The organism is Sinomonas sp. RB5 (genome assembly GCF_054063535.1).
This window is the reverse complement of record NZ_JBSSGJ010000024.1, coordinates 1-51,231: the sequence shown is the minus strand read 5'-3', so window position 1 is coordinate 51,231 and position 51,231 is coordinate 1. Positions and strand designations below refer to the sequence as shown.

The window sequence follows — 51,231 nt, the reverse complement described above, 5'->3', positions numbered from 1 at the left end:
GTGCAGGGCTACGGCACGTTCACGGCCTTCGCCCGGATGGTGGTGCCCAAGGGCGCAGGGGAGGGAGTACTCGGAGGCTTCGCCGGCGGCTACCCACCCATCTTCCTCCAGACGTGCATCCCCGGTACGTCGCAAATGCTGCTCATCGCACTCCACTGAGGGCCTGCGCGGGGAATCCTCGGCCGCCGTCCCGTCCGCCAACGCGGCATGCCCCCAATCCACACTCGGCTCCCGCCCCGAACTGGGAGCATGGGCGAGAACATACTCATCGGCTTCCTCGGCGGTCTCATCACGGGCATCTCGCCCTGCATCCTCCCGGTCCTGCCGGTGATCTTCTTCTCCGGCGGGCTGGACAGCGCGAGGCGGGACGCGCCGTCGTCCGTCCCCGCCGCAGCAGGCGCACGGGGTGACCTCGCGGGCCCGCGGGGCGACCTGGCGCATCCAGGGGGTGACGTCGGCGGAGGGGGTGTCCCTATGGTCTTCGTCAAGCCGTTGCGGCGGCGGGGCTGGTAGAGGGTGCCGTCGCGGAGCATGGCGAAGAGGATGCCGCAGCGGCGGTGGGAAAAAAGGAGTCCGCTGAGGACCTCACGGGCCTGCCGGCACTGCGGCCCTCGGCGAACCGACGGCTTCAGTGAAGGCGCCGGACCCGGACGCGCGCGGTCGGGGTGGTGGGTCCGGTCCGAGGTCAGGCTTGCCGTCTTGCTGGAAGCTCGGCGGGCGCCGAGCGCCGCGGCCGGCTGAGTGGCCACAGGGCCGCCATGCTGGGGCGCCTCCTCGGGCCGGGCTGGTCCTTGATGCGCTGAACGCGCTGCCGTCCCGAGCTGCGCGGGTCCTCCACCAGGCAGGCACGAGGGGGATCGCGCGAGGCCCGGCGGGGACGCGGCAGCCGAGGTTGTGAGGTTCGGCTGGGATCGGGGTCGAGGGCCGCGGATACTCATGGCATGGATCCTTGCTGCGGTCCGCGTGACCCGCGCCGGTATGACGCTGTGTTCGATTCCGTGTTCGCCGCAGGGGTCGCGCGGCGTTACGCCCGACGGGGCCTGCGGGCTCCGGAGCGGAGGATCGTCGACTTCCTCCTGCGCGCCGGGATCGCAGGCGCCTCGGTACTGGAGGTCGGCGGCGGGATCGGGGAGATCCAGCTCGAGCTGCTCAAGCGCGGGGTCGCCCGGGCGGTGAACCTCGAGCTGTCCGCAGGGTATGAGGAGGACGCGATGCGGCTCGCCGAGGCAGCCGGGGTCGCCCACCGGCTCGAGCGGCGCGTCGGGGTGGACCTGGCCCAGACGCCTGATGAGGTCGAGGCGGCCGACGTCGTCATCCTCCACCGCGTGGTGTGCTGCTACCCGGACTATGAGGCGCTGCTGGGGGCTGCTGCCGAGCACGCCCTGCGCACGCTCGTGTTCAGCCACCCGCCAGCCAATCCGCTCTCGCGCCTGTTCATCGGGGTGATGAACTCGACGATCCGCGCGTCCGGGCGCTCCTTCCGCGGGTTCATCCACCCGCCCGGGGCAATGGTCGAAGTCCTCCGGAGCAGAGGGCTCGAGCCCGTCTACCGCTGGAGCAGCCCCGTGTGGCGCGTGGTCGGGGCCCGCCGGCGGATCTGACCGGCCGGCCTTCCGCCTACGCCGCCTAGGCGAAGCGGGCCAGTGCCGCACGGCATTGCCCCTTGGCTCTGCCGCGCCGGTCGTCGGCGGCAGGCGGCAGGTCCGACTCCCGGCCCTGCGTCGGCTGCTCTCAGTCGGCAGACCTCGACAGCTCCGGCCCACTGATGAGTGCGAGCTGGCAACCTTGCCCGTGGCTGTCCCATCGGAGGAACCGTTGATGAGATGCGTTCGAAGGCCCGAGGGACCAGCGTGAATTGTCGGACGGGCGTCTGGGCAACCGCTGACCGGGGCGTGCGGGCCCTGCTGACGATCCAGTGGCGGTGGTGCGCAGTGCCGCCGTTTCGGTGTTCGCGGTGGTCAGTGGACTCGCTGGACCTGTCTGAGGGAGCCGGTCGGATGCAAGTGCGCCGACGCTGTGGCGCGGACCGCCGCCGAGTTCGGCGTCAACCGGCCTGGCATCTCTTGAGCGGGGAATCGCCGTACCCGGGCGACGCTGTCGCGGCCGTTCTCGGGTGCGCTGTGTCCCGGGGGAGGTGCTGGCCAGTTCGGGGCGGGGGGCGGAAGCCGCCCGTCTTGGGTGTGCAGCCCTGCATGAAGGCTCTCGAAGTGCTGCGGGCGGCCGCCATGGCCCGGTGAGTGAGGTGGGCATCCTCGTCCCTTGACATCGATGCCGCCCCGGGCGACCGGCGGGGCCGACGCCCTGGCCCGAGTGTTTCGCGGGGGTTCCTGGGGTTCAGCGCTGGTGGTGGCCGATGAGGAGGGCTGCCATCGTCTTGGCCCGTTCGGCGGCCTGCTGCTCGCCTTCGGCGGCGGCGACGATGGCTCCCTTGAGGAGGATGTGGATGCTCCAGGCGAAGCCAGCGGGGTCGCGGAGGCCCGCCACGGCGGCGAGGGCGGCGACCTCCTGGCGGGTTCTCTCCATGTAGGCCATGCTGGCCTGCCCGAGGGGATGGCCGGAGCCCATCTCGAGCATCACGTGTGGGAAGGAGCTGACCTGGGCGGCGCCCTGGCGGAACCAGTCGTCGAAGACGTCGAAGACGGCGAGCACGGCGGCGGGGTCGCCGGGGCCGTGGCATGCCAGAGCAGCCTCGATTGCAGCCCTGCGTTCCGTGTACCACTGTCCCAGGTAGGCCAGGGCCACTTCGTCCTTGGAGCGGAAGTGCCGGTAGAAGGTGGCTTTGGCGACCCCGGAGGCCTCGATGAGTTCGTCCACGCCCACGTCACGGATCCCGCGGCGGGAGAAGAGGCGGTAGGCGGCCTGCAGGATCCTCTCCCGGGCACCCTGTTGGTGCCCGGGCAGAGGTGCGGGGTCCGGTTGCGGGCTCATGTGCGCATGTTACATGCCGGTATCGGGGGAATCCGGGAGGCGGTACTGAGCCCCGGCCAACGGTGCCGCGGCAGGCGCCCCACCCGCGGTGCGTGCCCTCAGTGCAGGATCCAGCGCGGCAGTCGGTCCTGGGAGGGCAGGCGATCACAGGGTTCCCGTGACAGGGGCGGGGCGGCGGTCCGCCGCTCCCCGCTGGGCCCGGACGCGCCTCTGCGGGCTGGACCGCCTCTCCTGGGGAGAGCGAGTGCCGAACCGCTCCTGGGCGTCGGGGCAGTGGCGGGGGTGCGGGCGGTACCTGCCGGGGCCAGGTTCGAGTCCATGCCGGTTCAGCTCCACTGGGAGGATCTGGTGCAGAGCAGGTGCTCGGCGAGGACCCGTTCCGGGTGGTCGCGGTGCTCGTCCAGGCTCCGGCGCAGCCTTTGCTTGGACTCGTCCGGCAGTCCCGGGGCGTCCAGGACCTCCAGGATGATGCCGAGCACCTGCCGGGCCAGGGCTTCCCCGAAGCCCCAGCCCCGTGCCCGACGCCCCTCTCCGGAGACGTCTGCAGCTGTCATCGACCCGGTCGGCGGATCAAGGGGCCCCGCCCCCGTGGTCTCGGCCATGCCCACAACCTAGGGGTAGACAGAGCGTTCTGTCTACCCCGTATCCCCCCTGGATTCCGGGCCGTCGCCAGGCCCTGCGCGGTCTTGCCCGTGGCCCGTGCCGACTGTGAACGGCGTCCCGGCCTCCGGCGCCTGCACTGCAGGGGCCGAGGACGCCGCGCGCGCCGGGGCGCTGGTCCCTCGCCTCGGTGGGGCAGGCCCGGCGGGGCACATGCCCGGTAACGCGGCCCACGGTCGGGCCAAGGCCCCATAGGCGGCTCCGACCCGTCCTTCTGCCTGGGCCGCCGGGCTGGCCGGTGGGCGATCAGGTGGTACCCACGGCCCTGTGCGCCAGAGGCGCCCCGCGGGCGAGTACCGGGCGCGTGGTGCGGGCCGCCCAAGGCCGGGGGATTCGAGTACTGGCTACGCGTGACGTGGCACGGGCTGCGGGGGAGAGTGGGCCCTGAGCGGGCGATGGGTCCGGCGAAGGCTGAGGGGCGGGGGAAGGCATGGGCGAGGAAGCAGCTGTCTCCGGACCGGCTCTGCCGCGGGACGAGGGCGGCCGGACCGGCACCGGTGGCCGCAGCCACGCCATCGCGGCCCTGGCGGCCCGGCAGGAGTGGGCGGCGGGGGAGTATTCCCGGGCTGGAGCCAGCGCGGCCCTGGCTGCTGGCGTCGCCCTGGACGCCGGGGACGCCGGGGTGTGGTGGGAGATGGCCTACCTGCAGGCCCAGTGCCTGATGAAGCAGGGCCGGCTCGCCGAATGCCGGCGCATCGTCGAGGGCCTCCTCGGGCACCCAATCGCCGTCGGAGCGGAGGGTCCCGCGATCCTGGCCCACCAGATGCTCGCTGCGGTGTGCCACGCCCTCGGCCAGCTCGGCCCCGCCCTCTGCCATGCCCGCGAGGCGGTGCGGCTCGGCGCCAGGCTCCCTGCCGGGTCTGCGGTCCGGGTCGCTGCCCTGCGTGCCCTCATCGGCGTCCTCGCCGACAGCGGACTCCTCGAGGAGGCGTGGGGCCAGTGCGGCGTCCTGGGCGCCCTCCTCGGCGAGGAGCCCGCGGGCCGGCTGCGCGGCGAAGGGGAGTGGGTGATCGGCAACCTGGCGTTCATGCGGGCAGACTGCGAAGAGGGCCTCAGCCACCACGGGCGCGCCGCGGAGCTCCTCTCCGCGGTGGGGGAGATCGGGCTGTGGGGCCAGTTCAACAAGGCCTCCGCGGCCGTCCGGCTCGCTAGCGGCATCACCGGGCCGGGGACGCTCGAGGCGATCCAGCGCGCCGAAGCGGCCTTCGCCATCGTCGGAGCCGGCCGCCGCGACCAGCTCGAGCTCGCCTTCGTCCGGGCCCGCTGGCACTACCTCAACGGCCAGGCCCAGGAGGCGGTCGGGCGGCTCGAGGAGATCGGTGCCGGGAAGGACCTCCTCGGCCCCCGCACCGCCGGCGACATCGCGCTCCTGCACGGCCGGGCACTGCGGCGTCTGGGCCGCGACCAGGAGGCCGACGAAGCCTTCGATGAAGCCCGAAGGCTCCTTGAAGGGGCCGGGCTGCCGGAGAGGTCACGCGAGGCAGCGGACGCTTCCTCCACCTCGTTCCGCATGCCGGCGGGACGTCCCCCCGCCTAGCCTGACGGGCCACTCCCGCAGGCAGCACAGGACCCCGGCCCTCATTGCAGCGTCGGTCTATTCTGCGTCAAGCGCGGCTTGCCCAGGCCTGTCCAAGGACCGCCGGCCTCCCGACCGCGGCCGGGAGGCTGGGTTCTGCCGCGCTGATGCTCAGCTCCAGAAGTCGTCTGCCTTGGCCGTGTCCTCGAAGTACTCGCGTCCTTCGCTGACCTTTCCGTCCCGGAGGACGAACACGATTGCCGTGGCCAGATCCATGGTCTTCCCGTTGTTCTCGGCGCGGCTCTGCTGGATTCCTACCGTGTGGCTTTCGCCGCCGACGATGTCCTTGACCGCAGCCTGGAAGGAACCTTGGGAACGCGCGCCCAGCTCGCCGAAGTAGGCCAGGATGGCATCGCGTCCCTGCTTGGTCCCGGACAGTACGCCCCTGCGCCCGGACGGCCCCGGGGGCGCGACGGGGGGAGGCAACAGTGTGGGGACGGGCAGGGGAGGATCGGCCGGGGTGCCTGGCAAGGCATCTCCTCTGGGTCTTCCGGGCATCGCGGTAGCGCCCCCCGCTGTCCAGAACGGCGTCGGGCGGAGCTTCTGACTGGGGCCCGGGACCCGCGCCCACGACGGGGTAGAGGCTCCAGGGCTCCCGCAACCGAGAGCATCGGTTTAGCCTTTCGGCGAGAATGTGTCAAGGTGTGTGACAGGGTTGACGGGGGGGCTCGGGCGGTGGGACTTGCACAGGGCTGGGCGAGGTTCGTGCAGATGGCGGTCCACGGCCTCTCGCGGCGGCAGCAGGTGCTGCTGAGCCAGGTTCCGCTGACGGCTGCGATGGCGCTAGTTGCCGTTGTCGTTGTTGTGTGGCGCCCGGATGTCGCGGCCGAGCCGCTGTTCGTGTGGGGCCTGCTGGGGCAGGCGCTCCTGCTGGCCCTTGCATGGGCCGTACCGTGGAGTTCGCTGCCGCCCGGGGCGGCGCTGGCGGTGCCGCTGCTGGATTTCGTGCCGATCGGGCTGGTTCGCGTGGCCGGTCTGGACACGCAGATGCAGCTGGGTGCCCTGGCCGTGGTCCCGGTGGTGTGGCTGGCGTGGTCGGGCCTGCGGCCGGGGTTCTGCATGGCTGCGGCGTTCCTGGGGCCGCTGCTGATGGTGTGGGTCCCGCTGGCCGTAGTGGGGTCGGCGGATGCGGGGGCGTATGCGCAGGTGCTGGTGCTGCCGGCGATGATGCTCGCGGCGGGGGCGGTAGTGCACCTGCTGGCGGCCGCGACGCGGGACCAGAGGCGTTCCCTCGAGGACGCGCGGGCCCAGCTGCAGGAGGCGCTGGAGGCCAAGGCGCGGGAGAAGAGGCTGCTGGACACCGTGCTGGAGACGATCCCGGTGGGGGTGCAGGCGCTGGACGCTTCGGGGGCGACGGCTGTGGCGAACCGGCAGCAGTACCTGAACAAGGCCCTTGCAGGGAGGGTGCCCGGAGTGGGGCAGGACTGGCCCAGGGTGTTCGACATGTCCGGGGCGCCGCTTCCGTCCGAGCGCCAGCCCGTGGTGCGGGCGGTGCGGGGGGAGGCCTTCTCCGACTTCCTGGTGCGGCTGGGGGAGGGGCCGACACAGCGGGTCTTCTCGACCTCGGCCCGGCCGGTCCAAGGCCCTGACGGGTGCCCGGACGGGGCGGTCCTGGCCTTCAGCGACGTCACGTCCCTGATGGAGGCGCTGGCGGCGAAGGACGCCTTCCTGGCGAACGTCTCGCACGAGCTGCGCAACCCGCTGACGTCGATGACGGGCTACCTCGATCTCCTCGGGGAAATCCCGGGGATGCCCTCGGGGGCAGGGCACGCTCTGGAAGTGGTCCGGCGCAACACGCGCCGGCTCGAGCGGCTGGTCGGCGACCTCCTGGCCGCCGCTTCGGGGGCGGTCGATGTCCGGCCCGAGCCGGCGGATATGGCCGAGCTGGTGCGCCTCGCGGTCGAGGCCGCTGCCCCGGCAGCGCGTTCGGCAGCGGTGGGCCTGAAGGACGGGACCCTGTGCGTGCGGCTGCCAGCAGTGGTGGACCCCGTCCGGATCGCCCAGTTGCTGGACAACCTGATCTCCAACGGCATCAAGTACACGCGCCCGGGAGGGAGCGTGGAGGTGCGGGCCTCCAGGGTCCCGGGCGGGATCGTGTGCGAGGTCTGCGATACGGGCATCGGCATGAGCGCGGAGGAGGCCGCCGCGGTGTTCACCAGGTTCTACCGGGCCCCGGGAGCGAGGGCAGCCCGGGTCCCCGGCCTTGGCCTGGGCCTGCCGATCGCCCGGTCCATCGTCGAAGGCCACAGTGGCCGCATCGAGTGCTCGAGCAGGCCGGGGGCCGGGACGACGTTCACCGTGTTCCTGCCCGGCCAGGCAAGTCTTGCGAGGCCGGACCTGGAGGCGGGCGCGCCGGCGGGGCGGGGGCCGCAGCAGCACCCCGGGGCCCAGCGGCGATGACATCGGCCGCGCACCGGTCGGCGGCGGGGTGCCCGGGCGCTTTCCGGTCCAGCGCCGGACCGTCCCGCCGCTGTGGCCGTATCTTCCCCTCCAGAGCTATGGCGCGGTGTGCGGCGAGTGCGAGGCGGCGGGGGAGTGGCCGTTTCCCTCACGGGTGTGGGGAGGCATCGATGCGCCGTGGAGGTAGTGCCGTCGGATCGAGGCGACGGTGCACTGCCCGCACTGCCGGATCCTGCTGGCCTCGGGGCCGGCTCCTCCTGAGCGCAGGATGATCTCCATGCTGGCTGCTTCGTTGGCGAGGCGGCGGCCGCCGACCATCGCTGCGGAGACCTTCAGGCTCAGCACAGCATCGAGGGCCTCATCCGGGTGCCCGTCCTGGAGGGCCGCGCTGATCCGGGCGTAGCGCTGCTCCCACAGGTCCACGAACGCGGAGGCGAACCGGTGGCCGGCCCCTGGTATCTCTGCCTCCAGTCCTGCCAGCACATCCAGGTCCAGCAGGGGCGACGGCCTGGCGCCCGGGCGCGGGTGCGGGTCAGGCTTGCCTGGACGGGGGTGCATGGGCGGTCCTCGGGGTCTGTGCGGGTAGGCGGGTCCTCCCAGACTTAGGGCGCTGGGGCGATCGCCGGGACGGGGAAGGCCATGGGCTGGGGAAGGGCGCCGAACAGGTGCCCGGATCCGGCCGCGGCGAGGATGCCCGAGTCGGCGCGGTCGGCGTTGCGGATCAGACGCAGGTGCTCGAGGAAGGCCTGTTCGGGACGGTGGCCGTGGACGAGCAGGAGGGCCCGGAGCCTGGTCCTGGCGTGCTGGGGGAGGTCTGGACTCTCGAGGGCCTCGTGCAGGATGCCGCGGACCTGGTCCTGGAGGGTCCGTTCCTCCGGGCGGCGGGGAGCGGCCCCGTCGCCCTCTGCCGTGGTCTGGGCTTGCTGCATGGTCTGGCTGGGCTTCGTCATCGGGCCTGGTCTCCTCATTGCAGGGTCTGGGTTCCTTCGGCGCGTTCGCCCGCGCCGTGTTCGGGCTGGGGCGCTTCTGCGGCGCCGGTGCGGTAGCGGTAGGTGATGTTCTCGTCGTTGACGATGAAGGTCTCCACATTGCTGCGGGTCCAGGTGAGGATCAGCAGCCCGTAGCGTTCGGCGAGCCGGGCGAGGGTGGCGATGTCGGCGACGTCCACGACGGCGCGCCCCGGTGGGGCGGGGACCGGGTGGACGGGCACCAGGAGGGAGCCCAACCGGTGCCGGATCCGGGCTGCCTCGTCCTGGGGGCCGCGGCGGCGGGCTGCCAGGGCGAGGCCGGCCAGGGCCAACGCGGCGGCGCCGAAGGCCCCTGCGGAGAGGGGCCGGGCTGCGCCTGCACCGAGAGACCAGGCCCCGAGGGTGAGGGAGCGTTCCTTGGCCGCGGGAGCGGCGGCCTTCTGCCCGGTGCTGAGCCCGGCGGTGTCGGCGAGGCTGAGCTGGAGGGGGGCGAGGGTGAGCCTGAGCGCGGGGCTGTAGTCGGCGCCGCCGGCGCGGACGGTGGGGACGACGGCGACCGTCAGGGGCGTCGCAGGGGTGCCGGTGGCCTGGGCGGCGGCCTGAGCCCGGCCCTCGAGGGCGGCCAGGTCGAGGGCGGCCTTGCCGGTCGCGCCGTCGCTGATGGGCTGGGCGCCGGTGAGCGGGACGGTGGCGTGCCAGCCGCCGGGGGCGGAGAGTTCGGCGGCGACGCTGACGGTGCCGGCGGGGCCGTGGTACGTGTAGCCGACGGTGACGTCGCCGGCGAGGACCTTGCGGAAGACCGGATCGGGCGAGGAGACCGTGGTCCCGTCGTAGGCCGCGCTCGGTCTGACGGGGGCGGAGTAGGAGAAGTCCATGCTCCTGCCCGGGGCGGCCCCGCCGGTGGAGGTGCCGGTCTCGGTGGGACCAGACCAGGCCCACGCGCCCAGAGACCCTGAGAGCGCCAGCGCGGCGGCGGCCGTGGCGGTCCATGGGCGCAGGGGGCGCTGGAGGAGCTGGCCGAGCACCTTGTGGCGGGAGGGGGTGCCGGTCTCGAGGTGGCGGGACATGCTGGTTCTCCTTCGGGTCCGGCGGCGTCGGCGACGGGTGAGGGCGGTGGCGCCGCCGCCGAGGAGGGCGAAGGCGGCCAGGGCGAGCACCGGGGGGCTGGTGAGGGCCTTCAGGACGGTGCCGGCCTGGGGCAGGTGCACCACGGCGCGGCCGATGATCTGCTCAGCGGTGGGGTGGTCGATGTCCGTGGACTGGTTGTTGTCGCCCTTGATGGTGAACCCCGCCGCGTCCCCGCCGATGATCCGGTGGAGGGCGATCTCGGGCCCGCCGTGGACGTGGTAGGCAACGATGTCGCCCACCTGGTAGGCGTCGGCGCGGGTGAGTGCGATGAGGTCGCCCTGGTAGTAGACGGGGTTCATGCTCACCCCGTGGGTGACCACGACGGCTGCCTGGCCGCTTACCAGCAGGACCCCCAGGAGGGCCCCGGAAACGGCCGCTGCGGTGGCCGCGACGGCCAGGAGCCGGCGGAGCAGGTTCCTCACGATGGTCCTCCCGGGTAGCGGCGGCAGAAGGGATGCGGCCCGGTGCGGCCCGCCCGCGGCGGGCCGCACCAGGGGCCAGTGCTAGCTGACGGTGACGGCCAGGTTGGTCAGGCCGGTCTGGTAGGTGCCTGCGGTGGCGGGCGTGCAGGTGGCCTTGAACGTGGTTCCGTCGATCGCGGTGCACGTGAAGGCGGTGCCGGATCCGCTGTTCAGGGACACGGTGGGGACCTTCCCCCCGGTGGCGTCGGCGAAGGTGAGGGTGATGGAGTTGACCTCGGTGTTGGAGGGGGCATCGGCGAACGCGTAGTCGACTCCGGACAGGGTCGCGCCCGTCACGCTCTGGGAGACGGTACCGCCGAGGAACTGGGTCGACGGGGCCGTGGTGGCCAGGCCAGTGCCGGTGAAGGCGGTCCCGCCGGCGAGGGCGGCGGCGCTGAGGCCGAGGGCGAGGGCGATCTTCTGGGACTTGCGCATTGTTTCTCTTTCGGTCGTGCAGGCACAGACGGCGCCCGCGACGGCTGCCAGAACGGGTCTGGCTCTCACAAGGGATGTCGGGGCAACAGGGCCCCAGCGGCCTGACCGAGAAGAAGAGAGGTCCCCCCCGAACCTGGGCCGCGGGCCGCACCCGCCCATCTGCTGGAGCGGAAGCTGGATGAGAACTGCCCGACACCTACACGCTATGGGCCGGAAGATCCTCGGATGGCCGGTCTTGGGTGAATCTGCGGGAAGCCTTGGACTCCCCCAGCGGTGGCGCCCTTTCCTGAGCATGGACTTGCACCTGTCGGCTCCAGGGACAGAGCGGCGCGATGGTCTGGGCGGTATTACCGCGGCGAAAACAGGTTTGCACCACGGCTCCTTGGCCCGGGCGACAGGGCCGGGCAACGCTGCCGCCGGCCCAGCTGAGCGCCGAAGTCCGCTGCCTTCAGAGGGCGGAGGCGACTGGGGTGCGGTCAACACTGTCGAGGCGGTGCCGGTCGAGGACCGCGACGTGTGGGCCGAGCCCACATGGATCAGCGGTGCCTCCGGTGGACTCCGCTCCACCGGCATGCCCGCGTGCTCGAACATCTCACGCGGGGCTTCCGGGGCGGCGTGCAGCCACTGAGCGGGAAGACTGTGATCCGCTCCCTCAGTGCGGCGGTTGTTCGCCGCTGCCGCTGCTGCAGGGTCTGCTGCCGGCCCGGGCCGGTCGGGGTCCGTCCAGTCTGTTCAGGCCTGCAGCTGGATGCCGGCCAGGGCGAGCTGGTGCGCGGCTGCATCGAGGACACGGCGGGCCTGGTCCTGCTGCCCTGCAGCCGCGAGGGCCCGACCCAGGAGAAGGGAGGCGTGGGCGGCGTAGTGGTGGGCGAGGAGGTGCCTCTCGGCGTGCACGCTGCGCAGGAGCGTCAGGGCCTGCGCGGGGCTGCCGGTGGCGTAGAGCCAGCGGGCGCGCAGGAGGGACAGTTCGATCTGGTCCTCCCGGGTGCCGCCGATGACGGAGTGGGCCAGTTCTGCCCGCTTGAGGGCGTTCGCGGTCTCCGGTCCGAGGTCCCCCGCGGTGATCCGTGCTGCGGCGGCCGCCTTGGTGAACTCAGCCCAGAGGACGATGTCGTTCGCGGGGGAGAGGGCGCTGCGGGCGCGGGCGTGGCGGCTCGTGCCCTCGGGGTGGTCGCCGCGCAGGAAGGCGACGTTGCCGATGGCGGCGTGGGCTGTGCCCTGCAGCGGTCCGTCGGGTTCGTCCTCTGCCAGGTCTGCGAGGATGCGGCAGTAGTTTCAGGCTTCCTCGAGGTTCCCGGCATCGGCGAGGGAGTCGACGAGGGTCCGGAGGGACTCCAGCAGCACTGGGGTCCGGGGCAGGGCCGTCGCGGCTGCCCGCACGGCCTCGCGTGCGTGCTCGACGGCGTGGCCGATCCGTCCCTGTCCGCGTTCTGAGCGGGCGAGCAGGTCGCGGGCGCGCGCGGCGAGGGGTCCGGATCCGCCGAGGGGGTGCTCCAGGAGGGTGCTGGCCAGGGCTGCGGCCTCGGCGGACTGCCGGAGCTTCATCAGGCTTTCGGCGTGGAGGCAGGTCATGTCCCACCAGGCGCCCTTCTGGCCGGCCTCCTGTGCGGCGTGGGCTGCCTGGGCGGCATGGGCTGCGGCGCTGTCGTATTCGCGGAGGTCGTGGGACTGCTGGGCGGCCATCGAGTGCAGCAGGTATGCAGCCTCGGCGGGGGACGGTGTCTGGTCCCGGGCGTTCAGCTGGGCGGGGGTGAGCTGGAGGCGGCGGGCGAGCTCGCGGATGGCCTCGGGGGTGGGCTCGCACCGGCCTTCCTCGATGAGGGCGATGTAGTCCGGTGGGCATGCGGCCGTGGCGATGTCGGCCCGTGTCAGGCCCCGCGCGGTGCGCTGCGCGCGCAGCTGTCCGCCGAACTCGGTCCCCACGTTGCTGCCCCCCTGCTCTGTCGCGTGTTCGCGGATCGGGCCCTCAGTAGATGAAGTCCTCGTCTCCGCGGCGTACCGTGATTTCGCCCGCGGCCTCGAGGACGCGGATCTGGTAGACGACCTGGGCCCTGGCCTCCTGGACCTCGGAGGCTCGGATCGGGCCGAGGGCCTTGCTCTCGGCCTCGACGAGGTCCCGGTTGCGGTCGGAGATGTTCTCGTGGATCGCCTTCACGACCGGGGCGGGGGCGCCCTTCATGGCCTTGGCCAGCAGGGTGCCTTCCACACCGCGGAGGATCCGCTGGATGTCGCGGCGTTCGAACTTGACCAGGTCGGTGAAGGTCAGCATCTTCGCCCGCACCTCCTCGGCCAGGACGGGGTCGAGGGCGTCGAGGCCTTCCATGACGTCCTGCTCGGTGGCGGCGTCGGACCGGTTGATGATGTCGACCAGGGGCTGGATCCCGCCCAGGGCCTCGGCCTGCTGCCTGGTCCCCTGGCTGGCAGTTCCGAGCCTGGACCTGAGCTCGTCGGCGAGCAGCCCGATGGTCTCCGGAGTGCTCGGCCCCATGGTCGCCAGCGCGCGGGCGACCTGGCCGGCCTGGGCCTGGCCAAGGCCGGCCAGGATCAGGGAGGCGGTCTCGGGCCGCAGATGGGCCAGGATCAGGGCCACCGTCTCAGGCAGCTCGCCGTCGAGGACGGTGAGCAGGTGGCCGGTGTCGACGGTCTCGAGGAACTCGAAGGCGTTCCCCGCCATGCTCGCCGCGAGCCGCCCCATCACGCCCTCGGCGCGGTCGGCGCCGAGGGATGCCTGCAGTAGTCCCTGCGCGAGCGCGCGTCCGCCGAGCACCGGGCGGCGGCCGGTGACGACGAGGTCGTGGAATTCGGCGATGACCTGATCGGACACGTCGGCGTCCACCCGGCCGAGCCGGACGATCTCGGCGGCGACTGCCTCCGCCTCGGCCTCGGTGAACTGGGCCATCACCCGCACTGCGGATTCGGTGCTCATCTGCATCAGCACGATCGCTGCCTTCTGCATGCCCGTCAGCGCCACCGCGACGCCCGCCCCGGTCATGCCCACGACCCCGCGCGCCCGCACCGCGCGGCGGCCGCGAAGCAGCAGGGATGGGCGAGTCCGGGCGAAGGCCGCGGCCCCGGGCGTGCGGCCACACCGGCGGGTGCGCCCGGAAGGATTCTGGCTGGGTTGGGCATGGTGGATGGTTCTTTCGTTCCTCGGGGTGCCGACGTCGTGGCGGTCACGCGGCAGGACATTTAAAGGTGCCTGGGCGTGAAGGGGCCGCCGGAGCAGGGCCGCCATTCTCCTGACAGGCGAGATGGACCAGAATTGACCGACTGTACAGATAATCGGTATTCGAGTCGCTTGATTATCGATTGGTATGACGTCGTTTGTCAATTCAGGCCCGTGCGCGCCGGGCCTGCTCTCAGGTTCGGGCTCTACTGTGGCGAGCGCACGATTTCTTTTTGGAAGATGGGGAGCAGCAGGACGATGGGGGAGACGGTCATTCCCGCGCTGGCGACGGGAGGGACGGCGGCGCGCGCAATCCGGCGGCTCATGGAGGTCGGGGATGCGTCGCGGCGGTCCTACGCCAGAAGGCTGGGCTTGGGCCGGAGCGACTACCTGGCCCTGTCGTACATCTACTGTGAAGGTCCGATCCAGCCCCGGGACCTCGGGAGTCGGCTGGGCCTGGGTTCTGGAACGCTGACGCCCCTGCTGGACCGGCTCGAGCAGCGCGGATATGCCGCGCGCACGAACCACCCGGCGGACCGGCGCCGCCTCCTCATCGTGATGACGCCTGCCGGGAAGGCCGTCATGGACGATGCCTTCGCCGAGTTCGACGGCATCGTGGATGCCGCACTGGACGAAATCGGTGCCGGCGTCGGCCTCGCCGAGTTCGCCAGACTCCTCGAGCAGCTCTCCGGAGCCCTCGCCCTGCGCACGGGTCCCATCGGCTCGCCCGACACCTCTGCCGCGGCCGCACAAGGAGCCTGAGGCCCGCTGTTAGGCCCAGTCCCGGTCGAACGGCCGCTCTCGAGCAGCCCCGTCGCCGGCAGGGCCAAGTCTCCCGCACCGTCCGCACCGGTCGCGCATATGTCAGGCGGGCCGGCCGCGCGCGGCGGGCCGCCGTGTCGACGTCGGCCGCTTCCGCGACGTCCCGTTCAGCCGGGTGCGGTCCGGGCGGGGGAACGTGAATGGTCAGCGGCGGGGTCCGAGGGGACCTGCACCCCATTGGGCACGCATGAGTGCAGGCTCCACTTGACACTGATGGACGCTCCCCATAGCTTCTGATCCGTCGAGCTTGCCTGTCAGTTATGGGGGGAGCTGGACCGCGCGGTGCCCTGTCCTTACCCCCCCACGAGGCGGGCGCTGCGCGCACCCGTCCCGGGGCGCACGGGCCGGGGTGCGGCCGGCCGAGCCGCCTCCGGTGGCCGGACGACACAGATGCGGACTAGTGGCAGCTCACGACGGGCTTCAGCCGCGGTCCGGCTGCCAGCCACCGACCGTGCGTTCGCACGCTGGCGGCGCACCAACGGCCACGCGGGCGCCTTTTCGGCCTGCTCGGGCAGCGGCGCCTTTGCGGTGCCGTGGACGGCGGAACCGCGGCGTCCCAGACTGGGCGTATGCCGATTGTGGAGATCCCTATCGCCCGGCTCTCCCCGGACTCGATTGAACGAAGCCGGCCCCATCTGGATCCGGAACGGGTGTCGTACTACGTCGAGCACTTCGACGAAGCCAGCCCCGTGGTGGTCTTCGACGTCGGCGGAGTGCTGCTGCTCGCGGACGGTCACCACCGTCTGGCCGCCGCCCAGCAGCTCGGCCTGACGACCGTGAAGGCCGACCTGCGCCACGGGCAGAGGGCTGACGCCCTCCAGTTCGCGGTCGACCTCGCAAGACGGCAACGCGGCCTCACCAAGCAGGAGATCCTCGAGGCCATCTCCCGCCGTGGCCGGACCGTCGAGGAGCGATGAAGTTCCACAGGCCCTCCGTGCACGGGCCCGGGCCGAGGGAGATGTCGTGGCCGACCGGTTCGAGGACTGACGCATGGGAAGGCCCCCGGCTGCACCTGGTCGGCAGATCTGCCGGGGACGGCCGGGAGCCTTCAGAGGGGGACCTCAGGTCACGGTGCCGAGGGGTTGGTGTAGGTGTAGGGCCCAGGGAGGGTGATCGTTGCATCGGACGTCGTGTCGGTGATCACGACGTTGGTGTAGACGACGGACACCAGGGTCGTTGTCTGTCCCGGAGGGCAGCTGAAGCCCAGACTGGCGGCGGTGGGCACGGCCATGGTCTGTGTCCCGGTCACGTTGCCGTTCTTGTCGGCGGTGAAGGGCTGCGGCGGCGCGACCACCTTGGTCTGGAACGTGGTCTTGTTCGACGCTGACGGGTTCTTGTTGCCGCCGTTGACGCACTCGTAGGTCACCGCGGCGTTGGCGGAGCTGGTGATGTACTCAGTCGATCCGGAGGCCAGGCCTGCCTCCTTGAAGTGGACGACGAGGCTGGAACCAGACGTTGTAGCGGTCGTTCCGCCGTTGACGAAGTGGGCGTTGCCGTTGGCCGCCGAGGCGGGGCTGATGTAGAGGAAGAAGGCTGCGAACAGCGCGGCAACGATGCCGAAGATTCGCTTGAACACGGGAGATCTCCTGCGGCAAATGATGGTTTGTGGCAGTTCCTCCGGCAGCGGTGTCGGAGGGCAATGGACCCCCAGCCAGTCCGCTCAGTTGCACGGCAGCGCCCGGCGCTCGAGATGGCCAGACCCTGCACGATAAACGGTAGTACCGCTCTGACCATGTCGCATGGGCCCTATTCCCCTCCCAATGAACATGGCGGGACGCTAACTGGCATCGCAGAGCTCCACGGAATGACCTCCGGCACGCGGACGGAGCCGTTGGGTCGGCCGTGGAAGCCCCCCATGAGTGAAACTCCCGCGGCCGGCCCCCGAAGGCGGTCCTACTTGTTGTCGCAGACCCCTGCCTTGAACCCGGGATGGGGGTTGCCATTCTGGCCCGGGACACACTGGGTGTCGCCCGGGCCGGGCTGGTCAGCGAACGCAGGCCCCGCGGCGGAGACTGCTCCCAGGGTCAGTGCGGCGGCGAGTGCCACTGCTGCTTTGCGCATGGTGCTTCCTTTCCGTTGATCCTGTAGAGGCGGACCGGCTCGAGGAGACCGACCGGTCACGAGAGGGTCATACCCGATGCGTCACAACTTAGTCATCAGATTCACCGTGATTTGTCATATTCGACGAATTGCCGGCGCGAATGCCCGGGGCGGCGGAGGCAGGTCCATGAGTGGGGCGCTCGAGCGCCGCGTGCGAAGGGGTTTGGGCGTCGCGGAATCGGGCAATAAGGCGCCCGGCGGGCCGGATCCTGTTGGCGACGGTTCGGAAGGGCCGCCGTAATCCCGACGGAAGCCTGGGGGGAGTATCCAAATGGGCGTCGAGCTCCACCACGAACCAGCGGGACCGGTGTACGAGGACATCCTCCGCCAGATCGCCCACACCAAGGCCCACGGAACGACCAGGCAGCGGTTCACCGTCGACACCTGGGAGCCGGCCGTCCACGCGCACGGCCCCGGCGGCCCCCTCATCGGCGACCCATGCAAGCGGTGCGGGAAGCCCTGGCCCTGCCGGTTCCTGCTCAACCTGCTCGACAGCGACCTGGTCACCGAACATGGGCACCTGTCCTAGGGATCCCGTCCCCGTTGGCGGGGCTGGCGCTCAGCGGGCGTCCGCCGGCTCGGCCACCGGCGGATCGTCCGCGCTGCGCGCCGACTCAACTGCGGCCTGCCGGCACCTCGAGCCGTACACGATCTTGCCGGTCGCGCTGATCTGGAGCGCGAGCTCGCGCGTGGTCTTGATGCCGCGGCCTAGTTCGCGGCCAAGGGCGTCGCCCGGATCGAGCGGCTGATGACCGACAACGCCTTCGCCTGCCGGCACTCCAACAACCTCAAGGACGTCTGCGCCGCACTGGAGATCAGGCAGAAGTTCATCCGCCCCCACTGCCCCTGGCAGAACGGCGCCCTGGTGCCGCGGAGGAGCATGGGGAGACGGGTGCCCGCTGGCCGCCGGTGGACCGATCTCCTGTTGTCGGCCGGGGCGCCGGAGCCCGTTCCCCGCTCCTCCAGCCCGGTACAGGGCAGGACCGGCAACCGCGCGCGGCGCCCGCCGTCCGATGGCGCCGCTGTAGTCTGTGCCGGAGATGCTGTCCATCGGGGGCGACGGCCGGGGGAAGGGGGGACTGCTGTGGCAGGACAGGCGGGGAGGGACTGGGCCCGGGCCTGCATGTCTGCTTCCACCGGCTCCCGCGGTGGAAGCGGGGGCGCGGTCAGCCGAGGTGCCGCCGGCTTTCTCGGTGGCCTCGGTACCGGTTCGCCATCCTCTTCCCCTGTCCGCACCGGGCCCAGGGAGGAGACTGCACCGGAAGGCGGCGCAGGGACGGAGCGAGAGGAGCAGCGCGATGGCTGAGGGAAGGCCAAGGGCAGTGGTCATCGAGGACGACGACGACGTGCGCGGACTGGTCCAGGCCGTCCTCGCCGCCGCCGGGCTCCAGGTGGACGCTCTCGCTGCCGGCCCGGAGGGTATCGAGGCTGTCAGGGAGCATGGGACGGACCTGGTCGTCCTGGACTACGGGCTGCCGCACATGGACGGCGCCCAGGTCGCTGCCGGGATCCGGGCCATCAGCGCAGTGCCGATCCTGCTGCTCACTGGCCGAGAGGACCTCGTCCGGGATCTGCCTGCCGGGGTCACGGATGCCATGGCCAAGCCCTTCACCGTCGCCGAGCTCCGCCAGCGGGTACAAGCCCTGCTGCTGCCCTGACCGCCCGGCCGCAGTCCTGCAACAGGATCAGTGGGAGCAGCCGTCCACCCATGCAGTCCTCAGGGAGGCCACCGTGAGGGTCCCGCACTCGGCGATCTGGGCACACAGCGGCCCGGCGTCCCCGTCCCGGGAGCGCAGGAAGCCTTCCAGGGCCGCGGCCCGGGAGGCCAACGGGTGGGCCCCGACCATCATCGAGGAGACCTTCAGGCTCAGCACCGCATCCAGGGCATCCTCTCTCGAGCCGGCCGCGACCGCTGCGGCGATCCTGGCGTACCGGTGCGCCCACAGCCGCACGAATTCGGCAGCGAACCTGCGTCCGGCGCCCGGGAGGTCCGCCTCCAGCTCCGCCTGGACAGCACCGTCCACCAGGGCAGGGACCCACAGGCCCGGGGGCGCACCTCCGGGGCACAGCTGACCATCCAATACAGGCCTCCAGACCTCGGCTTCCAAATGCCCCCAGCCTACGGCCGCGCCCTCGCCCCCACCGGGCAGACGCGGAGAAACTGCGCTGAAACTGAGAGTGCTGTTCCAGTGCCAGAGGAGGCCTGAGCGGCTGGCGCCCAAGGGGCCTTGAGGATTTGGCCGGTTCCAGACCGGAACACCGCGGGGAGTGCAGCGTCGCTGTCGACTAGGGCGAGCCGTGACAGGGCGTGCTCTCTCCGGGCGGATCGCCCGCTTTGAGGAGAATGACGGGCGTTGCGGGCAGGGCTCTGGCCCTAGGCCGATCTGCCGGGCCCGTTTGGGCGCCGGGTCCTGCGCCGGGCCCGCGCGCCTGTGCCAGAGCCTCGTCCCGGTCAGAGTCGGGCAGGTCATCAGATCCGGCGGACATGCTGACCATTATTGCGGGCTGCGCCGACATGTCGATCGCAGCTCATCAAGGCCGCTGAATAGGGCAGCCCGTCACAGCGGGGCCGCTCTTCTCGGCTGAAGCGCAAGAGCCCGGGCGGCGTTGGCCGGGACTGGGCCCTCCGGTTCTCTGCCGAACGGGCTCGTCATGGCGGCCGGCCATCCTACTTCAGCTTGTGTGGGTTTGTGCTGCCTCAGTGGGCACACGCGGTGGAGCGGGAGGTCAGGCCCTGTGGACGACGGAGGCCGCGGCCTGCATCTGGGCGGGTGCGTGCAGGCCGGGCAGCAGGGCCGGGTTGGCGGGGACGAAGCAGGCGAAGACGATGAGTGCGACTCCGACGGTCCTGCTCAGTCCCCGGCCGTGGCTCCATGTCTTCTCCAGCAGCACGGTCGCGGCGATTGCCGCCATCCATGCAAGGTTCGTCAGTCCGACCGCGGTCAGCACAAGCATCAGGCCCCAGCAGCATCCGATGCAGTAGGCTGCGGCCGCGGGGGCCCCCATCGCGAGCTGGGCGGCGAGCAGCGCGAGCACGAAGGCGATTGCCCCGAAAACAGCCCAGGACACCAGGTAGCCGGCCACGAGCGCGGCCGTCCGCGCCGCCCGCAGAGGCGGGTCGGGCACGGCCCGCAGGGATCGGAGGTAGGCGGTAGCAAGCGGGGCCAGGGCCGGGAACATCATGGCGGCCATCATGAGGGACCACACGAGCAGGAAGCCTGCGAGGTCCAAGCCCATCGTCCCGGGACCGGGGGACATGTCCCCGGTCCCGAGGAAGTACCAGGCGATGGCCGCCCAGCCGAGCAGCACGAGAAGTGCCGAGCGGTTGCGGGCGGCCAGATGTGCCTGCCCCGCCATGTCAGGCCGACCAGGCGAAGGGTGCCGAGGAGGAGTTCTTCCCGGTGTTGTCCCACCTGAGCCCGAACACGTCCACGGTGGACGCGGTGGCGTGCCCGGCAGCCAGGGTGTCGGCGGGGAAGCCGACGCCGCTGACCTTCACGCCGGCGCCGGTGGGGTCGAGCGGGGAGACGAAGTCCTCCACCGCGATGTCGACGGCGCCTCCGACTGTCACCCGGTGCTCGCGGCCGTCGTCGGCGTAGGCGATCTCGCGGGACTCCATGCCCAGTATCTCGCCCACCAGCGGGCCGAGGCCCTCCATCGGTCCGCCGCGCTGGCCTCCGAAGACGGCCCCGAGCGCGTCAGCCTGCTGCGGCGATGCCGCGGCATCCATCAGCACTCCCATTCGCCAGCGGCCCTCGCCCATCAGGGCAGGCGTGTCCGCCACGACGACGACGGTCAGGCCGCCAACATCGACCCCGTCGACTTCTCCTGTGTCGATGTGGAACGCCAGCAGCACATCGCACCGGTCGTTGTCGGCCGGGGCCGTGAGGCCCGAGGTCGAACACGGGCAGACCATGTCACAGTTGCAGTTTTCGAAGTACGTGCCTTCGAGCCGCCATGCCATGGCGAGCTCCTTTCGACGAAGGACCTCCCCGCACCGAACCCCTTACGGTCGGCACTGTCCTCCCGGCAAGCACCGCCGTCAAGAGGCGGCAGACCCCTAGGAATCCCGGATGTCTGCCGGATTCCGTCGACTGGGTGACGACTCCCGAAACGGTGACGGACGTGGGCCACCACCGGTGGGAATGGTGGAGTGCATCGACGGCTTCCCGGCAGTAGCCAGCTGGTCGTGGCCGTCGCACGGTTCGGGCCATTCGGGGCCTGCAGGGGCCCTGGCACCTGAACAGGATGGCGCGCGCACAGGAACCGCCCTCTGCGCCTCTGGCCAGGTCGATGCGGAGACACGCCCTGGGCGATCGGTAACTGGCCACGAGCAGGGATCTGTCTGACAGGCCTCAGGCGGCCTGCCGGAGTGTCAGGGCATGATCTTGTACAGGTCGATGACTGTCTCCTCGGGGGGGCGAGGTGAATCCGCCTTCGATGCCCCCAGCTCTCCTTTGACTGGTGGACGGCCATGATTGTCCATCCTCCGGCCGAAGGTCCTGCGGCGTGGAAGATCTGGCCTTCGGGAAGGAGGCCTTCGCCTGGGTGGACGGCGGCGATCGAGGCCTCGTACTGCTCCTTCGTGCCTCCGGGGAAGAAGTGCACGACTCCGTATGGGGTGGTTCCCATGTCTGCTCCTTGGATGGTCCGGACGTGTTGTGTTTCTGCTCCGCTGAGGGTCAGCTCCAGAAGTCGTCCGCGGTGGCCGTGTCCTCGAAGAACTCACGGCCTTCGACGACCTTTCCGTCCCGGAGGACGAACACGATGGCCGTGGCCACGTCCAGGGTCTTCCCGTTGTTCTCGGCGTGGCTCTGCTGGATCCCGACCGTGTGGCTTTCGCCGCCGACGATGTCCTGGACAGCTGCCTGGAACGAACCGTGGGAACGCGCGCCCAACTCGCCGAAGTAGGCCAGGATCGCATCGCGTCCCTGCTTGGCCCCGGACAGTACGCCCCTGCCGGCGGCGTACCAGACCGCGTCCTCGGCGAACAGCTCGCTGAGGGCCGCCAGATCCCCTGCATTGAAGGCCTCGTACCCACGCCGGACCACTTCCGCGTTCTCTGTAGCGCCCATGTCGGATACCTCACCGTCATCCTTGTCGGTCGATGGACGGCTCAAGGCTATTCCCGGCCCGGGATGACCGTCTCAGGTCAGAAGGCTGAGGTCCGACCCGGAAAGGACGTGCGAAGCGGTGCCCCGGGCCGCAGGCCTCGCCCCGTGTCGGATCGCGGCTCGACTGCCGTTGCCTGGCCGAGACCGGTACGCGCGGGCCGCCCATCGACGTCAGGCCAGAACCGCGGCCATCGTCGCCGCGCGGGTCAGCCGGGCGGGCGCTGGCAGGGCCGCCGCGACGAGCGGTGCAGCGATGGGCGCTTGAAGAATCCTGACGTTGGTGCCTGACCCGCGCCGGTCTGCCTTTGTGGACGTCGAGGCGTCGGGGACGGCGCGGAGGCTGCCCGTAATCCCAGTGTCCGGGTCCCGGCGTCAGGACCGGCGGTGTGTCAGTGGGCTGCCGGGCGGAGGTGGGATGCGAGGACCTCCGCGGACTTCTCGAGCTCGACAGTGCCGTCGGCGACGCCCACCACGAGGTCGAACACCTGGTCGGCGCCCATGTCGTGCTCTGCTCCGTTCAGGGCGAGGAAGACCACGACGAGCACCCAGGCGGTGCGCTTGTTCCCGTCGACCAGCGGGTGGTTGCGGACGGTGGATTCCAGCAGGGCGGCGGCCTGGAGGGGGAGTGCGGGGTAGGCGGGCTGGCCCATCACGGTGGTGGCCGGGCGGGCGAGCGCCGAGCCGAGGAGCCCGGCGTCGCGCACATGGAATCCCAGCCGTGCCACGAGGGCGAGGGCCTCGTCGAGTTCGAGGAAGGCGCTCACGCGTCGGCGAGCCGCTGGAGCGCCTCGGCGTCGTGGGAGAGGGCGAACTGGAACCCGCGCTCGATCACGGCCGCGCGGCGGCTGCGCTCGACGAGCTGGCGTGCGCCTTCGACGACGAGCGCGCTCTTGGAGGTGTGGCTTTCGGCGGCGAGGCGGTCCAGCTCACGGTCGAGGTCTTCAGGGAGCCTGAGTGTCATGGCCATCCCCTCATGATACCAACGCGGTACCAAGCTGGGCATGGGCATGTGTTCGCCAGTGGACCTGCCGAGGGGGAGGCCGATGGAGGCCTGCTGGCGGCGACAGGTGTCCGTCGGACTGCTGTGGGCCACACGTCCGGCGCTCCGCTCGGCCGATGGCCGGAGGAGGGCCCGGCGGCGCGGCCGACACCGAGGGCCCGTCCGTGTCGGCTGGCTCGAGCACTTGAATCCTGAGCCTGTGGCGCCCGTTCAGTCTTCGCCATTGCTCGCGTGGCCCCCTGCCGTCCTGCCCGGCGGCCATTGGAAGCGGCTACGGTCATGCCGGCCCGGGTGCTCGCCGAGAGCTGGTCGGGACTCCTCATCCTGTCCGGCACGCCTCATCTGGCCGGAGCCGCCCATGGTCCATCATTCTTCGGCCTCCTCAACGGGACAGCACAGGCGGGCTGGCCCGCCCACCGGTGTGGAACCTGCCGTAGTGGCTATCGTCGGCGGAACGCCGGCCCCGGTGGGGGCGGGACAGCGTCTCTGGCGCGCTCGTCGGCCGCTCTGCGCCGTCTGAGTTCGAGGACCAGGCTCTCCTGTCCGCGGGCCATGGCCCAGCGGTGGTTCGCTGCGAAGACGGGCTTGAACAGCCAGCTCAGCCGGCGCAGGAGGGGCTTTCCGACGCTGACGTCCCAGTCGTAGCGGATCACTGTTTCGGGGCCGTCCTGGACGAGGGTCCACCGGCCCGTGCCGTTGAGGTCGCCGGTTGCCGCGATGGCGAAGCCCTCTGGGGTGATCGGTGCGGTCACCTCGAGGTCCCAGCGGAGCGTGTACGGGAGCCAGCCCTTGGTGAAGAGGGCCGCACGGCGCCCCAATCCGTCGGCCGCGCCGGTTTCAAGCGGGAAGACCTGGAGGTAGACCGAGGGCCACCACCGGGGAAGGTCCTCGACACGCGCCAGAACCCGGATGACCTCCTCCCGCGTCCCGGCGACGCGCCACACTGTCAGGAACGAGTAGTCCGTCGCCGCCACTGTCCTTCCCTTCCGGCCCCTCCCACGCCCAGTATGCCCGCGGACAGCCCGCGCAGGCAGTGGGGTGGCTGCGCCAGCGGCGGAGGTCTTGGCCAGAGGCGGGCACGGTCTCCGGTGGGCGGCCCTGTCCCGTGGGAGGCTACGGCACGGGCACGTCGGTGAGGAAGGAGACTTTGGCGATTGCCTGCCGGTAGGCCTGGATCACGTCTTCGAGGGGCACGTTCCCGAGCTGGAGGGACAGCTGCAGTCCCTCCAGCTCTCCCAGGCATGCCTCGGCGGCGCTGACTTGGGAGGCGACGTTTGAGGAGTTGGCCAGGTTGGTCGCTACTGCGGCTGCGAGGGAGAGCAGGACCGCGGCGAGGCAGAGGACGCGCCAGACAATGGAGTCGTCGGGAAGCGCGAGCAGGTTCTTGACCGCGTCGGTGAACCTGCTTCCGCCGGCCGCGGGGCCGACGGTGAAGGCTGCGGCCAGGGAGCTGCCGAGGATGCTGATGTTGGTCAGTCGGCTCCTCCGCGGACGGGTGCGGCGGAGGAAGTCCCGGATTGTTCCGCGCCGCTCCTCAATCCGGGTCGACAGTTCCTTCCGGGCGCCGGCGTCCTCGTCCATGTCCGACCTCCATGGTGAGTGGTTGTCGAGGATGGCTCCCAGTGTGTCAGCGGCGAAGTGCGATGTATACGGGACATGGGCCTTCTCACCCGCCGGCGCCGGGAGCGGTCACCATGGCTGCTCTGCGGGACGCACCCTCCACCACGCTTCTCGCCGCCTGAAGCAGCCAGCCCGCCGGATCCGCGCCTCAGATCGGGAAGCTGTAAGGGACTGAGCGCGGCAGCCCCAAGTCGTCCAGGTTCTCGTTGAGTGCCTGTGCGATCAGGTCTCGTTCAAAGCTGGGAAGGCTGGTGAGTCCTTCGAGGAAGGACTCGAGTCGGTGCTCGTACGCGTTGCCGCCGACTCCGAGGTAGCGGGTCCACAGCTCGCCCATAGAGAGCCCTGACGTGGCGAACGCCGAGGCGAGGGCGTCCCGCTGCCTGTCCGGGTCTGTCTCGACCGGGATCGGGCGACGCTCCGCTCGATGCTTGCCTGGGTGGTCGTCGCGGGCCTGCTGAGCCCGGTTCTCTGGATGGAGACGGCGGTCAGGAGCGCGGGGGTCGGGACTTTCGTTTTGCTCGGAAGACATGGTGCTGAACCTCCAGAGGGCCGGACCGGCGCCGGCTGATGGGTCGCAGCCCGCTTCTCGGCTGCAGTGGCTCGATGCAGCGGGAACTTCCGAGGAGCACCTTGCGTCAGGCCACGCCCCACAACGGTACGCCCGTGCAGAAGCGTGAGGAACCCCACGCCTGGGCGGGGGGCTGAAGAGCCGTTGACAACAGCATGGGGATCCCTGCGGATGTGCGCACCCGCCCGGAACCGGCTGGCCCCTCGTTCGTCGGGAGCGCCGGGCAGGGGTTGGTTGCCGCGGCAGCGGCGGAGCGCTTCACAATCCTGTGAGCGATTCGATGGGGAGCTGCAGCTGGGCCAGAATCGGGGAACGAGTGGGGGCTCGCCTATGAGGTGCGACTGCACAACCGGAAGGCGGCAGATGGACCCCTACGAGGTTCACCACATCCACAGCAACTGGATCGAAGCAGACACGCAGCGTGTCGAACCTGGGGGCGACCTGGAGCGGGTCTACACGTGTACCAGGCCAGGATGCGGCTGGTCCTGGCAGGCGTCGACCGGAGGGGAGGGAAGCTCCAGCTGAGCCTGATGGCGGCGTAGCAGCCCGCATCCAGGCGGCGGGGGCGCTCCTCAGAGGCTCTGCGTCGGCTCCTTGCCACGGCGGACAGCGCGGCCGGCTGTGCCTGTGCGGCAGCCGATCTCCCATGCGCATCCGCCCCCGGGGAGGATGCGCCCTTCTTGGCAATGTCAACCCGAACGAGGGCCAGGGTGACGGCTTGATTCGGGACCAGTCCGGGGTGCTGTGCCGGTGACTGGGATGTTGCTCTCGTCGTGCGTTCACCGTGCATCTCATCGCGCGGGGTAAACGTGGCCTCGGCCGCCCCAAGCCGCCGGGGGACATGGAGCGCACGGCATGGCGCGTTGGTCGGCCGGCTTACGGGCGCGGTTCCATCGGCTAACGGCGCGACTAAGGCGGTCCACCTTGCCAAACGGTGCGGAGCAACTTGGGGTTGCTGCGGCATGATGGCTGCATGTTCAGCGAAGAGACACAGCGATGGGGCACGGGCTCATTCCGCGCCCCAGCTCTCGAGTGCCCTGTGTAGGCGTGCGAAGCGCAACTGGGCCCCGACCTCCCCCGGCCAGCCTCGAGACCTCCTTGCGGAGACGGATGGCATCGAGGGCCAGTAGGGCCTCAGCTTGCTGTGGACCACTCGTCGCCGGCGTTGCTAGGGGACGGTGAGGATGATTTTGCCGTGGGCGCTCCCGTCGCGCATACGGTCGGCGGCCCCGTTGGCCTGATCGAAGGGGAGGATGCTGGCGATGATGGGGCGGACGCTGCCCTGTGCGACTGCGGGCAGGACCCGAGGTGTCAACGCGGCGATCACGCGGGCGAGTTCGTCTGCGCGGGCGAACCCAAAGGAGACGCCTGTGAGCCGGAGGTGGCGATAGGAGAGAGCGTCAAGGTTGATGGTCGATTCCGCTTGGTCCAGGCGTCCGATGTTGACGATCTGGCCGTCCACCCGGGTGGCTGGGAGGCAGGCGGCGAGGGTTTCTCCGCCGACGTGGTCCAGGACAATGTCGGCGCCCTGGTCGCCGGTCGCTTCCAGCACCACCGCGGTGAGGTCGTCACTGGAGGTGGCGATGACGACGTCGGCGCGGGCGTTGCTGAGCAGTTCCTTCTTGGACCCGGTCCTTGTGGTTGCGATGACGGTCTTTGCTCCCAGGCTTTTGGCGATCTGGACGCCGATGAGTCCGATGCTCGACGTCGCCCCGGTGACGAGTACGGTCTGACCGGGGACAAAACCACCGACGGCCAGCGCGCCGTGCTCGGTGAGCAGCCCTGTGGGGAGGGCTGAGGCTTCCTCGTAGGCGACGCCTTCGGGGATTGGCATGGTCTGGCGATGGTCTGCCAGGACGTACTGTGCGAAGGCGCCCTCGGTTATGCCCATGACCCGTTGACCGATGCTGACACCGTCGGCGCCCTCGCCGATGGCGGCTATTTCTCCGGCGAACTCGAAACCCGCGAGATAGGCTTCGCCGCTGCCGGAAGCGGAGTCGGCTGCCTCCAGCATCTGCATGTCGGCATTGTTGAGCGAGACTGCGCGGCTGCGTACCAGCACCTGGCCTGGTCCGGGCTCCGGTACAGCTACTGCTCTGGCCTCCCAATCCGGGCCGGCGCCGCCGAACAGGGCGGTCATGGTTTTCGTCATGTGGTGTTCCTTACGTGGGTTGGTGATTGGTCATCAGGACTATGACTGATGGCACGACCGGTATAGCTCCCCGGGCTTTTTGCCGTTCGAAGATGCCGCCAGCGCCAGCGGGTCACGGGCGGCAACGAGTGTGCTGAGCCAGACGAGGACGGCGAGGATGGCGTAGCCGAGCGTGATTGTCGGGAGGCTGACGGCTCGGCTTGCCTGCCCGGCGATGAGACCGGGGACGGCGGAGCCGGTGTAGGAGATGGCGTAGATGACTGCGAGAAGGCCTGCGCGTTCCCGCGGGAGCGCCTCGGGCAGGAGAGTATTCATGCTGCCAGAGGTGGCGATGCCCATCCCGATGCCGCCGACAAGCCCCGCCACGATGAACACGCCAAGGATCCCGGCGGTGCTGGGGTATGTGAGGCCGACACCGGCCGCAGCGACGAATGTCATCCCGATCCGTTGCGCGGCCGTCCGGGTGAAGCGTCCGGCAATGAACCCGCCAAAGAAACTTGGCCCCATGTAGGAGGCGAACACCGCGGCCGCGGCGAGCGGGCTGTGGGAGCCGAGGTTCTCGGCAGCAATAGAAGGCCCGAACGAGGTGAAGTACCCACCGAACGCCCAAGTCGCGACGAAGACGCCGGAGGCGACCGGCAGGTACCGGCGGGACGCCTTTGGGAAGGCGAGCCGGGGAATCAGTGAGGACCAGGCGCCTCCGGTGTGGGCCACGGATTCGGGGCGGGTCGCAAACGCGATCGCGAGCCGAGCAGGATGACAGCGAACACCCAGAATGGCAGCTCCCGGGGGGCCGGTGCGAACTGGACGAGCACGCCGGAGACGAAGACGCCGAGGGCGAGCCCGACGGTGGCGGCAGCGGTGGTGACGGCAGGGACAAGCCAGTTGGGGCGCCGCGGTGCCGTATCAACGACGTAGGCGTCGATGGCGCTGGAGGCAAGGCCGGCGGCGAGCCCTTGGAGGGAGCGGCCGATAAGCAGCGGGAGGAAGCTGTGGACGAAGAGCAGCGTGATGCAGCCGGCGACGGCGAGCAGGAGCGCGGCGATGGCGAACGGGCGGCGTCCGTGGTGGTTTGAGAGCCGGCCGAGGACGAGCAGGGCGAAGACTGCGCAGGCGAAGTAGGCGACGGTGACCAGTGAGAACTCGTCGTTGGTCAGACGGTTTTCTGTTCGGTAGGTGTCATAGAGCGGGATGGGTGTTGCGCCGGCGGCGAAGACCGCGAGGAATGAGATCGCCGCCGCGACGAAGCCGCGCGCCGGGGCCGGGTCCGTCGAGTGTGTGGTGGTCATGTGCTTCCTGGTGTGACGAGCCCGGAGCATGGGTGTTCCGGGCTCGTCGGCGAGGCGAAGGGGAGGGGCTACGCCTGAGCAGTGCCGTTGTATTCGTCGTCGGTAATATGCTCGCCCCAAATGGTGGTTTTCGCGGGGTCTTCACCGTTCTGGAGCATGGCGATGTGTTCCATGAAGCAACCGGGGGCGGCGGCGTGCCAGTGCTCCTCGCCGGGCGGGGTGTACAAGGTCTGGCCGGGCTGGACTTCGATGATCTTGCCGTCGCGGCCTCCGAAGCGTGCGACACCCTGAGTGACGCGGAGGTACTGGCCGAGCTCGTGGGAGTGCCAGGCGGTGCGGGCGCCGGGAGCGAACCGGACGGTCGCGACGACCATCGTCTGGCCAGGTTCGTGGGGCAGCGCGATCGGGTCGAGCCACACGTCGCCGGCGAACTGCGAGGCCGGGTTCTTCGAGGTGGGCACGGAGGGTTCGATATTCATGATGATCCTTACTTGTTGTCGGTGAAGAGCTGCTTGGCGACGGCCATCGCACCCATGCCCTTGGGCCAGCCGGCGTAGAGCGTGACGTGGGTGATGGCTTCGATGAGCTCCTCCCTGGTTACGCCGTTCTCAACGGCGCGGCCGAGGTGGAACCCGAGCTGGTCGGTGTTCCCGCCGGCAGTGAGCACGGCCACCGTGATGAGGCTGCGGTCCCGTGCGGAAAGTTCGGGTCGGTTCCAGACGTCCTCGAAGAGCACGTCATCGGTGAGCTCGGCGAGTTTCGGTGCGAACTCGCCGAACACCTTCCGGCCGCCTCCGAGCTGCTTGGGTTGGTCAGCCATGATGGTCCTTCTTTCGGTTTGGAACCTGTACCGGTCGGTCGGCTTTCGGGTTACTGGGCCTCGTGGGCGAGCGAGGACAACAGGTCGCGGTGTGCGGCAGCCTGGTCAAGCAGGGTCTGGGCTTTCTGCTCCAGGGCGCTGACGGCGTCAGCGCCGGCGGCCCACCGGGCCGGCGGGTTCTCTTCGGCGGCGATGGTGAGGAGGGCCGCGGCGAATTTCGCGGGATCCCCGGGCTGGGTGCCATTCATGGCCTTCCAGTCCTGGATGGTTTGCCGGGTCCGTTCGGCGTAGTCGGGGATGGACAGCTCGGGCCAGATCGCGGAAGCACCCTCGACGAGCAGTTCGGTGCGGAAGAACCCGGGTTCGACGATGGTGGTGCGGATCCCGTAGGGCTCGACGTCGGTGGACAGGGTTTCCATCCAGCCTTCGAGGGCGAACTTCGAGGTCGCGTAGGCGGAACAGAAGTCCACTCCGACGACGCCGGCCACGGAGGTGATCGTGATGACGTGCCCGGAGCGCTGGCGACGCATGACCGGTAGGACCGCACGGGTGACGTTCATCGGTCCGAAGAGGTTCGTCTCGAGCTGGGCGCGGACCTGTTCAGGGCTGACTTCCTCGAAGTAGCCGGCGTAGAAGTTTCCGGCGTTGTTGACGAGCACATCGATGCTCCCGAACCGGCCGGTCGCGGCGTGCACCGCTGCTTCGGCCTGAGCGGGCTGGGTGAGGTCGAGTTTCACGACGAGCAGGTCATCGTGCTCCCCGAGCGCTTTGGCCAGCGTGTCCGCGTTGCGTGCGGTGGCGACGACGGCATGGCCGGCTGCGAGGGCTGCTTTGGCGATGCTGACGCCCATGCCGCGGCCGGCGCCGGTGATGAACCAGGTCTTCTTCTCAACCATGGATTTGGTGTGTCCTCTGCTTTTGAACCACTGAAAATGTGCGCCCCGCCGGAGCCGCCTTTGGACGGCTTTCCTTCGGGAACACGTTCCAGTCAACAGGTGTTCAAAGCATTGAGGGAGTCCCTGCTGTAGGTACCACTGGCAGGGCCTGCCTCAATCGGTGGCGGGTCTCTAACGTTGATGACGTGGACAATCGGAATGAGATACGCGAGTTTCTGACGACACGGCGAGCCAGGATCACCCCCGAGCAGGCAGGCCTGCCGGTCTTCGGCGGGAACCGCCGCGTTCCCGGGCTGCGCCGCGGAGAGGTGGCCTCTCTGGCTGGCGTGAGTCCCGAGTACTACACCCGTCTGGAACAGGGCAAGCTCGGCGGCGTTTTCGAGGGCATCCTGCACGCACTGGCGACGGCGTTACAGCTCGACGAGGCGGAACGGGCGCACCTGTTCGACCTTGCCCGGGCCGCCGGGTCGCAGGAGCGGCCGCTCCGACGCCCGAAGCAGCAGATCCCGCGCAGCCTCCAGTACGCCCTGGACGCCATCACCGGAGCCCCCGCGTTCATCCGCAACGGCCGCCTGGACATCCTCGCCATCAACAGCCTGGGCCGTGCCCTGTATTCCGAGATGTACAGGGATACCGGCCGGCCCGTGAACCACGCCCGCTTTGTTTTCCTCGACAAACGGTCCGTGGATCTCTACCCCGACTGGAACCAGGCCGCCAACGACACGGTTGCGATCCTGCGCGCCGAATCCGGCCGGGACCCCTACAACAAGGACCTCTCCGACCTCGTGGGCGAGCTCTCCACCCACAGCAAGGAATTCCGCACCCTGTCGGCCGCGCACAACGTGCACCGCCACACCACCGGGATCAAAAGATTCCACCACCCGGTCGTCGGGGACATCGCACTCATGTTCAACGCAATGGACCTCACAGCCGACCCCGGACTTTCCCTGCTCATCTACAGCGCCGAACCCGGCACAACCTCCGCCGACGCCCTGCGCCTCCTCGGCAGCTGGGCCGCGACCCTTGAACAGGCACCTTCACCGTCGACGTCCACAACGCAAGGGTCGGCGATTCAGCCATAACTCCGGCCAACCATCGCAGGCACCGCTGAGACAAGCCAGGACTGCTACCAGTACGCCGACAAGCCGGAATACACCTGCGGATACTCGAACCTGTGACTTTCGGCGGTACATGGCGGTCCTTTTGCCGCGACATTTGGCGCCGAGTGCGGCCCGCTGAGGACGGAGGGCACCCGGTAATGGATCCCTCAGAGAGGCATCGAAAGCTGAGCATGATGCTAGCCGACGAGCGGTTGCTCGGGACGATGGAATGTGGGCCAGGGCCCGTGGCTGGGCACTCTGGAAGGCACTGCTCGGCCTCACCACCGCCGACGAACTCGAGATCGAATACGAGGAGCACCACCCCGGACACCACCACCACGGCACGTCCCACGACGGTGGGCACCCCTATCGGTCCGATACCGCTCCCGTCGAGAGCTGATCACCGATGGGCGCACCGCTGGCCGCCCGCTCGGCGCGGCCAGCGGTGCCCTCCGGCAGGCCCAACCGCCGGGCGCCGAAAAAAGAGGGACGTCTGCGCCCCCACAACCTCGACCAGGTGGCACCGTCCATGGACATCTACGAACTCGCTGTGGCCATAGCGGCCGGCGCCCGCTTCGCCGACCGGCTCGCGTCCGCCTACCCCGATCCGGGGCAGGGGACTTGCGGGGATGACCTGTCCCCGACCGATGAGCTCTTTGCCGCCGAGCGGGGATCAGCTCTCGATGAACTGCGCAGCGTCCTCGACAGCTCGTGGTGGGCGGAGGCCGAGCCCCACGCGATCGGCCGCGTCTTCGCCAGAGCCCGGTCTTTGCGGGCCCACTCCCAACAAGCGGCTCGGGCCGAAGAGATGATCCGGGCCGAACTGCTCACCCGCTACGGCATCGACGTCGACCGGGCAGCCGGACCGCCCCAGCTGGTACAGAACCAATTCGAACGCTTCCAACTCGAACGGTTCCGAGCCGCCCTCACCAAGAGCAGCACACGATCACATCCCGCTACAGGACGCTCTGAATAGCCAGCTAGCAAAGCGATGAGCCGCACCCCTTGACCGTGGGCGACCCCTTTGAAGGCTTGGGCCCCTGAGCCTTGTGCTCCCTCGCCCGTCTCACCCTCGGATCAGCGGAGGTCACTTCCCGACGCCAGGAGACGCCGCTCTGTCGACCTCGGGGCAGCGGTGCTCTGGGGCGCGATGGCGGTCGCAGGGCTTGGCGCCTGGCCTAGGGTGTCGGCTGTGTTGGCTCGGGGAGGGAGACGGTGCCGCGTGAGCCGTCTACGGTGATGATCGCCCCGGTGGTGATCCTTTCGGTGGCCTCGGGGACGCCGACTGCTGCGGGGATCCCGTATTCGCGGGCGACGACTGCGCCGTGGCACATGGCTCCGCCCATTTCCATGACCAGGCCTGCGGCGGTGAGGAAGAGCGGGGTCCAGCCCGGGTCCGTGGACGGGGCCACGAGGATTTCCCCGGGTTCGAGGTGTGCCCCTTCGGGGGAGAGGATCACGCGCGCGGGGCCAGTGGCCGTGCCGGGCGAGGCCGGTGTGCCGGTCAGGTCCTGGCCGGCGCGGACACCGGTCATGGCTTCGGCGTCGGTTCCGTCGGAGAGCAGCACCCGGGGGATGTGCTTCCGCTTCCGTTCGCGCTCGAAGGCTGTGCGCCTCTGGGCGACCAGGGCGCGCAGGTCCTGCCCGGCGAGGGCGCGCCTGGCCTCGGCGAGCGTGAGGAAGTACACGTCGGAGGGGTCGGCGATCCGGCGGTCTTCGGCGAGCTGTGTCCCCACGGGCTTGAGGAGTTCGCGGGTCGGAGTGGCCAGGAGGCGGATGAGGTGGAATTTGGGTGCTTCCCTGGAGCCGATGAGCAGCCGGACGCGGCGCAGCGCGAAGCGGAGGGCAGCGCGGCGTGCTCCGTGCACCCTGCCGAGCAGCTCCCGGACCATGGTGTCGGCCTCCAGTGCACTCTTGGCGAACTGGGCATCGGGATCGGGCAGTCCGTCGCCGAGGCGCGCATAGTTGGCCAGGGCGCCCAGGAGGTGGGTGGGGTCCTCGGACCAGCGCGGTGTGCCGATGTCTATCTCGCCGATGCAGCGGAAGCCGTAGCGCGAGAGGAAGCGGGCGAGCCCTGACTGCAGCGTGGCCGGAAGCGATCCGGTGCGGTAGGCGTCGGCGAGTTCGGCGGGCGGGCGCTCGGTCAGCGCTCTCCTCGACGGGGGGTCGCGGCGGGCCGCCGCAGCGACCTGCCAGAGGGCAAGATCCATCTCGGTCGTCGGGTTGCGCGGGGCACCCCGGGTCACGGTCCGGAGCTCGTCGGGGCTCGCCCGTCCGCGCAGGAGGCGGCCCGCCAGGCCCAGGGAGAGCATCGCCGGGGCGAAGACACCGACGAGTCGGGGGAACATGCGGGGCGGTGCTTCCAGCAGCAGCCGTTCTATGGCATCGAGATGACGGTTCGCGTCGCCGTCGGTGACCGCCATGGGGCGCACGATCGCCTCGACCTGCTGCGTGAGCCGGCGGGGCGCCGACGCCGGGGCAAGGAACGTGCGCAGGGCGATGACCGGCACTCCAAGCCGCAGCAGGGGCTCCGCGATACGGCGGAGGGAAGCGAGCCGCGAGCCGGTGCGGATGGCGAATCGCGGGTCATCGGCCAGGCGGGAGAGCGCGGCAGCACTGCGGGATTCGGCGACGCCGGCCACGAGGTGGAGCAGCCGGTGTCCGATCGGATCCCGCAGCGCGCCGGTGACATCGAGGTGGAGGCGCATCGCTGCTTCGACCAGCATCCTCGGCCCGGCGGCCATGTCGCCGCCGGTCCGCGCGGGCTTGGCGATCGCCCGGGACACGCCCGAGCCGAGCAGCCGGAAGAACTGCACGCCCATGGGAGTGAAAGGCTCTAAATAGCCCTGGACCACATTCGCCGAGAGGTAGACGCGCAGATCGTCCGCGGGGTCGGGAGCCCCTGCCGGCAATGGGTACAAGGTGGTGATGTTCCTCGACTGCACGAGCCAGGGCCGGCGCCCGGCGTCGAGCGCGAACTCGATGTCCTGAGGGGGGCCGAAGAGCCGTTCGACCCGGCCGCCAAGAAGGGCAAGTTCCAGGAGCTCGTCCTCAGTGAGGACGGCAGCGTTCCCCGCGGGACGGTACTGGACGATCGAGCCCTTGACCGTGTCCACGACGTAGTGGTCCGGGGTCACCGCTCCCGAGACCAGCGCTTCACCCAGGCCGGCGACGGCGTCGACCGCGGCGCGGCGCCGGGTTCCGGTGACGGGATCGGCGGTGAACACCACCCCGGCCGCGGCGGCGTCGACCATCTTCTGGACGACGACCGCCATGGCAACGCTTCGTCCGTCAATCCCGTAGGCCTGCCGGTAGGCCACTGCCCGGTCGGTCCAGAGGGAGGCCCAGCATCGACGGACGGCGTCGAGGACCGCGCCATCGCCGACTGTTCCGAGATACGTATCGTGCTGCCCGGCAAAGCTCGCCTCCGGGAGATCTTCGGCGGTGGCGGACGAGCGGACGGCCACGGGCCCGGACCCCAGGGCGTGGTAGGCGTCCAGCAGTGCGTCTGCGACGACCGGGGGAATCGAGGCCGCCCGAAACGCCGCGGCAGTGGCCTCCGGGTCGCCTGGGTCCGTTCGGCCCTGCCGGGCCACGGCCCTGTAGGCGGCGGTGGTGAGTACGAAGCCCTCGGGCACGGGAAAGCCACCGCGGATGAGTTCGCCGAGACCCGCAGCCTTTCCCCCGGCCAAGCCCGCATCCCTCGACGCAGGATCCCGCAGCCTAATGACAAGACGGCCGGGGTAGTTCTGCATGCGCCCAGCGTCCCACCTGGCATCGTGTCCCGGAAGTCTCCGCGGCCCCTGCGGGAAAAGTTGGCCGGGCCCTCCGGCCGGCCGTGCCGGCGATCGTGCATCGGCTCCGTTGCCGGTCCGATGTCCAAGATCGCCTGGGGGGCGGGCTCAGTGCCGGGGGCCATGTGCTGGTGGATGGCGCGCAGGGGGATGCGGCCGGGGTCCTTCATGCGTCTGGAAGGTGAGGCTGACGGTGGGCGGCGCCGACGCGAGGGGTCCGATGGTGAAGGACCTCTTTCCGGCCGCTGCCAAGGCTGGGCGCCGCCCCGATCATTCACTCCGCCCACGACGGGGTCTCGGCCGCCGCGACGTGGGCGTCTCATACTCGCCCGTCAAGGAGGACGGTCCCTACCATGGACACGGGTCAAGAATCGCGCCCACGGGGGAGCTTTGAACCAGACCGGCTCCCCTTCCGTGGAACCCCTTGAACGGGACCGCCTGGCGGGCGCCGCACCCGAACGCCTTGACGATGGCTGCTGCTGCCCGTCCAAGCAGGGCTGAGCCAGAGGCGTGCAACGTGGACAGCAGTGACGAGGCCATTGAGGCGATCCGGGTCTACCTCCTGGACGGGCATGAGGTAGCCCGGCGGGGCCTGAGGGAGCTGCTCGAGGACGAGGGCATGGTTGTCGTCGGGGAGAGTGAGACCGCCGCGGAGGCTGAGGCGAGGATCCCGGCCTTGCGGCCGCACGTGGCGGTGCTCGACGCCCGGCTGGCGGGAGGGACAGGGATGGAGGTCTGCCGGCGCATCCGCTCGATAGACCAGAGCATCAGGTGCCTGATCCTGGCGCAGGACCATGATGAGCAGGGCTTCCGGAACGCGGTCCTCGCGGGGGCGTCCGGTTACCTCCTCAAGCGGCTCCCGGGGCAGGACATCACCCGGGCAGTCCGCCGCGCCGCGGCGGGTGAGGTGCTCTTCGACCCCCAGGAGGAGGACAGGATCCTCTCAGCGGCGATCGAGTCAGCCCCGCCAGCACCGAGGATCTTCGACGGCCTGACGCCGAAGGAGTCCCGGGTGCTGGAGCTGCTCGGCCTGGGCATGACGAACCGGCAGATCGCCCAGCAGATGGCCCTGGCCGAGAAGACAGCGAAGAACTACGTCTCCGCGGTCCTGTCCAAGCTCGGCCTGGAGAACAGGACCCAGGCGGCCCTGTACATTGCACAGGCCGAGCGAAGGAGGCAGCGCCCGCGCCCGTGAAGCCGGCGCCCGGCCTCGGGCTCCGGCCCTTCCGGGCGGGGACGGCGGCGCGCCCTCGTCCCTCCCGAAACGCGTCCGGCTATGCCCGGAGAGGACGCGCTGGACCTCAGGTGGCCTGCCGGATTGTCAGGGGATGATCTTGTACAGGTCGATGACGGTCTCCTCGGGGGGCGATGTGAATCCGCCCTCGATGCCCGCTTGCATGCGGGGCATGAGGATGCCGTCGCGGAATTTCTCCCAGCTTTCCTTCGACTCGTGGACGGCCATGATCGTCCAGCCTCCGGCTGAAGGTCCTGCCGCGTGGAAGGTCTGGCCGTCGGGGAGGAGGCCTTCGCCGGGGTGGACGGCGGCGATCGAGGCCTCGTACTGCTCCTTGGTGCCTCCGGGGAAGAAGTGCACGACTCCGTATGGGGCGGCTTCCATGTCTGCTCCTTGGTTGGTCCGGGTGTGTGTGGTGTTCCTGCCCCGCTGAGGGTCAGCTCCAGAAGTCGTCCGACTTGGCCGTGTCCTCGAAGAACTCGCGGCCTTCGATCACCTTCCCGTCCCGGAGTGCGAACACGATGGCCGTGGCCAGGTTCAGGGTCTTCCCGTTGTTCTCGGCGTGGCTCTGCTGGATCCCTACGGTGTGGCTTTCTCCGCCGACGATGTCCTGGACCGCCGCTTGGAAGGAACCGTGGGAACGTGCGCCCAGCTCGCCGAAGTAGGCCAAGATGGCCTCGCGTCCTTGCTTGGTCCCGGACAGTACGCCACTGCCAGCGGCGTACCAGACCGCGTCTTCCGCGAACAACTCGCTCAGGGCGGCCAAGTCCCCTGCGTTGAAGGCCTCATAGCCGCGCCGGACCACTTCGGCGTTTTCTGCAGCGCCCATATCGGATACCTCTCCGTCATCCTCGTCGGTCGATGGACTGCTCAAGCCCTGTCCACGGGGGGTGCGGCCTCGGGGCGGGGCTGCACTCCATGCTCGCAGGAGGGCTCTGGGAGCGTGAGGGGCTTAGGGCCCTCCGTGATCGTCCCGCCGTCCCGGCCTGGTGTGCCGTCCACGCGGGCGGGGGAAGGGGGGGGCGACGGGCGAGGGCGGCTCCACGGCCAGGGCGGGCCGAAGTCCTCTGGCCGGCTCGATGCGCCAGCCGTATCGTCGAACTGTGCTGGCCTGCCGCCTTTCGGGATGGGAAGCCGGCACCCGGCGCCCCGCCCAGCTACCCCCCAGCCGGACGGGGTGACCGCACCTGTGGTCGCCGGCCACACCCTCGGATGGGCGAGGCAGGCAGCGACGCCGAGCGTCCTTGAGCGCCGGGCACGGGCAGCCCATCCCGACCCGGGCTCTGTCCAGCCAAGCGGAACCTCGGGGGTGGGGGAGCCTGACCGCAGCGGTCTTGTCCTCAGCGGTCGGCGTCCAGCGCGGGCTGGGCGGCGTGGAGCAGCACATCCACGAGGGCGGTAAGTTCGCGGGCGGAGTCCTGGGGTGGTTCCTCCGGCCTGCTGCCGCGGCTCATGGCTCTCCCGCGGTGATCGAGGCCGCCACGTCGGCGATGAGCTTCCAGCGCAGGGCGAGCGCGGCGTCGACTCCGAGCTGGACGGCTCGGGGCCGCTCCCATCCAGGCCCAAGAGACCCGAGCAGTCGCCCGCCGCGGGCAGGACCGTGGGTGCTACTCGTACGGTGGCCGCAACGTACGAGACCGGCAGGCCCGTTGAGCGGGCGGCGCTACAGTCCTGAACAGCATGACACGGAGTCCCATCGAAGGAACCCCAACCGAGACAGCGTCAGGTGTCGATGCTCGGCGCTCACGCTGGGGTCAGGCAGGGGTAGGAACGTCTGGATCTGGGCTTCTTCGAAATCGATGCCGTCGCCGAGTTTGACCACGCCCTGATGTCCGAGCGGACCTCCCTCGCCGCCAGAGGGTCCGCGTCTGGGACGAAGTCGCTGCTCTTCGTGGACTCGGGCTACCGGGGGGGACCCGCCGCCATGACAGGTCATCAGCGGGATGGATACGCGTCCGTGCACAGCCGGAGCGCCTCGGTGGGAGGGCCAGCTCGTTCCCAATCCCAGCGCTGGCACGAGGCGCCCGGGCCGCTACCGAAAGGGGCGAGAGGAGTCTGGTGCCGTGCCCAGGTGTGACCGTCAGTCGAAGAGGCGGTGGCGCAGACTGTCGAGGATCCGTACGAGGAGGCGCGAGATCTGCATCTGGCTGACTCCCAGCTCGTGCGCGATCTGTTCCCGGATAATCTCCTCGATGAAGCGCAGCCGCAGGAGGTGCCTCTCCTGGCCGGAGGCGTCCGAGAGGGCGCGCCTGAGTGCGGCTAGTTCCGCGACGCGGGCGTACCGGAGATCGTCCTGGGGGGGACGGACGGGAGCCGGCGTCCTTCCGGCGTGAAGGGCGCCTCGTCGGCTTCCATGGGCTGTCCGACTCTGGCTGCGTCGGTGAGCCGGGCCTGGGCGACATCGTCTGGGCGCGTGGCGGCGGCGGCGAGCTCTTTGGCAGAGGGCTCGCGGCGGAGCTCCTGGGCCAGGCGGCGGCGCAGGGCGTTGCGCCTGAGCCTGGTCTCCTGCAGGCCCCGGGGCGGCCTCACCGTCCAGGACTGGTCGCGGATGTAGCGCTTGAGCTCTCCGTTGACCGTTGGGACGGCGTACTGCAGGGGTCCGTGCCCGGGCGGTTCCCGGTACCTGAAATGCCGTGCGAGCGCGTCGGCGACGCCGAGGTACCTCGACCGTTCTCCTCCGAGTCCTCCTCAGCGGACTGCAGGAACGACCGCTTCGAAGACCCGAACCCCGGACCAGCAGCTGCCGCTGATGGTCCGATCCTGACTTCAAAGGTCGGATGCAGCCCGTGACATGAGGAGCGATGCCGTGGCATTCGAACCGCTCGATGTGGCGTTGGCCTACTTCGAGGCGTCCCAGGAGGAGGGCGCGGCCGATCCCGAGGTTGCGGGACGGTTCGGGCAGGCCCGCACCGTGGCGCTCCTGAGCATCGCCGAGAGCCTCTCCGTCGTGGTAGCGGCCGCGGTGGAAGGGCTCGACGAAGACGCAAACGCAACCTGCCGGGAACATCGGCCCCCTTGATCCCGGGCCCCGATCAGCTGTCCGCAGGCGTGGTCACGGCAGAATCCCGAAGCACCCGTGAATAGGCCGTGGGCTTCCTCCTCACGGCATCGAATGATCGCAAAGTGAAGCTGCACGGATCGCGTCCGGATCCGGGCCTGTTTCGGACAGCCTCACCCCACCACGCATTTCGACTGAGGCAGCGGATACTCACGGTGCTGCCGGCGGCCGCCCGGGAGAGGGCTCAGCTGCCTGCGAGAATTCAGCTCCCTGAGAGCTGGGCCCATATCGCCATGACTCCGGCGGCGGCCATGATCGCAGCGGTCGCCCAGCCGATGGTGCTTGAGAGTGCGCGGTTCGCCCTGTCGCCCATGATTCGACGGCTCCCAGCGATCAGGAGCACGACGATGAGGAACGGGGCCGCCGCGATGGCGTTGATCATGGCCGAGAGGACCAGGAGGGCGATCGCGTCGGTGAACAGCGCCGAGAGGATGGTTCCGACCACGAGCCCGGCGACCAGGAGCCCGTAGAAGAGGGGGGCCTTGCGGGGGCTGCGGTCGAAGCCCCAGTTCTTGCCGGTGAGGCCGCTGAAGCCGATGCACGCTGCCGAGGCCAGGACCGGGACGCCCAGCAGCCCGGTGCCGATGAATCCGAGGGCGAACACCGCACCGGCCAGGGGCCCAGCCACGGGCTTCAGGGCCTGGGCGGCGTCGGCGGCGGAGTTGATGTCGGTGGGGTGCCGGCCGATGGTGGCGCCGGTGGCGACGATGATGGCGAACATGATCAGTACTGAGACGGTCATGCCGGTCACGACGTCGATGCGCTGCTGTCTGCGGCGGCGGATGGCTTTGTAGTCGGGGATGTCTGTGTCGGCGGCGGGGCGGTCTCCCTTCTCGGACTTGGCGCGCATCTCCTCGATGCGCTGTCCGCTCTCCCAGAAGAAGAGGTAGGGGGAGATCGAGGTGCCGAAGACCCCGGCCACGAGACCCCAGAACTGCAGATTGGGGTCGAGGCGCTGGAAGGTGAGCCCGGCGAGGACCTCGTTCCATTGGACCCCGGCGAGGAACATGACGACGACGTAGGCGAAGAGGGCGAGGCAGAGCCAGATGAAGACCTTCGAGACCAGCTTGTAGGACCCGGTCATCAGCAGCACTCCCAGGCCCACTCCGGCGATGGGGGCCCAGAGCTGGGAAGGGCCCGCCCCGAGCAGTTCCATGCCTTTGCCTACTGCCATCAGGTCGGCCCCGACGTTGACGATGTTGGCCACGAGCAGGCACAGCAGCAGAATGCCCACCACGATTGCCCCGGCCCTGCCGAAACGGCGCCGGGCGAGCTTGCCCAGCGTCTCCCCGGTTGCCGTGGCGGTGCGATCGCACATCTCCTGGACCGCGATCATCATCGGCAGCACCACGGGAGCGGTCCACACTGCCGCGTACCCGTACTGGGCGCCGGCCTGGGCGTAGGTTGCCACGCCCGAGGGGTCGTCATCCGCGGACCCGGTCACGAGGCCCGGGCCGAGGGCTTTGAGCCAGCCCCGCCAGCCCAGCCGGGCTGGGGTCTTCCGGGCCCGCTCGCGCGTGTTCGCCACGGATCGCCTCCTGTTTCCTCCCCCTGCCAGCCGGGGTGCCCGGCGCTTCAGTGAACCCGTCAAAGTTGTACCCGATATGCGGTTATTCAACCCTGGCTGCTCTGCACGGCTAGTGAGCGTCAGACGCTGGACTCCAGCATCAGCGCAGGCAGCTCGTCGGCAAGTTCGTGGGCCAGGAACCCGAGCGGCCCCAGCCTGCTGGCGAGCCGGTCGCCCGCTGCGGCATGCAGATGGGTGCCCCAGCAGGCTGCCTGCGCGCTGCTGGCTCCTCGGGCCCTGAGCCCGGCGATCGCGCCCGCCAGGACGTCCCCGCTGCCGGAGGTGCCGAGGCCGCCGTATCCCGTGGTGATCTTCCACAGGTCCGGTTCCTCCGGGTCCCGTCCGGGCGGCTGGGTGATCAGCCCCTGGCAGGTGACCACGGCGCCGAACCTGGCGGAGATCTCGGCCAGGTCCTTTTCCGGGTCATCCACGTCCCGCCCCAGCAGGAGCGCGGCCTCTTTGCGGTTCGGGGTGAGGATCAGCCGGCCCCGCCAGGGTTCCAGCTGGTCCTCCAGCGTCATCAGGGCGGCCAGGGCAAAGGCATCGAGGACGACGGCGGGCCCTCCCCGGCCGTCAGAGTCGCCGCCGGACTGGTCGCCGCGGGCGCTCTCGCGCTCGAGAAGGGCTGCCAGCAGCTGCCCGGCAAGGTCGGGGTCGTCCAGCCCCGGCCCCACCAGGACCGTGTCCGCCTCGTCCAGGTACGGAGAGATCCGGGCGAGCTCCGGTTTGATGGAGCCGCTGTCGGTTTCCGGCAGGCCGATCGAACCGCACTCCGGCAAGGCGACCCCCAGCTGCACGGCCACCGATCCAGCCACGGCTAGGGTGAGCTTCCCGGCCCCGGCGCGGAGTGCTGTCGTTCCGGCGAGCAGAGCGGCGCCGGGGGTTGCCCGGGCTCCGCCGACCACCAGTACGGACCCGCGCGAGTACTTGTCCTGGCCGGGGGCGGGGAGCGGCCACTGTCGCAGGAGCGACGGCGTCACGAGGATGGCGGCATGAGAATCAGCGCGGCCGGGCACTGGTGTCACCTCCGTGCTCGGTGACCGCGACGCCCTGCTCCGCCAGGTGGTCGGCCACGTTGAAGCTCTCCAAGGTCCACGGTCCCGACCCGGAGGGACGCACGAACCGCGTCACCGAGGCGTTGAGGATGGTTTCCCTGGCGGCCAGGTCCAGCAGTTCCCTTTCGCTGAGGCCTTCCAGCACGTACCGGAACAGCATGATGACCGCATCGTGGCACACCAGCATTACCCGGTGCCCCACACCCAGGTCGTTCAGCTCGGCCAGCACGGACCGCAGCCGCAGAGCCACGTCCGCCCACGATTCCCCGCCCGGCGGGCGGTAGTACAGCTTGCCCAGCCAGTCCCGGCGCTCGGATTCCTCGGGATAGCGGCTCTCGACGCCCAGCCGGGTGAGCCGGTCCAGGATGCCGAGCTCGCGGTCGCGCAGCCGCTCGTCGGTGCGCACCTGCAGCGGCCAGCCCGCTGTCTCCACAGCGATCTCGGCCGTCTGGCGCGCCCGCGCGTAGGGAGAGGACACCACGGCGTCGGGGCGGAGCCCCTCGGCGATCCGCCCCAACGCGGCGCCCAGCGCCTTGGCCTGGTCCCGGCCGGTCGCGGAGAGGTCCACGTCGGCATCGCGGGCGGGGACGTCGATGACCTCCGCACCTGCCTCGCGCGCTTCCGTGGCCGCGACGTTGCCTTCGCTCTCACCGTGCCGGATGAGGAGCAGCTCCACCGCCCCGCGCTCCTGGACGGCGTGCGTCAGGCCGTCACGGTTGACCGAATCCCCGTCGGCCGGATCACTCGTCGCGGTCGTGTCCTCCACGAAATCACCCCGTCCTCGCCGTGCCGAATGCAGGAACACTACTAACGCGGTACCCAGCGGGCAGCGGAACGTAACGGGCGACGGCGGCCGGGCACCGCCGCGACACGTCCGCGACCGATCTGGGCGACCTTCAGCGACCCCTGGGCTCACCCTCCCCGGCCATCGTGATCGCCCTCGCGCTGGAAGCAGGTTTCGGCACTATAGTCGGAGCCCATGGAAACGCGTGTGCTGGGACGGACTGGTCGAGAAGTCTCCGTGATTGGCCTGGGGACGTGGCAACTGGGTGGCGATTGGGGCGACGTCGGCCCGGAGGCGGCCGGGCAGGTCCTCGACGCGGCCGCCGAGTCGGGGGTGACGTTCTTCGACACCGCCGATGTGTACGGTGACGGCCGCAGCGAGCAGGCCATCGGCGCGTGGCTCGCGGCGCATCCCGACGCCGGGGTCATGGTCGCCACCAAGATGGGCCGCCGGATGCCCCAGGTCCCGGAGAACTACTCTCTGGAACACTTCCGGGAGTGGCTGGACCGCTCGCGCCGCAACCTGGGACGCGACACCCTCGACCTCGTCCAGCTGCACTGCCCGCCCACCTCGGTCTACTCAGACGACCGGGTCTTCGATGCCCTGGACCAACTGGTCGAGGAGGGGGTGATGCGGCACTACGGAGTCAGCGTGGAGACTGCCGACGAGGCTCTGGCCGCGATCGCACGGCCGCACGTCGCCACAGTGCAGATCATCTTCAATCCCTTCCGGCTCAAGCCCCTGGACGAGGTCTTCCCGGCGGCAGTGGAGGCCGGAGTGGGCATCGTGGTGCGCGTGCCACTCGCCTCGGGCCTGCTCAGCGGGAAGTACAGCCGGAGCACCACCTTCCCGGAAGGGGACCACCGCAACTACAACCGGACCGGCTCCGCGTTCGATGTCGGGGAGACCTTCTCCGGCGTGGACTTCGAGCAGGGACTGGACGCGGTCGCCGAGTTCCAGAAGCTCGTCCCGCCAGGGCTGACCACCGCACAGGCTGCCCTGGCCTGGATCATCTCCCAGCCCGGGGTGTCGACCGTGATCCCTGGCGCGAGGAATGGCGATCAGGCACGGGCAAACGCGGCATCGGCAGCCGGCGCAGCGTCACTGGGCCCGGAGTTCGACGCCGGCGTGCGGCGCATCTACGACGCGTACTTCCGCGAGGCGGTCCACCCGCGCTGGTAGCAGCAGGATCCTCCTCGGCTACGGCCTCACCTCAGGGCCGCCTACCGCCTCTCGAGGGAGCTGAGGCTGGAACCGCTCACGTGAGGGCCGCGGCCGCCCGGACGGCCTGGGGGAGCCCGCTGTCGGCAATCCTGCGGACCACGAAGATGGGGTCGCCCGGCGGCCTCCTGCGTCCGTTCCGGGCGCCGAGGCTGGTGAGGATGACGCACCGGGTGGGTGTGCCCGCCTCGCTGAGCCGGCGGCACATTGCCTCCGCATCCCCATCGGGGAGGTGCTCGTCGAGCACCATGACCTGCGGGGCGCACCTGCGCGCGAGCCGCGCGCCCTCGCGCATCGTCCCGCTCTCGCCCACGACGTCGACGCCCTCCTCCTCGAGCACCTCCCGCAGCGCGCTCAGGAGCGGGGGATAGGCGCTCACCAGGAGCACACGGGTCCTCTGGTCTGCTCCCATGATGTCTTTCCTGCCTGTTCCGCTTCGACAGGAGCCGGCGCTCTGCCGGGCTACGAAGTCGATATGACAAGTATGAAAAGTCCATCCAAAAGCTGTCTAGGGCATGACCGCCCTGTCATGGATCCGGGCGCCAGGAGCGGGCTGCACCCGCTGGCAGCTGCACCAGCCGCCTATGATGCGTGTCATGGACCTCGCCGCCGTCGCCGCCGAGCTCTACGCCCGCCCGCCGGGCGCCTTCACCGCGGCACGCAACGACCGGGTCAAGCAGCTCCGGCGCGAGGGCCACCGCGAGCTCGCGCAGCGGGTTGCCCGGCTCGCCAAGCCCTCTGTCTCCGCCTGGGCCGTCAACGCGCTCGCCGTCGGACGAACGGGAGCCCTGGGGGACCTCGTCAGCCTCGGCGCCCAGCTGCGGGAGGCCCAGGAGGCCCTGGACTCTGCCCGCCTCCGCGCTCTCAGCAAAGACCGCACGCATCTCCTGCCCGAGGCGGTGGCCGCCGCCCGGGCCGCCGCGGGCGAGGCCGGGGTCGCAGTGAGCGATGCCGCCGCGGCGGAGATCGAGCAGACCCTGCGCGCCGCGATGGGGGACGAGCAGGCCTCGCGGGCGGTGCAGAGCGGACTCCTGGTCCGCGCTCTCGAGGGCAATGGCCTCGAGCCGGTGGACCTCTCCGGCGCCGTGGCCGTCCCTGAGGTGCTCGGCGGACCGTCGGCGCCGCGCGGGGGCCCCACGCAGCCTGGAGGCCGGCTCGGAGGCACCTCGAACGGAGACACAGGGCGCAGGGACAGCACGGTGCGCACCGACAGCGGCGAGCGCTCGCAGGGCGGCGACGGCCGGCGTCGGACGCAGGAGGCGAAGCGGAAGGCCGAGGAAGAGCGCCGGCGGGCGGAGCAGCTCCGGCGCGAGGAGCGGGCGGAGGCCGAGGCGGACCGCGACGAGGCTGCGCAGGCCCTCGACGAGGCACAGGCCGAGCTCGCCGGCACCGAGCGGGATGCCGCGGACGCCGCCGCCCGCGCCCGGCGCCTGGCCGACGAACTCGGGAGCCTGCGCGCCCGGATCACGGAGCTCGAGGACGACCTTGCGGCGGCCCAACGGGAAGCGGCAGCGGCAGAGCGCGCCCGGGGGCTCGCTGCCCGTCTCGTGGAGCGCGAACTCCGGGCCGTGACGAAGGCCCAGGAGCGACTTGCGGCCTTGGACTGACCGCCCCGCGGGCCAACTCAAGTCGACGCAGCCCCGGGCCCATGCCACGCTGGACAGATGGCTCCCTCTCCCCGTCAGCCCCGCGCCGCACTCCGACAGTTCCTCCTCTGGGCCCCCTCGGCCACCCGCAACGGACTGAGGGAGGCAGCCTCGGCCGAGCGCCTCGTCCTGGCCGGGAAGACCGCCCTCGCAGCAGGCATCGCGTGGGCCGTCGCGCAGCTCATGCCGGGCGCACTCGGCCAGTACCCGTACTACGCCCCGCTCGGGGCCCTCGTGAGCATGTACCCGACCGTGGCGGACTCGCTCCGCAATGGGCTCCAGAGCCTGGTGGGGCTCGCGCTGGGGATCGGCGTAGCCCTGTTCGTGGGGAGCTTCGCGGACACCGCGGCCTGGTCGGTCGCGCTCGTGGTCGGGGTGGGGATGGTCCTCGGCGGGCTCCCACGGATGGGCAGCGGACGCGAGTGGGTTCCCCTCGCCGCGCTCTTCGTCCTCGTCGCCGGCGCCAACCGGCGCGACGACTTCTCGCTGGCCTACCTCGTCCAGATGGGCCTCGGCGTCGCCGTGGGGCTCGCGGTGAACTGGATCGTCTTCCCCCCGCTGCGCGTCGCGGCCGTGACCCCTGCCTTCGCGCGCCTGCGCCACGCGCTCGGCGACCAGCTCGAGGACATGGCGGCCGCGGTCACCGAGGAAGAATGGCCGCCGAGCCGCAAGGAGTGGTCCACGAGGGAGGGACTGCTGGCGGCCACCGCGGCGGACGTGCGCAGCGCCGTCGAGGAGGCCGAAGTCAGCGCCCGGGCCAACCCGCGCAGGAGGCGGCACCACCGCGACCTCGCGGCGGACCTCGCAGACCTGCAGGCCCTCGAGCGCGCCACCTTCCGGGTCCAGGACATCACCGACGTGCTCACGAGCGTGGTCTGGGAAGAGCGCGCCGGAACGCGGGTGCCGACCGAGCTCACCCCCGAGCTGGCCGCGGCGCTGCTCGCCACCGCCGAGGCCCTGCGCGGCTGGGGCGAGGAAGACGAGCCGGAAGCCCTGCTCGACCGCGCCCAGGAGGCCGTCGACGCCCTCAGCGGCTCCTACCACGAAGTGGTCGCACGCGAGGCTCCCGGCGACGCCACCGGGGCGATCTCGCTCGCGCTGTCGCGGATCGTCCGGATGGTCCGCGGGCGCCTGGACTCCCGCGAGCCCGAGGCTTCACTCCCGGCCGAGGGCGCCGCCGACCCGGCCTAGGGCGCGGGGCGCCGCGACTCCTCCTCGGACCCGGCGGCCTCCGGCTCCTTCTGCGCATCGCGCGGCATGGCGAGCACAGCCGCCACGGCGAGCACCGCGACCACCAGGACGGCGAGGAAGACCGCCCCCGAGGCGGGCACGACGGCGAGCTGCTGGCTCGGCGCGGCCGCGTAGATCCCGTTGGCGGTCGCGCCGAACACGGCGACGCCGAGGGCGCTGCCGATGGAGCGGGCGAAGAGGTTGGTGCCCGTGACGACGCCGCGCCGGCTCCAGTCCACGCTCGACTGCGCGGAGATGAGCGTGGGCGAGGCGGTCAGCCCGAGTCCGAGCCCGATCACGAAGCAGCTGCCAGCAACGAAGAGCACGCCCGGCGTGTGCGCGGTCGCCGCGAGCACGGCCGTTCCGGCCACCGCCACCACGATGCCGATGATCGCCGTGCGGCGGAAGCCGATCCGCAGGTACAGCCGCCCGGACTGCGAGGCGCTGATCGGCCAGCCGAGCGTGAGCGCCGCCAGGGCGAGCCCGGCGACCACGGGAGAGACGGACAGGGCGCCCTCGAGGAACGTGGGCACATAGGAGGTCAGCCCCAGGATCATCGCCCCGACTCCGAAGGAGACCAGAGTGGTGGTGAGCAGGAGCCGCCGCGAGATCACCCAGGTGGGGAGCACCGGCTCGGCGGCACGCCGCTCGGCAAGCAGGAATGCCACGAACAGGGCTGCTCCCGCGGCGGGCACGCCGATGCCCAGCGGCGAGGCCCACGCCCAGGCCTGGCCGCCCTCGAGGGCGCCGAGGATCAGCAGGGTCATCGCCACAGTCAGCAGCCCGGAGCCGAGGTAGTCGATCCGGTGCCGCTGCTTCTCGAAGGACTCGTGGAACGTGCGCGCGAGCATCCAGGCGGCGAGGACGCAGAGTGGGATGTTGATCAGGAAGATCCCGCGCCAGATGCCCAGCGACGCGAAGACGCCGCCGAGAGTCGGACCCACCACGGAGGAGACGGCCCAGACGCTGGCGAGGTAGCCCTGTGCCTTGGCCCGCTCCGCGACCGTGTAGATGTCCCCGGCGATGGTGATGGCCATCGGCTGCACGGCGCCCGCGCCGAGGCCCTGCACGACCCGGAACGCGATGAGTGCGCCCATGGTCGGGGCGACCCCGCACAGGACCGAGCCGAGCAGGAACAGGCCGATGCCCGTCAGGATCAGCGGCTTGCGGCCCAGCATGTCGGCGAGCTTGGCGTACACCGGCACCGAGACGGCCTGGGCGAGCATGTAGGCGGAGAAGAGCCAGGGGAAGGAGGAGAAGCCGCCCACGTCCCGCACGATCGAGGGAACGGCCGTCGCCACGATCGTCGAGTCGATGGCCACGAGGCCGGTGGTGAGCATGAGGGCGATGAGGATGGGGCCACGCTCGGAGCGGAAGCCCACGTCGGCACGGGTCACGGTCATGTTGGTCAGAACCGCGCCGGGGGCGCAAATAGTCCCTGCAGCGCTGGACTAGGCTCACATCAGGAGGGCATTCGTCCCTACCCTCCTCCAGATCCGCACGGCCCGGGGGTGAGCACATGGACCAGATCCTCTCGCTGCCCTTCGGCGTCGCGTGGGCCGTGCTCTTTGCGATCGTCCTGGCCCGCACCACCGCGACCTACTGGCTCGGCCGGGGGATCGCGGCCGGAGCCGCGCGCAGCGGCCGCATCGCTGCCCGCCTGGGGCGCCCGGGGCCCGCGCGCAGGATCGCCCGCGCCCAGCGCGTCCTCGACCGCTGGGGCCCGATGGCGATCGTCCTCACGTTCTTGACGGTGGGCCTCCAGACCACCGTCAATCTGGCCGCCGGGCTCGGGCGCATGCACCTGCGCTACCACCTGCCCGCCGCCGCGGCCGGGTCGGTCATCTGGGCCTTCGTCTATGCGACGGTCGGCCTGGCCGCCCTGGAGCTCTGGGCCGAGCACGTGGCCGGGGCACCGTGGCTCTGGGGAGCGGGTGCGGCGGCAGCGGCCGCCGTCGCCGGTCGGCTCGTCCTCCTCCGCCGCGCACGCGCCCGCTCGGCGCCCGACGGCGGTGCGGTGCCGCCTCCCGCTGGCGATAAGGTGGACGGGGCCGCACAACGGGGAGCAGGCCAGGAGAGGAGCGAGACGTGACGCAGCAGGCAGGGACATCGGCCCCGTGGGCGCAGGAGCTGCCCGAACTCGCCGTGGGCGACTTCTACTACGAGGACCTCGGCGGCGGCCGCTACCGGTCCACCATCCACGCGCAGGGCGCCTGGAATGCCCACGAGCAGCACATGGCCCCCGCCTCCGGCATCCTCGCCCACGCCCTGGCCGCGCACGAGCCGCGGCCCGAGATGCGCATCGCCCGCATCGGCTACGAGATCCTCGGCCTCATCCACGGCGGCGAGTTCGAGGTCACCACCCGCACGGTGCGCCCAGGGCGGACGATCGAGCTCATCGAGGCCGAGCTCAGCGCCCAGGGCCGTCCCGCCGTCCGCGCCACCGCATGGCGGCTCATCACCGCGGACACCTCAGCGGTCGCCGCGGTCGAGGACCCGCGGATTCCGCCGCGCGGGGAGTGCGAGCGCTGGGACGGGGCCACCGAGTGGCCCGGGGGCTACATCCGCTCGCTCGAGATGTACCAGGCTCCGGGACACCGCTCCGGCAGCGGCACGGTGTGGATCCGGACCGCCCACCCCCTCGTCGGCGGCACGCAGAGCCCGGACTGGGTCAGGCTCATCGGCCTGGTCGACACGGCCAACGGCATCGCGACCCGGGTCCCGCCGGGCCCCGGCAGCTGGGCCTTCCCGAACGTCGATCTCCAGATCCACATGTACCGCGAGCCCCGGGGCGAGTGGCTCGGCATCGACAACTCCGTGTCCTTCGGCGCCGACGGGATCGGCCTGACCTCCTCGGTGCTGCACGACGGCGACGGACCCTTCGGCCGCGCCGAGCAGATCCTCACGCTGCGCAGGAGCTGATCCGTGGCCGCGTGGAACGGCGGCGCCTCCGTGCCGCTCGAGATCGTCTCCGGCACTGGGCTGGCCGCTGACGACGAGGACGGCGCCGCCGCGGAGCTCGCGCGCGCCACGGAGCTCCTCGACGAGGTCAAGCGCGGCGCCCGCGGGGCGACGCTCAGGCTCTACCGACCCCGGCGCACCCTCGCATTCGGTCAGCGGGACACCCGCCTGCCCGGCTTCGAGACGGCCCGCTCCGCGGCCCTCGAGCACGGCTTCGAGCCCGTGGTCCGCCGGGCCGGCGGCCGCGCGGCGGCCTACCACGCCGGGACGCTGATCGTGGACCACATCGAGCCGGCCCGGGAGGCCATGGTGGGCCACCGGCACCGGTTCGAGGTCTTCGGCGACCTCTACGCGGGGGTCCTGCGCACCCTCGGCGTCGACGCCCGGGTGGGCGAAATCCCGGGGGAGTACTGCCCGGGCGAATTCAGCGTCCACGGCGTCCCCGCCGGCGCGGACCTCCCGGGGCAGGGCGGCGGCCCGGGAAGCACGACGGCGGGCGGCCGCCTCAAGCTCGTCGGCACGGCCCAGCGGGTGGTCGCCGGGGCGTGGCTGTTCTCCTCGGTCTTCGTGGTGGCCGACGCCGCACCTGTGCGGGCTGTGCTCACCGATGTCTACCGGGCACTCGCGCTGCCCTTCGACCCCGCCACCGCGGGCGCCGCGGACGACCTGGTGCCCGGCCTGACCGTGGATGCCGTCGAGGCCGCCCTCGTGGCCATGTACAGGGACCAGGGCGCCCTCACCTGACGGTGGGCTCGCTCACCCGGCCGAGCACGGCGAGGGCATCCTCGCGGCCGAGCCGCTCCTGGCGGTACTGCTCGAGGAGGATCGTGAGCATCGCGTCGGCCTGGTCCGCGTCCTCGGCGCCCATCGCCTCGGCCGCGAAGGCCACCCGCAGGTTCAGCGCGTAGGCGTCGGCGGCCGTCTGGGCGAGGCACAGGTGCGTGGAGACCCCGGCGAGCAGGATGCGCTCGGTGCCCCACGTCCTGAGGCGCTGGAGCAGGTCGGTGCCCACGAACGCGCTGTCGCGGCGCTTGACGAGCTGGGGCAGCCCGTCTGTGTCCAGCTCGGGCAGGGATTCCGCCTGCTCGGTGCCGCGGAACGCGAAGCCCTGCCCGTCGTCGAGCATCGCCAGGGTCCACGTGGACTGGTCGCGCTCGTGCTCGGTGCGGACCACGTGCGCCGGGAGCCCCGAGCCGCGGGCGGCGGCGATCAGATCGTTGCAGGCGGCGACCAGCCGCCCGCGCTGCGCCGCGAGCTCGGGGAACTCGAAGAACGAGTTCTGCATGTCGATGATCAGCAGGGCGGTGCGCATGCCCGCGCCTTACCCGCGGGCGCGGGCACGCACACACATCCCTGCCCAGGCGGAGGCCGCCTGGGCAGCGTGCCGGTCGCCGAGGACGTAGGTCAGTGGCCGCGGTGGATCCATTCCTGCAGGTGGGGGGCCTCGGTGCCGATGGTGGTGGGGTCGCCGTGGCCGG

Annotated in this window: 57 protein-coding genes and 1 pseudogene; 20 read left to right on the top strand and 38 right to left on the bottom strand. The window is 70.7% G+C overall.

All coding sequences use genetic code 11. The annotated features are described in order from the left end of the window. The first annotated feature begins 249 nt into the window (after nt 1–249). Together ACVWWH_RS19705 and ACVWWH_RS19700 are read left to right on the top strand one after the other, a co-directional pair. Nucleotides 250–513 (top strand): hypothetical protein, encoded by a 264-nt coding sequence (locus tag ACVWWH_RS19705; RefSeq protein WP_457317740.1) that lies wholly within the window; start codon nt 250–252, stop codon nt 511–513. A gap of 473 nt (nt 514–986) precedes the next feature. After that, entirely contained in the window at nt 987–1,601 is a 615-nt protein-coding gene (locus tag ACVWWH_RS19700; protein WP_447419023.1) for a class I SAM-dependent methyltransferase, read from the top strand. A gap of 733 nt (nt 1,602–2,334) precedes the next feature. Here the strand turns inward: ACVWWH_RS19700 and ACVWWH_RS19695 are convergent. Together ACVWWH_RS19695 and ACVWWH_RS19690 are read right to left on the bottom strand one after the other, a co-directional pair. Continuing rightward, complete coding sequence (locus ACVWWH_RS19695; protein ID WP_447419022.1) at nt 2,335–2,928, bottom strand: TetR/AcrR family transcriptional regulator; 594 nt, start codon at nt 2,926–2,928, stop codon at nt 2,335–2,337. Nucleotides 2,929–3,254: 326 nt separating this feature from the next. After that, on the bottom strand, nt 3,255–3,530 hold the full coding sequence (locus ACVWWH_RS19690) for a hypothetical protein (protein WP_457317739.1): 276 nt from the start codon (nt 3,528–3,530) through the stop codon (nt 3,255–3,257). Between the two features lie 488 nt (nt 3,531–4,018). Here ACVWWH_RS19690 and ACVWWH_RS19685 point away from each other — a divergent pair, with 488 nt between their 5' ends. Continuing rightward, nucleotides 4,019–5,125 (top strand): helix-turn-helix domain-containing protein, encoded by a 1,107-nt coding sequence (locus ACVWWH_RS19685; protein WP_457317738.1) that lies wholly within the window; start codon nt 4,019–4,021, stop codon nt 5,123–5,125. A gap of 150 nt (nt 5,126–5,275) precedes the next feature. Here the strand turns inward: ACVWWH_RS19685 and ACVWWH_RS19680 are convergent, their stop codons facing one another. Continuing rightward, a complete protein-coding gene (locus ACVWWH_RS19680) occupies nt 5,276–5,635 on the bottom strand; it encodes a nuclear transport factor 2 family protein (RefSeq protein ID WP_457317737.1) in 360 nt (119 codons plus the stop codon). Nucleotides 5,636–5,839: 204 nt separating this feature from the next. Between ACVWWH_RS19680 and ACVWWH_RS19675 the strand changes: the two genes are divergently transcribed. Further along, on the top strand, nt 5,840–7,564 hold the full coding sequence (locus ACVWWH_RS19675; protein WP_457317736.1) for a sensor histidine kinase: 1,725 nt from the start codon (nt 5,840–5,842) through the stop codon (nt 7,562–7,564). A gap of 96 nt (nt 7,565–7,660) precedes the next feature. Here the strand turns inward: ACVWWH_RS19675 and ACVWWH_RS19670 are convergent, their stop codons facing one another. The 7 genes from ACVWWH_RS19670 to ACVWWH_RS19640 all read right to left on the bottom strand — a co-directional run bounded on the left by ACVWWH_RS19670 (nt 7,661) and on the right by ACVWWH_RS19640 (nt 13,548). Continuing rightward, entirely contained in the window at nt 7,661–8,122 is a 462-nt protein-coding gene (locus tag ACVWWH_RS19670; protein ID WP_457317735.1) for an Hpt domain-containing protein, read from the bottom strand. Between the two features lie 44 nt (nt 8,123–8,166). Further along, nucleotides 8,167–8,514, bottom strand: a complete 348-nt coding sequence (locus tag ACVWWH_RS19665; protein ID WP_457317734.1) for a hypothetical protein — start codon at nt 8,512–8,514, stop codon at nt 8,167–8,169. Nucleotides 8,515–8,528: 14 nt separating this feature from the next. Further along, a complete protein-coding gene (locus ACVWWH_RS19660) occupies nt 8,529–10,082 on the bottom strand; it encodes a signal peptidase I (protein WP_457317733.1) in 1,554 nt (517 codons plus the stop codon). An 81-nt stretch (nt 10,083–10,163) separates the two neighbouring features. Next, the gene (locus tag ACVWWH_RS19655) at nt 10,164–10,556 is read right to left on the bottom strand and encodes a hypothetical protein (protein WP_457317732.1); all 393 of its coding nucleotides are present in this window, start codon (nt 10,554–10,556) and stop codon (nt 10,164–10,166) included. Nucleotides 10,557–11,288: 732 nt separating this feature from the next. Then, nucleotides 11,289–11,450, bottom strand: coding sequence for a hypothetical protein (locus tag ACVWWH_RS19650; RefSeq protein ID WP_457317731.1), 162 nt, complete (start codon nt 11,448–11,450; stop codon nt 11,289–11,291). 381 nt (nt 11,451–11,831) lie between these two features. Next, complete coding sequence (locus ACVWWH_RS19645; RefSeq protein ID WP_457317730.1) at nt 11,832–12,479, bottom strand: helix-turn-helix domain-containing protein; 648 nt, start codon at nt 12,477–12,479, stop codon at nt 11,832–11,834. A gap of 43 nt (nt 12,480–12,522) precedes the next feature. Further along, nucleotides 12,523–13,548 carry a flagellar motor switch protein FliG gene (locus tag ACVWWH_RS19640; protein WP_457317729.1) on the bottom strand — a complete coding sequence of 342 codons (1,026 nt, stop codon included), beginning with the start codon at nt 13,546–13,548 and terminating at the stop codon, nt 12,523–12,525. A 546-nt stretch (nt 13,549–14,094) separates the two neighbouring features. Between ACVWWH_RS19640 and ACVWWH_RS19635 the strand changes: the two genes are divergently transcribed. Then, nucleotides 14,095–14,484, top strand: coding sequence for a MarR family winged helix-turn-helix transcriptional regulator (locus tag ACVWWH_RS19635; protein WP_457317728.1), 390 nt, complete (start codon nt 14,095–14,097; stop codon nt 14,482–14,484). Nucleotides 14,485–15,113: 629 nt separating this feature from the next. Continuing rightward, nucleotides 15,114–15,461: a hypothetical protein gene (locus tag ACVWWH_RS19630; protein WP_457317727.1), complete on the top strand. Its 348-nt coding sequence runs from the start codon at nt 15,114–15,116 to the stop codon at nt 15,459–15,461. A gap of 149 nt (nt 15,462–15,610) precedes the next feature. Here ACVWWH_RS19630 and ACVWWH_RS19625 read toward each other — a convergent pair whose 3' ends face one another. Both ACVWWH_RS19625 and ACVWWH_RS19620 read right to left on the bottom strand, forming a co-directional pair. Continuing rightward, nucleotides 15,611–16,120, bottom strand: coding sequence for a hypothetical protein (locus ACVWWH_RS19625; RefSeq protein ID WP_457317726.1), 510 nt, complete (start codon nt 16,118–16,120; stop codon nt 15,611–15,613). Between the two features lie 317 nt (nt 16,121–16,437). Continuing rightward, entirely contained in the window at nt 16,438–16,605 is a 168-nt protein-coding gene (locus tag ACVWWH_RS19620) for a hypothetical protein (RefSeq protein ID WP_447419008.1), read from the bottom strand. A gap of 310 nt (nt 16,606–16,915) precedes the next feature. Between ACVWWH_RS19620 and ACVWWH_RS19615 the strand changes: the two genes are divergently transcribed. Further along, on the top strand, nt 16,916–17,173 hold the full coding sequence (locus tag ACVWWH_RS19615) for a hypothetical protein (RefSeq protein ID WP_447419007.1): 258 nt from the start codon (nt 16,916–16,918) through the stop codon (nt 17,171–17,173). 30 nt (nt 17,174–17,203) lie between these two features. Here ACVWWH_RS19615 and ACVWWH_RS19610 read toward each other — a convergent pair whose 3' ends face one another. Then, nucleotides 17,204–17,422 (bottom strand): hypothetical protein, encoded by a 219-nt coding sequence (locus tag ACVWWH_RS19610; protein WP_457317725.1) that lies wholly within the window; start codon nt 17,420–17,422, stop codon nt 17,204–17,206. On the opposite strand from ACVWWH_RS19610, the pseudogene ACVWWH_RS19605 reads away from it, so the two are divergent. Further along, nucleotides 17,357–17,503: pseudogene (locus tag ACVWWH_RS19605) on the top strand (IS481 family transposase); the annotation flags it as partial. The gene ACVWWH_RS19610 and the pseudogene ACVWWH_RS19605 overlap by 66 nt on opposite strands. A 439-nt stretch (nt 17,504–17,942) precedes the next feature. Beyond that, entirely contained in the window at nt 17,943–18,302 is a 360-nt protein-coding gene (locus tag ACVWWH_RS19600) for a response regulator transcription factor (protein ID WP_457317724.1), read from the top strand. 27 nt (nt 18,303–18,329) lie between these two features. Here ACVWWH_RS19600 and ACVWWH_RS19595 read toward each other — a convergent pair whose 3' ends face one another. The 15 genes from ACVWWH_RS19595 to ACVWWH_RS19525 all read right to left on the bottom strand — a co-directional run bounded on the left by ACVWWH_RS19595 (nt 18,330) and on the right by ACVWWH_RS19525 (nt 30,103). Then, the gene (locus ACVWWH_RS19595; RefSeq protein WP_457317723.1) at nt 18,330–18,668 is read right to left on the bottom strand and encodes an Hpt domain-containing protein; all 339 of its coding nucleotides are present in this window, start codon (nt 18,666–18,668) and stop codon (nt 18,330–18,332) included. Between the two features lie 703 nt (nt 18,669–19,371). Next, nucleotides 19,372–20,001: a copper chaperone gene (locus ACVWWH_RS19590; RefSeq protein ID WP_457317722.1), complete on the bottom strand. Its 630-nt coding sequence runs from the start codon at nt 19,999–20,001 to the stop codon at nt 19,372–19,374. A gap of 1 nt (nt 20,002) precedes the next feature. Then, a complete protein-coding gene (locus ACVWWH_RS19585) occupies nt 20,003–20,608 on the bottom strand; it encodes a DUF1326 domain-containing protein (protein ID WP_457317721.1) in 606 nt (201 codons plus the stop codon). A 718-nt stretch (nt 20,609–21,326) separates the two neighbouring features. Further along, the gene (locus tag ACVWWH_RS19580) at nt 21,327–21,719 is read right to left on the bottom strand and encodes a nuclear transport factor 2 family protein (RefSeq protein WP_457317720.1); all 393 of its coding nucleotides are present in this window, start codon (nt 21,717–21,719) and stop codon (nt 21,327–21,329) included. 428 nt (nt 21,720–22,147) lie between these two features. Beyond that, nucleotides 22,148–22,522, bottom strand: a complete 375-nt coding sequence (locus tag ACVWWH_RS19575; protein WP_457317719.1) for a type II toxin-antitoxin system death-on-curing family toxin — start codon at nt 22,520–22,522, stop codon at nt 22,148–22,150. Next, entirely contained in the window at nt 22,519–22,725 is a 207-nt protein-coding gene (locus tag ACVWWH_RS19570) for a ribbon-helix-helix protein, CopG family (protein ID WP_457317718.1), read from the bottom strand. Before ACVWWH_RS19570 ends, ACVWWH_RS19575 begins: the two co-directional genes overlap by 4 nt. Before the next feature lie 473 nt (nt 22,726–23,198). Further along, on the bottom strand, nt 23,199–23,732 hold the full coding sequence (locus ACVWWH_RS19565) for an SRPBCC family protein (RefSeq protein ID WP_457317717.1): 534 nt from the start codon (nt 23,730–23,732) through the stop codon (nt 23,199–23,201). Nucleotides 23,733–23,871: 139 nt separating this feature from the next. Then, nucleotides 23,872–24,339, bottom strand: coding sequence for a hypothetical protein (locus ACVWWH_RS19560; protein ID WP_457317716.1), 468 nt, complete (start codon nt 24,337–24,339; stop codon nt 23,872–23,874). A 187-nt stretch (nt 24,340–24,526) separates the two neighbouring features. Further along, nucleotides 24,527–24,907: a hypothetical protein gene (locus tag ACVWWH_RS19555; protein ID WP_457317715.1), complete on the bottom strand. Its 381-nt coding sequence runs from the start codon at nt 24,905–24,907 to the stop codon at nt 24,527–24,529. Nucleotides 24,908–26,114: 1,207 nt separating this feature from the next. Beyond that, nucleotides 26,115–27,098, bottom strand: a complete 984-nt coding sequence (locus ACVWWH_RS19550) for a quinone oxidoreductase family protein (protein WP_457317714.1) — start codon at nt 27,096–27,098, stop codon at nt 26,115–26,117. Between the two features lie 39 nt (nt 27,099–27,137). Continuing rightward, complete coding sequence (locus ACVWWH_RS19545) at nt 27,138–27,812, bottom strand: hypothetical protein (RefSeq protein WP_457317713.1); 675 nt, start codon at nt 27,810–27,812, stop codon at nt 27,138–27,140. Beyond that, nucleotides 27,779–28,387: an MFS transporter gene (locus tag ACVWWH_RS19540; RefSeq protein ID WP_457317712.1), complete on the bottom strand. Its 609-nt coding sequence runs from the start codon at nt 28,385–28,387 to the stop codon at nt 27,779–27,781. The genes ACVWWH_RS19545 and ACVWWH_RS19540 overlap by 34 nt, the downstream gene beginning before the upstream one ends. Before the next feature lie 68 nt (nt 28,388–28,455). Beyond that, on the bottom strand, nt 28,456–28,866 hold the full coding sequence (locus ACVWWH_RS19535) for a (R)-mandelonitrile lyase (RefSeq protein WP_457317711.1): 411 nt from the start codon (nt 28,864–28,866) through the stop codon (nt 28,456–28,458). An 8-nt stretch (nt 28,867–28,874) separates the two neighbouring features. Further along, the gene (locus ACVWWH_RS19530; protein ID WP_457317710.1) at nt 28,875–29,207 is read right to left on the bottom strand and encodes a carboxymuconolactone decarboxylase family protein; all 333 of its coding nucleotides are present in this window, start codon (nt 29,205–29,207) and stop codon (nt 28,875–28,877) included. A 50-nt stretch (nt 29,208–29,257) separates the two neighbouring features. Beyond that, a complete protein-coding gene (locus tag ACVWWH_RS19525; RefSeq protein ID WP_457317709.1) occupies nt 29,258–30,103 on the bottom strand; it encodes an SDR family oxidoreductase in 846 nt (281 codons plus the stop codon). A gap of 185 nt (nt 30,104–30,288) precedes the next feature. On the opposite strand from ACVWWH_RS19525, the gene ACVWWH_RS19520 reads away from it, so the two are divergent. From ACVWWH_RS19520 to ACVWWH_RS19510, 3 genes are all read left to right on the top strand, one after another. After that, nucleotides 30,289–31,185: a helix-turn-helix transcriptional regulator gene (locus ACVWWH_RS19520; RefSeq protein WP_457317708.1), complete on the top strand. Its 897-nt coding sequence runs from the start codon at nt 30,289–30,291 to the stop codon at nt 31,183–31,185. A gap of 247 nt (nt 31,186–31,432) precedes the next feature. After that, nucleotides 31,433–31,603: a hypothetical protein gene (locus tag ACVWWH_RS19515; RefSeq protein WP_457317707.1), complete on the top strand. Its 171-nt coding sequence runs from the start codon at nt 31,433–31,435 to the stop codon at nt 31,601–31,603. A 129-nt stretch (nt 31,604–31,732) separates the two neighbouring features. Next, entirely contained in the window at nt 31,733–32,179 is a 447-nt protein-coding gene (locus ACVWWH_RS19510; RefSeq protein ID WP_457317706.1) for a hypothetical protein, read from the top strand. 202 nt (nt 32,180–32,381) lie between these two features. Here the strand turns inward: ACVWWH_RS19510 and ACVWWH_RS19505 are convergent, their stop codons facing one another. After that, nucleotides 32,382–34,958 (bottom strand): PEP/pyruvate-binding domain-containing protein, encoded by a 2,577-nt coding sequence (locus ACVWWH_RS19505; protein ID WP_457317705.1) that lies wholly within the window; start codon nt 34,956–34,958, stop codon nt 32,382–32,384. 556 nt (nt 34,959–35,514) lie between these two features. On the opposite strand from ACVWWH_RS19505, the gene ACVWWH_RS19500 reads away from it, so the two are divergent. Further along, entirely contained in the window at nt 35,515–36,192 is a 678-nt protein-coding gene (locus tag ACVWWH_RS19500; protein ID WP_457317704.1) for a response regulator, read from the top strand. A gap of 126 nt (nt 36,193–36,318) precedes the next feature. Here ACVWWH_RS19500 and ACVWWH_RS19495 read toward each other — a convergent pair whose 3' ends face one another. The 3 genes from ACVWWH_RS19495 to ACVWWH_RS19485 form a co-directional block, all read right to left on the bottom strand. Next, entirely contained in the window at nt 36,319–36,615 is a 297-nt protein-coding gene (locus ACVWWH_RS19495; protein WP_066498028.1) for a hypothetical protein, read from the bottom strand. Nucleotides 36,616–36,667: 52 nt separating this feature from the next. Further along, nucleotides 36,668–37,060, bottom strand: coding sequence for a nuclear transport factor 2 family protein (locus ACVWWH_RS19490; RefSeq protein WP_066498027.1), 393 nt, complete (start codon nt 37,058–37,060; stop codon nt 36,668–36,670). A 1,251-nt stretch (nt 37,061–38,311) separates the two neighbouring features. Beyond that, entirely contained in the window at nt 38,312–39,001 is a 690-nt protein-coding gene (locus ACVWWH_RS19485; RefSeq protein WP_457317703.1) for a sigma factor-like helix-turn-helix DNA-binding protein, read from the bottom strand. A 36-nt stretch (nt 39,002–39,037) separates the two neighbouring features. Here ACVWWH_RS19485 and ACVWWH_RS19480 point away from each other — a divergent pair, with 36 nt between their 5' ends. Continuing rightward, on the top strand, nt 39,038–39,250 hold the full coding sequence (locus ACVWWH_RS19480) for a hypothetical protein (RefSeq protein ID WP_457317702.1): 213 nt from the start codon (nt 39,038–39,040) through the stop codon (nt 39,248–39,250). Between the two features lie 241 nt (nt 39,251–39,491). Here ACVWWH_RS19480 and ACVWWH_RS19475 read toward each other — a convergent pair whose 3' ends face one another. The 3 genes from ACVWWH_RS19475 to ACVWWH_RS19465 all read right to left on the bottom strand — a co-directional run bounded on the left by ACVWWH_RS19475 (nt 39,492) and on the right by ACVWWH_RS19465 (nt 42,677). Next, nucleotides 39,492–40,817, bottom strand: coding sequence for an Nramp family divalent metal transporter (locus tag ACVWWH_RS19475; RefSeq protein WP_066498024.1), 1,326 nt, complete (start codon nt 40,815–40,817; stop codon nt 39,492–39,494). A gap of 119 nt (nt 40,818–40,936) precedes the next feature. Then, nucleotides 40,937–41,872 carry an NAD(P)H-hydrate dehydratase gene (locus tag ACVWWH_RS19470; RefSeq protein WP_457317701.1) on the bottom strand — a complete coding sequence of 312 codons (936 nt, stop codon included), beginning with the start codon at nt 41,870–41,872 and terminating at the stop codon, nt 40,937–40,939. Then, nucleotides 41,856–42,677 carry a histidine phosphatase family protein gene (locus ACVWWH_RS19465; protein WP_457317700.1) on the bottom strand — a complete coding sequence of 274 codons (822 nt, stop codon included), beginning with the start codon at nt 42,675–42,677 and terminating at the stop codon, nt 41,856–41,858. The genes ACVWWH_RS19470 and ACVWWH_RS19465 overlap by 17 nt, the downstream gene beginning before the upstream one ends. 213 nt (nt 42,678–42,890) lie before the next feature. On the opposite strand from ACVWWH_RS19465, the gene ACVWWH_RS19460 reads away from it, so the two are divergent. After that, the gene (locus ACVWWH_RS19460) at nt 42,891–43,877 is read left to right on the top strand and encodes an aldo/keto reductase (protein WP_457317699.1); all 987 of its coding nucleotides are present in this window, start codon (nt 42,891–42,893) and stop codon (nt 43,875–43,877) included. Between the two features lie 76 nt (nt 43,878–43,953). Here the strand turns inward: ACVWWH_RS19460 and ACVWWH_RS19455 are convergent, their stop codons facing one another. Further along, nucleotides 43,954–44,328 carry a response regulator transcription factor gene (locus ACVWWH_RS19455; protein ID WP_066498008.1) on the bottom strand — a complete coding sequence of 125 codons (375 nt, stop codon included), beginning with the start codon at nt 44,326–44,328 and terminating at the stop codon, nt 43,954–43,956. A gap of 184 nt (nt 44,329–44,512) precedes the next feature. Here ACVWWH_RS19455 and ACVWWH_RS19450 point away from each other — a divergent pair, with 184 nt between their 5' ends. Together ACVWWH_RS19450 and ACVWWH_RS19445 are read left to right on the top strand one after the other, a co-directional pair. After that, a complete protein-coding gene (locus ACVWWH_RS19450; protein WP_457317698.1) occupies nt 44,513–45,523 on the top strand; it encodes a hypothetical protein in 1,011 nt (336 codons plus the stop codon). A gap of 57 nt (nt 45,524–45,580) precedes the next feature. Then, a complete protein-coding gene (locus ACVWWH_RS19445) occupies nt 45,581–46,753 on the top strand; it encodes an FUSC family protein (protein ID WP_457317697.1) in 1,173 nt (390 codons plus the stop codon). Here the strand turns inward: ACVWWH_RS19445 and ACVWWH_RS19440 are convergent. Further along, nucleotides 46,750–48,195 carry an MFS transporter gene (locus ACVWWH_RS19440; RefSeq protein WP_457317696.1) on the bottom strand — a complete coding sequence of 482 codons (1,446 nt, stop codon included), beginning with the start codon at nt 48,193–48,195 and terminating at the stop codon, nt 46,750–46,752. The two genes, ACVWWH_RS19445 and ACVWWH_RS19440, sit on opposite strands and share 4 nt — an antisense overlap. A 116-nt stretch (nt 48,196–48,311) precedes the next feature. Between ACVWWH_RS19440 and ACVWWH_RS19435 the strand changes: the two genes are divergently transcribed. Genes ACVWWH_RS19435 through ACVWWH_RS19425 form a run of 3 tightly spaced genes read left to right on the top strand, consistent with a single transcriptional unit; the run spans nt 48,312 to nt 50,497 of the window. Next, a complete protein-coding gene (locus tag ACVWWH_RS19435; RefSeq protein WP_457317695.1) occupies nt 48,312–48,884 on the top strand; it encodes a DedA family protein in 573 nt (190 codons plus the stop codon). Then, a complete protein-coding gene (locus ACVWWH_RS19430) occupies nt 48,881–49,714 on the top strand; it encodes a thioesterase family protein (protein WP_457317694.1) in 834 nt (277 codons plus the stop codon). The genes ACVWWH_RS19435 and ACVWWH_RS19430 overlap by 4 nt, the downstream gene beginning before the upstream one ends. Nucleotides 49,715–49,717: 3 nt before the next feature. Continuing rightward, a complete protein-coding gene (locus ACVWWH_RS19425; protein WP_457317693.1) occupies nt 49,718–50,497 on the top strand; it encodes a lipoate--protein ligase family protein in 780 nt (259 codons plus the stop codon). Here ACVWWH_RS19425 and ACVWWH_RS19420 read toward each other — a convergent pair. Then, nucleotides 50,490–51,065: a cysteine hydrolase family protein gene (locus ACVWWH_RS19420; RefSeq protein ID WP_457317692.1), complete on the bottom strand. Its 576-nt coding sequence runs from the start codon at nt 51,063–51,065 to the stop codon at nt 50,490–50,492. The two genes, ACVWWH_RS19425 and ACVWWH_RS19420, sit on opposite strands and share 8 nt — an antisense overlap. Nucleotides 51,066–51,231 lie beyond the last annotated feature (166 nt).

Coding starts and splice junctions, on each gene's coding strand:
- ACVWWH_RS19570 (WP_457317718.1), bottom strand. CDS start 22,725: ATGGCCATGACACTCAGGCTCCCTGAAGACCTCGACCGTGAGCTGGAC.
- ACVWWH_RS19620 (WP_447419008.1), bottom strand. CDS start 16,605: ATGCGCAAAGCAGCAGTGGCACTCGCCGCCGCACTGACCCTGGGAGCA.
- ACVWWH_RS19695 (WP_447419022.1), bottom strand. CDS start 2,928: ATGAGCCCGCAACCGGACCCCGCACCTCTGCCCGGGCACCAACAGGGT.
- ACVWWH_RS19510 (WP_457317706.1), top strand. CDS start 31,733: ATGGACATCTACGAACTCGCTGTGGCCATAGCGGCCGGCGCCCGCTTC.
- ACVWWH_RS19600 (WP_457317724.1), top strand. CDS start 17,943: ATGGCTGAGGGAAGGCCAAGGGCAGTGGTCATCGAGGACGACGACGAC.
- ACVWWH_RS19670 (WP_457317735.1), bottom strand. CDS start 8,122: ATGCACCCCCGTCCAGGCAAGCCTGACCCGCACCCGCGCCCGGGCGCC.
- ACVWWH_RS19535 (WP_457317711.1), bottom strand. CDS start 28,866: ATGAATATCGAACCCTCCGTGCCCACCTCGAAGAACCCGGCCTCGCAG.
- ACVWWH_RS19630 (WP_457317727.1), top strand. CDS start 15,114: ATGCCGATTGTGGAGATCCCTATCGCCCGGCTCTCCCCGGACTCGATT.
- ACVWWH_RS19490 (WP_066498027.1), bottom strand. CDS start 37,060: ATGGGCGCTGCAGAAAACGCCGAAGTGGTCCGGCGCGGCTATGAGGCC.
- ACVWWH_RS19655 (WP_457317732.1), bottom strand. CDS start 10,556: ATGCGCAAGTCCCAGAAGATCGCCCTCGCCCTCGGCCTCAGCGCCGCC.
- ACVWWH_RS19685 (WP_457317738.1), top strand. CDS start 4,019: ATGGGCGAGGAAGCAGCTGTCTCCGGACCGGCTCTGCCGCGGGACGAG.
- ACVWWH_RS19665 (WP_457317734.1), bottom strand. CDS start 8,514: ATGACGAAGCCCAGCCAGACCATGCAGCAAGCCCAGACCACGGCAGAG.
- ACVWWH_RS19580 (WP_457317720.1), bottom strand. CDS start 21,719: ATGGGCGCTACAGAGAACGCGGAAGTGGTCCGGCGTGGGTACGAGGCC.
- ACVWWH_RS19455 (WP_066498008.1), bottom strand. CDS start 44,328: ATGGGAGCAGACCAGAGGACCCGTGTGCTCCTGGTGAGCGCCTATCCC.
- ACVWWH_RS19495 (WP_066498028.1), bottom strand. CDS start 36,615: ATGGAAGCCGCCCCATACGGAGTCGTGCACTTCTTCCCCGGAGGCACC.
- ACVWWH_RS19540 (WP_457317712.1), bottom strand. CDS start 28,387: ATGACCACCACACACTCGACGGACCCGGCCCCGGCGCGCGGCTTCGTC.
- ACVWWH_RS19440 (WP_457317696.1), bottom strand. CDS start 48,195: ATGACCGTGACCCGTGCCGACGTGGGCTTCCGCTCCGAGCGTGGCCCC.
- ACVWWH_RS19690 (WP_457317739.1), bottom strand. CDS start 3,530: ATGGCCGAGACCACGGGGGCGGGGCCCCTTGATCCGCCGACCGGGTCG.
- ACVWWH_RS19450 (WP_457317698.1), top strand. CDS start 44,513: ATGGACCTCGCCGCCGTCGCCGCCGAGCTCTACGCCCGCCCGCCGGGC.
- ACVWWH_RS19615 (WP_447419007.1), top strand. CDS start 16,916: ATGGGCGTCGAGCTCCACCACGAACCAGCGGGACCGGTGTACGAGGAC.
- ACVWWH_RS19515 (WP_457317707.1), top strand. CDS start 31,433: ATGTGGGCCAGGGCCCGTGGCTGGGCACTCTGGAAGGCACTGCTCGGC.
- ACVWWH_RS19560 (WP_457317716.1), bottom strand. CDS start 24,339: ATGGACGAGGACGCCGGCGCCCGGAAGGAACTGTCGACCCGGATTGAG.
- ACVWWH_RS19420 (WP_457317692.1), bottom strand. CDS start 51,065: ATGCGCACCGCCCTGCTGATCATCGACATGCAGAACTCGTTCTTCGAG.
- ACVWWH_RS19585 (WP_457317721.1), bottom strand. CDS start 20,608: ATGGCATGGCGGCTCGAAGGCACGTACTTCGAAAACTGCAACTGTGAC.
- ACVWWH_RS19590 (WP_457317722.1), bottom strand. CDS start 20,001: ATGGCGGGGCAGGCACATCTGGCCGCCCGCAACCGCTCGGCACTTCTC.
- ACVWWH_RS19460 (WP_457317699.1), top strand. CDS start 42,891: ATGGAAACGCGTGTGCTGGGACGGACTGGTCGAGAAGTCTCCGTGATT.
- ACVWWH_RS19555 (WP_457317715.1), bottom strand. CDS start 24,907: ATGTCTTCCGAGCAAAACGAAAGTCCCGACCCCCGCGCTCCTGACCGC.
- ACVWWH_RS19525 (WP_457317709.1), bottom strand. CDS start 30,103: ATGGTTGAGAAGAAGACCTGGTTCATCACCGGCGCCGGCCGCGGCATG.
- ACVWWH_RS19530 (WP_457317710.1), bottom strand. CDS start 29,207: ATGGCTGACCAACCCAAGCAGCTCGGAGGCGGCCGGAAGGTGTTCGGC.
- ACVWWH_RS19705 (WP_457317740.1), top strand. CDS start 250: ATGGGCGAGAACATACTCATCGGCTTCCTCGGCGGTCTCATCACGGGC.
- ACVWWH_RS19505 (WP_457317705.1), bottom strand. CDS start 34,958: ATGCAGAACTACCCCGGCCGTCTTGTCATTAGGCTGCGGGATCCTGCG.
- ACVWWH_RS19435 (WP_457317695.1), top strand. CDS start 48,312: ATGGACCAGATCCTCTCGCTGCCCTTCGGCGTCGCGTGGGCCGTGCTC.
- ACVWWH_RS19640 (WP_457317729.1), bottom strand. CDS start 13,548: ATGACCGGGGCGGGCGTCGCGGTGGCGCTGACGGGCATGCAGAAGGCA.
- ACVWWH_RS19445 (WP_457317697.1), top strand. CDS start 45,581: ATGGCTCCCTCTCCCCGTCAGCCCCGCGCCGCACTCCGACAGTTCCTC.
- ACVWWH_RS19550 (WP_457317714.1), bottom strand. CDS start 27,098: ATGACGAAAACCATGACCGCCCTGTTCGGCGGCGCCGGCCCGGATTGG.